Genomic DNA, 57,671 nt, shown 5'->3' on the forward strand with positions numbered 1-57,671 from the left:
GTATTAGTATCAATTTATTGTTATTATTTAGGTTGTTTTTTTGTTTAGCGTTTTTCAATTTCTAGCGCGAACTATTGTATTTAAGGATGGTTATGAATTGTACTAGTTGTAAAAAAGGGTCTTTAGCCCCAAGCTTTATAGATGGTCGATTTCGAGCTCATACATGCTCAAATTGCGCTGGTAGCTGGGTGTTGATTGAAGACTATGTCTCATGGAAGGAACGAAATCCTGATTATGCGTTTTCTGAAGATATAACGGTATATGAGTCAGAAATTTCAGATAGTAAAAATGCTTTATTATGTCCTGTTTCGGGTACCATAATGCGCAAGTTTAGGATTTCTGCAGAGAATGAACATAAACTTGATTATAGTTCGGTTGTTGGTGGTTTATGGTTAGATAAAGGTGAATGGGAATTATTAAAAAGCGAGGGGCTAGCTGGATGTTTAAATGCAGTAGTGACTCAACATTGGCAAAAGAATATCCGCAATAATAATTCCAGACAAAATTTCTCTGATATCTATGAAGCCAAATTTGGTACTGAGAACTACCTTAAGATTAAAGAAATTCGCAACTGGTTGGTGTCCCAAGAACAAAAGTCTGACTTAAGAGCGTACCTACTTGCTGAAGACCCTTACTCTGTAGATAAGTAATTTGAATAAAAAAATAGCGGCTAAGGCCGCTATTTTTTTAAAGGTATTAATCTAATGGAATAGATTAACCATCATTGGTGATTTTTTGTATTAGCGCAGCTTTGGTTTCATCAACCTGTGCTTCTAATACTTGGCAAGTACCTGCTGCGTTATGGCCTCCACCGCCAAATTGTAAACATAATTCACCTACATTGGTTTTAGAGCTTCTATCAAGAATAGATTTGCCAATAGCAAACACAACGTTCTGGCGTTGGAAACCCCAAATTTGGTGAATTGAAATATTACACTGTGGAAATAACGCATAAATCATAAAGCGATTTCCGGCATAAATAGTTTCTTCTTCTCTCAAGTCTAAAACAACAGCATTACCGAAAACAGTGGCACAACGCTTTATTTGATCGGTAAATAATTCAGAGTGCTCAGTGTAAAGAGCTATACGTTCTTGAACATCTGGTAAAGCGATAATTTCATCTATTGTTTTAGTACCACAACAGTCAATTAATTCCATCATCAGTTGGTAGTTAGAAATTCTGAAGTTTCTAAAACGGCCTAGTCCTGTGCGGCTGTCCATTAAATAATTTAATAGTACCCACCCTTCAGGGTTCAGTATTTCATCTTTGCTAAATTGTGCTGAGTCGGCTTTATCTACCGCCGCAATCATATCATCCCAGGCTTCAGGAAATACGTCATGACCACCGTAATAATCGTAAACTACTCTCGCGGCAGATGGGGCGTTTGGATTAATAATATGGTTACTTTTAGGATCGTTTCCACGTCTCGATATTTCGCTTAAGTGATGGTCAAAAGCCACATGACAGCCAGGCACGTAAGGTAAGTTGGTGGTGATATCATTGGAAGTAATGTCGACTTTGCCATCCTGCATGTCTTTTGGATGCACAAATTTGATTTCATCAATTAGGTCTAATTTTTTTAATAAAACAGCACAGACTAAGCCATCGAAATCGCTCCGTGTTACAAGTCGAAATCTAGTTTCTAAAATGGGCATGGTTGACAAGTTACTTCTCCTAATGTGGTCGTTCATGTATTGGGTGTGTATATAAGATAGGATTAGAGTAGTACTAGTGAGGGACTTTGTAGGTATTTTGTTGAATACCATGGTATTGCTGCTTTAATATTTAAATTTTTTAAAACAATGAGTTATGATATTTTTGAGTCGGGTATGATATACGTGAATATACTTATAATTATTGCTTTCTTTGCATTCTGAGTGGGTAGTTATCATTACGGATTGGTATTAAATGCCTGTTCCGTCATAGGTAGCTCTCTTTTTGTAGAAAGCTTGGATTTTGAACTAGGCATTTAGGTTTATTTTTTAAACAGGTTCCATGTTGACTAACATTTTTCAATCAACGCCGCGATACCTTGGCCACCACCAATACACATAGTGACCACCGCATACCGGCCATTAATGCGTTGTAACTCGTGGATAGCTTTAACAGTAATGAGCGCGCCAGTGGCACCAATAGGGTGACCTAATGAAATACCTGAGCCATTGGGGTTAACTTTTGCCATATCTAATTTGAGATCACGACAAACTGCTAGTGCTTGTGCAGCAAAAGCTTCATTGACTTCCCATACGTCTATATCATCTTTATCAACCCCTGTTTTAGCTAACAACTTGTTAACTGCTGGCACAGGGCCAATGCCCATAATATCTGGTGCCACTCCAGCGAAGGCATAACCGACTAACTTTGCTACGGGTTGTAGATTGTGTTTTTTGGCATATCCACTATCAGCCATGACTAACGCTGCGGCTGCATCATTGATGCCTGATGCATTGCCGGCTGTCACAGTGCCGTCTTTTTTAAATACGGTGCGAAGTTTTTCCATATCACCAAGCGTACAATCAAACCTTACATGCTCGTCTGTCTTAAATTCTACTACGCCCTTCCGCGTTTTTATCTCAATTGGCACAATTTGTCCGTCAAACCGATTGTCTTCGATGGCACGTTGGGCTCTATGATGAGAATTAACTGCCGCGATGTCTTGCTCTTCACGGCTTACCTGCCAACGCTGTGCAATATTTTCGGCGGTGACTCCCATATGTGTATCACCTATGGGGCAAGTCAGTGCGCCCACCATTGGGTCAACCATAGTGGTATCACCCATTTTAGAACCAAAGCGAGCATTAGGCGCCCAATAAGGCACTCGTGACATGGACTCTGCGCCCCCAGCGACTGCGAGGTCGCAATCATCTAATAGCAATAATTGCGCGGCGGATACAATGGCTTGCAGACCTGAACCACATAAACGATTGACGGTGAGTGCTGGAGTTGACTCTGGTAGTCCACCTTTAAGAGCCGCCACACGACTCATGTACATGTCACGTCTGTCTGAATGGGTTACATTGCCGATGACACAATGACCAAAGTCTTCCACTTTTGCCTGGGAACGTTTGATCGCTTCAGCGACCACTGTGCCTGCTAAATCTGTCGGGGCGACGTCTTTTAACCCACCACCAAAATCGGCAATTGCCGTTCTTACACTGCTTAAAAATACTACTTCTCTGTTACTCATATTATCTATCCAAGTCTTGTTTTATAGTGACTAAATATTCATTTCAGGTACATGTTCTGGCACCACTAATTCGCCATCTGTCAGCTTAATTATTTCTTCAACTGAGACCCCGGGGGCGCGTTCCAGTAAATGAAATTTTCCTTGTTTTATTTCAATAAAGGCTAAATCGGTTAATACTTTTTTAATGCAGCCTTGACCAGTGAGCGGCAAGGTACAGTTAGCTAGCAGTTTTGACTCACCATGTTTTGATGCGTGGGTCATAGTGACAATAATATTGTCAGCGCCTGCCACAAGATCCATGGCACCGCCCATACCTTTGACTAACTTGCCAGGGATCATATAGGACGCAATATTACCGTTCACATCTACCTCAAAAGCTCCCAGTACAGTTAAATCTACGTGCCCGCCGCGGATCATGGCGAAGGACTCGGCACTATCAAACAACACCGCCCCTGTTGCCATAGTGACAGTTTGTTTGCCTGCATTAATTAAATCAGCATCAATTTCTTGTTCATTAGGAAAAGGTCCCATACCCAATAAGCCGTTTTCTGACTGCAACATAACGTCAATGCCTTGGGGTACATAGTTAGCTACAAGGGTGGGGATCCCAATACCTAGATTCACGTAATAACCATCTTGTAATTCTTGTGCGACACGCATCGCCAATTGTTCACGAGATAAAGCCATAATGTTTCTCCTATTCTGGTTATGCTTGGCGCACTGTGCGTTGCTCTATTACTTTTTCGAACGACCCTTTAATCAATCGGTCAACATATATTCCAGGGGTATGGATTGCATCAGGATCTAGTTCTCCTGGCTGAACAATTTCCTCTACTTCAACTACCGTGATTTTCCCCGCTGTGGCTGCCATAGGATTAAAATTACGGGCGGTTTTTCTGTAAACCAAATTGCCGAATGTATCTGCTTTCCAAGCCTTCACTATGGCGAAATCGCCTTGGATAGCCTCTTCCATAATGTACTTACGACCATTGAACTCTCGCACTTCTTTGCCTTCGCCCACTGGCGTGCCATATCCAGTCGCAGTATAAAATGCAGGGATACCCGCACCGCCTGCACGCATTTTCTCTGCTAGTGTGCCTTGTGGAGTAAGTTCTACTTCCAACTCGCCTGAAAGAAGTTGTTTTTCGAATAAGGCATTTTCACCCACATAAGAAGAGACCATTTTTTTGATTTGTTTATCGATGAGTAATAAGCCTAAACCAAAGTTATCTACCCCACAGTTGTTGGATACTACGGTTAAGCCTTTGGTCTGTTTGTGTCTAATTTCTGCAATCAAACCTTCGGGAATACCACATAAACCAAAACCGCCAGCAATCACGGTCATATCATCAGATAAGCCAGCCATTGCCTCCTGATAACTATTTACCACTTTGTTAAAACCTGACATTAGAAAATTCTCTTATTGGATATTTTTACTAAGATTGATTGATTAATATTCATTTATCAAATATAAATAAAATAACAATTAATAAATAAAATTTATTAATTGTTATTTTAAACAAAGTAGAAACAAATATGATGAATAAAAGTATGACATTGAAGCAATTAAATGCTTTTTCTACGGTGGCCAGATTTGGCAGTTTTGCAGAAGCATGTGAGTACTTACATATTAGCCAGCCGGCTTTAAGTATAAGTATTAAGAATCTAGAAGATATTGTTGGTGGTAAATTATTTTATCGTACGACGCGGGCATTAGTGCTCACCCCAGAGGGCAAGGTATTTTTAAATTCAGCAAGACGATTACTGTTAGATGCCGAGAGTTCGCTTGGTGAAATAAAAAATTTATTTGGTTTGAGCAGGGGTCTTCTAAATATTGCTGTTATGCCGTCTTTTGCTAGTGCAAATTTAGCTAAATACATTCAACATTTTAAGTCAGAGTGCCCCGCAGTAAATATTAAAATTTTTGATGTTGTGGCCGAAGAAGCCATCGAAATGGTTAGGTTAGAGCGTGCAGAGTTGGCGATTACCTTTGAACCCAGTGAACTCGATGACCTAAGTTTTGAACCTCTGTTTACCGATGAGTTTGTGGCAGCTTTGCCGACAGGCCATATTTTATTGGAGAATCAATACGTGAGTTGGGAACAACTTACCCGCTTCCCTTTTATTGCTTTGCAAAAGCCTTCTAACATTCGATACTTAATCGAGCAAAGTCTAGCAACTGTAGGCGGTAACATAAGTGTTGAAATTGAAGCTAATCAGTTATTGACTATAGTCACCTTAATAGCTAAAGGGTTGGGAGTAAGTGCAATGCCGCAAATCTATGCGAATAATATCGTTCAATCAGGCATAGAATACAGGCCTTTAGTTATTCCTACTGTTACCAGAAATATAGGTATCATTACCAAAAAAAGAGCGCCTTTATCTAAAAGCGCAGAACAATTCATTAAAACGCTTTGCGGCGGGTTTGTCGATTGATACTCGGGCGCTGGCAGCATATGTGGACAATCATTTTGTAAACTAAAAAGCGCTGACAACCAGTACAGATGTCAGCGCTTTTTTAGAGAGGCCACACTTAGTCGAAGAAGTTATAACTAAATTGTAGCTTGATCATACGCTGAGTATTGAGGGTTTCCGCTGTAATACCTTGGTCTCCTGTTGGCGCACCTAAAACAGCACCAATAGGCGCTGCAGGTGGCCCACTAAATTCACTCGCTCGTGCATTGGTAATATTCTGTACAATAAGCATCACTTTCCATGTTTCTTCTGCCGATGCTAAACCCAATGTTAAATCAGCTGTAGTTAAACTGTCTGATGGATAGGTTTCATTAATTTGGCTGACCATCTTACCGCGGTGACGAATATCACCACTTGATGTGAGGATCATCCCAGATGATATTTCCGTGTCATAAAAATATCCGATGTTACCCGTTAATTTTGGGGCTTGGGCTAGATCACTTCCGTCATCAACATGTACTGTATCTGCGTAGGTAATGGCACCATTTATCCGCAGATCGGGCGTCAACTGGTACTTTCCATCTAATTCAAAACCTGTTGATTCCACATCCACATTTTGAGTCAGAAAACCTGCGCTTTCATCGGTAACAAGAAAAGAGGTTTCTTGGAAATTTTCAATCTCACTGTAAAATAACGCCGCATTCAGATTCATTCTGCTATCGAACAATACCATCTTACTGCCCATCTCGTAGGTCTGAGTTTCTTCAGATTTAACCTGTGCGCCTCCTTCAGATACATGCAATGATGGATCGCCGCTTGTCACTTCAGCCGACTCCGCAAACCCCCCTGTTTTGCTACCTAAACCATAAGATGTGTAGAGCACAGTGTTACGACTTAGCTCATACTTTAAAGACATATTGCCGTTTAAAAAGCTATCTTCAAAGTATAACTCCGATTCAAAGGGAGGATTGATCACAGTATTCCATAAGGTGGCAACAGATCCTTGAATACGATTAAAAATCACGTCTTTAGACTCATCGGTATAACGTAAACCAGCTGAAAATGTGATGGAATCAGTGATATACATATCAGATTGGGCAAAAGCAGAGAGAGTTTCTGTTTCCTGCTTAAAATCATTGCCAAAAGATCCATTAAAAATTTGCCCTACTGGGCCAACAGGGGGAAAATTTGGCGTATTAAAAAACTGCTCTTCCAGTGAGTCCCAGTCACTATTAAAGTAAAATAAACCGAACATATAATCTAACTTTTCACCGCCATTTGACGCCAGTCTAAACTCTTGAGAAAACTGGTCGTAAGTCTCATTTCGTTCAAAGTAAGTGCTGTAATACTCAACTTCGCCAGTGGTGACGTAAGTCACTTCATCAATGGCATTGCCAAAATCAAAATCATCAAAGAAGCTGATATCATAGGTGGCGGAAGAGGTAACGGAAGTAAAGGTATGGTCGTCTAGGTCATATTCTATGGTCAAGTTAAATGAATCTACGTTCGTTTCGTGAAAACTCTCTTCATTAGGACATTCAATGCACAATGCCGTTTTTGTATCATCTAAATCTGCTTCACCAACAAGATCTAACACGTCTTGACTTAAATACCCTCCGTTATCCACCCATTGATAACCATTACCAATACGTTCGCTAACTGAATGTTGGTAAATGCCAGTGACTGTGAGTGAATCAGTGGGAGTATACTGCGCCGTAACACGCACACCAATATCGTCATCTTCTGGTACATCTCGCCCTGTTGCTAAGTTGGTGACCCAACCTTGTTGTTGTACCAAATGGCCTGCCACTCGCACGTTGAAGTCATCTGAGACAGGAATATTGACCCCTCCGTCTAGACTCCAACCTCCATTTGCCACTTCGACACCGGCGGTAATGTTGCCGTCAAAATCACCACTTGGCCTTTTCGACATGATACTGATGGCCCCTAAACTGGTATTTTTACCCAGCAAGGTACTTTGCGTCCCTTTGATTACCTCAATTCTCTCAACATCAAAAAATGCAGTGGAATACATTCGACCTTTACCTAAAAACATACCGTCCTGAAACAACGCAACAGACTGATCAAAAGATTGTGTTCTTGCCGGTGTACCTAAGCCTCTCAGGGTAAGCGCTAGCCCATCATCTGGCGCTCTTGAGAACACCATACCAGGTACTAGTGCTGCAATTTCAAATAAGTCGTCTATACCATATTCAGCAATCTCATCGCCAGAAACTGCGGTAACCGTAGCAGGTACTTCTTGCAAGGTTTGCAAGCGCTTCTGTGAGGTAACTTGGATAACTTCTAGCGTGGCTGATTTAGCCTCTTTTACTGACGTATCTGCATTAACGCTATTTTGCGTGTCATTAATATCTTGGGCTGCATATATTAAATGTGAGTTAACACCCACGTAACCTAATAATATTCTACTGCAAATTGCATTGAGCTTGTTTCGTTTCATTGTCTTGGTCTCTCCCACTTACGCCTTGTACGAAATATCGCAGCTGTGGCGCATGACATTTAGATATTTTTGATGATAAGTAAGGTTTATAAAATTCTGCAATTTAACCACTATGTGGGTTAGATGTATTGCTAGGTAGGTAACCTACACCCACATGTAATGAGTTGTCAAATATTTGTGAATAAAGTGTAAATTAATTTTATTCTATTTTTTATTTCCGATACTTAACATTGCGACAATCCAAATAAAAATATAAGTCATTGTTTTTTATGGGCATATTAAATTTAAACATATTGAAACATAATATTTACATATGTTTGACATGTGCGGAAACTGCTGGTAGATTCACTAGGCGATACAGTTTAACCACAATACGGTCAGGTGAAAAATGAAAATTAATGATATTAAACGCGTTCATAAAATTCCTAAGCAAGATATGGATGCAATGATCCAAGAAGAAAATTTAAACAACGACACGGGTATGCAATTCTATGACTTAAGTCACGAATGGGGCTTAGGTCAACCTTGTTGGCCGTACTTTGAAGACGTAAAAATTGAGCGTTTGCACGGTATGTCCAAGTCAGGTGTACTCACTCAGCGTATTACCACTGTCATGCATTCTGGTACCCATATTGATGCCCCAGCTCACGTAGTTGAAGGCACTCCATTTATGGATCAAATGCCACTACCACGCTTTTTTGGTACGGGTGTTGTAGTGTCTATTCCTAAGAAAAAATGGGAAGTGATCACGGCTGAAGATTTAGAAAATGCTCGCCCTAAAATTCGTGAAGGTGACATAGTGATCATCAATACTGGTTGGCATCATACTTATGCAGACTCAGCTGAGTACTATCACTATGGTCCAGGTTTGTATAAAGAAGCTGGCGAATGGCTAGCCAAGAAAAAAGTAAAAATGGTCGGGATTGATGTGCAAGCACTTGACCACCCTCTTGGTACTGCAATTGGTCCTCATGGTCCTGGCCCGCTTATTCCACATCTTGAAAAAGAGTACCAAGAACACACTGGGCGCACAGTGCTTGAAGATTTCCCAGATTGGGAGCCTTGCCATAACGCGTTGTTAAGCAACGGCATATGCGGAATAGAAAATGTTGGCGGTGAACTCGATAAAGTCACAGGTAAACGCTGCACGCTTGCAGCTTTCCCATGGCGCTGGAAAGGGGGAGACGGTTGTATTGTTCGTTTAGTGGCTATGGTCGATCCGTCAGGCGAATATCGAATTGGAAAAGGTGAAACTGAGTAATTAACCTGCCTCAGCGGACTCAAACTGCTGAGGCAATTATTCACCTTTAAACTATTCACTTTTATAAGCTGAGATAGCCTTATGTTCAAAAATTCAAACGTTACCGTTATTGGCGCAGGACTCATGGGTTGTGGTATTGCCCAAGTGTTTGCTGTCAAAAATATACAGGTGACCATTTATGATTCTATTGCCGAAGCGCGCGGATCTGCAAAAGACAAAATAGCAGCTAATCTAACTAGTTTAAACATGTCGCATGCTTCGCTAGGGTTTATTCAGGTAACAGGTGATATGCAATCAGCCATATCCAATGCTGATTTTATTATTGAAGCCGCACCTGAAAAGCTGGCAATTAAACAAAAGATATTTGCAGATATTTTGCCTTTTGTTGAACCCACAACAATAGTTGCAAGCAATACATCAGTCATCCCTATTGTCGATATATTTTCTGGTCTAAATTATCAAGATCAAGTTGTTGGGACTCATTGGTGGAATCCCCCCTATTTGGTGCCTCTAGTTGAAGTAGTCCAGAGTGAACAAAGTAGTGAGCAGGCTGTTAATACAATGATGGAGCTGCTGACATATGTTGGAAAAACGCCTGTACACATTCAAAAAGATGTTCCGGGGTTTGTTGGTAACCGCATGCAACACGCACTTTGGCGAGAGGCCATTGCACTCATCAATGACGGGGTATGTTCACCTGAAGGTATCGACCTAGTAGTGAAAAATAGTTTTGGCCTGCGACTCCCCGTATTAGGCCCCATTGAAAATGCCGACTTAGTCGGGTTAGACCTTACGCTAGACATTCACAATGTCATCCTTCCTAGCATTAACAACCAGCAATCACCTGCAGATGTACTTAAACATAAAGTAGCTGATGGCAATTTGGGTATGAAATCTGGAAAAGGGTTTATTCAATGGTCAACGGAAAAAGCACAAGGTGTTAGAGATAATCTCAACCAATATTTGCTTAACGCACAAAACAAAAGAGAGAAGCAAGATGAAACCTAATCGTAAAGTTATTATTACCTGTGCTATTACAGGTGCAATGCATACCCCAACTATGTCAGATGCATTACCTATTACCCCTGAACAGATAGCCGATGAGTCGCTTAAAGCCGCTGAAGCGGGTGCTTCTATTATTCATTTACATGCAAGAGATCCAGAAAATGGTCAGCCCACTGGCGACCCAAAAGTTTATATGAAGTTTTTGCCGGCTATTAAAGAACGAACAGATGCCGTTATCAATCTCACCACGGGGGGCAGTCCGACCATGACGGTTGAAGAGCGACTTTCTGCAGCCATGTTAGTTAAGCCAGAAATGTGTTCCTTGAATATGGGCAGTTTAAACTTTGCCATGTTCCCCCTAGCCGATCGTTACAAAACGTGGAAATACGATTGGGAAGAAGAGTATGTGCGCAGCAGTGATGACTTCATATTTCGTAATACCTTTAGAGATATTGAAAAAATCATGACAATCATGGCAGAACACGGTACCAAGTTTGAACATGAATGTTATGACGTGGGCCACCTCTACAATCTTGCTCACTTCGCCGACAGAGGGCTAATCAAACCGCCATTCTTCATTCAAACCATATTCGGTATTTTAGGTGGCATTGGCGCAGATGAAGAAAACCTGATGTTTATGCGAAGCACTGCAGACCGATTATTTGGTGATGATTATCAGTGGTCAGTGTTGGCAGCCGGAAAAAGCCAAATGCCATTTTCAACGCAAGCGGCTTTGATGGGTGGAAACGTAAGAGTCGGACTAGAAGATAGTTTGTTTATTGGTCGTGGTGAAATGGCTACAAGCAATGCTCAACAAGTTGAAAAGATTAAGCGTGTGTTGGCTGAGTTTTCTTTAGACATTGCCACCCCAGAAGAAACTCGCCAGATCTTAGGTTTGAAAGGCAAAGACCAAGTCGGTTTTTAACAAGGAGAATGTGATGAAAATAGTTAACTTAACGACATTAAAGCCTTACAACCCACCTGCACATTTCAATATGGTTGCGTTAAAAATGCAAGGGCTTGAAGAAAGCGGCCTAAAGAAGTTTTGGCAAGGTCTCAGTTATTTTTTACCTAAAGGCGGGGCAGAGATGCAGTATCAAAAAAATACCTTTGGTGCTGAATTTGAGAAATCTTACTACGTCATCGACGGCGAGTTGACTGTTACTGATGAAAAAAATCAGTCGTATATTCTCAGTGGCGGTGATTCTGTCGCCATCCATCCAGACGAAGGCCGTAAGTTGATGAACAATACCAATAGAACAGCCACAGTGTTAGTGACTGTCTCTACTTCATAAGCCATTAGTAATAAAGGATAAATCATGTCAATGACTGAAACGTGGAGTGATGACTTCGCACAAAGTATGTTCAACTTAAAAGACAAAGTTGCTGTTATCACTGGCGGTAACGGCACCTTAGGCGCAGCTTATGCTCGAGCCTTTGCTTTGCACGGCGCTAAAGTAGTGGTCACGGCGAGAAACATGCAAACACTACTAGAGACAGTTGAATCAGTAAAAGAAGTAGGGGGCGAATGCATCGCCATTCAATCTGATGTCACAAACTCTCAATCCATTGCGGCATTGGTTACAGCCGTAGATCAACAATTTGGTCGCATTGATATATTAGTCAACAATGCAGGAATGGCATTTAGAGCGCCGGCAGAACAAATGCCAGCTGATAAGTTTGCTCAAATCATGAATGTTAATGTGACTGGCACTTTGATCCCTTGCCAAGCTTTTGGTCAATACTTTATGCAAAAAGGTCATGGAAAAATCATCAATACTTCATCGGTTCGTGGGTTTTGCGGTCATCCTGATGGTTACACCGCCTATGCGGCTTCTAAAGCTGCCGTTGATAGCCTAACTAAACAACTTTCAACTGAATGGTCGATAAAAGGAGTGAAAGAAAACTTTGCGATCAACATCAATGCCATTGCTCCTACACTGATTAAATCGCCGCTCACACAAGAAATATGTGAAGACCCTGTGCGGATTGCCCCATTTTTGGCAAGATTACCTATGGGGCGGGTGGCTGAAACTAAAGATATGGTGGGCTTAGTATTATTCTTGTCAGCACCGGCTTCAGACTTTATCAATGGTCAGGTTGTTTATGTCGATGGCGGATGCACCGCGGGGTAACCTGCGACAAGTAGAGCCTTCAATAATGATAATAATTAGAAGTGACAACAGAGGTAGTATATGAACAGTATTCTAATCTTGGTACTGGTCTACAACATTATCGTCATTTGCGGTATTGGAAAATACTTAAGCTACAAAGCTAAGCAACAGCAGCAAATAACAGATATGGCGTTAGGTGGACGAGATGCTGGCGTCGCGATGTTTTCCGTGACTATAGCTATTACATACCTAGGCTCAGCACATGTGTATGGCTTGATGGAGATGTCTTTTGCAATAGGAGCTGTGGCCCTCTGGTTTTGTTTCGCTCATACAATATTATTGTGTGTCATTTGCCTTGGAACTGGACCATGGATCCGCCGTGTGGGTTCGGCCACAATCCCAGAGTTAATTGGTAAATTGTACGGAAAAAAATTGCGTACCTATACGGCATGCGTGGGTGCCATGGTGGTATTTGGTTTAGTTACCTTAGAGACACAAACCCTTGGAATAGGCATATCTGCAATGTCTGGTTGGTCATTAGGATGGTCTGCTGTGTTAGGTGCTGCTATTGGCACCGCATATGTATGCATGGGAGGTATTAAACAGACCATGTGGGTAAACTTAGTCAACGCGGTGGTCATGTACACAGCTGTGATTATTGCAGGTATTTACTTAGCATTTGTTTTACCAGATGGCTGGCAGGGGGTCACTCAACATTATGTAAATAGTGGGGAAGAATTTAAGTTGTCTATATTAGGCACGCCAGACTTATTAGTGGGCTTTGGCTTAGCGGCGATATTCTCGGTAGTGTTTTCACAATCAGTTAATCAACAGGGTATGCAGGCAGCAATGTCGGCAAAAAATGAGCAAACCATCAAAAAAGCCTTATGGATAGCGGCTCCAATCAATGGATTATTTGGTGTGTTCCCTGTTTTAGTTGGTCTAGCTGCCGCCACTATTCCCGAATTTGCACAACTTGGTCCTAAACTAGCAGGCGCTAGATTAATAGTGGAGTTGCTTCCAACATGGTTAGTTGTCCTTTTACAAGCCGGCTTTTTAGGAGCCTTATTATCTACCTTTGCTATGTCCGCTTTGGCGCCTGCGACTATTTTTGCGAAAGATATTATTGGGGCTAATGTTGAGGGTGGGTTAAGCCCAGCGAAAGAGAAAGCTTTGATCCGCAGAACGATCATTGTTATAGGCGTATTGGCATCCCCCATGACATTTTATTTACAACCTAACGTGATTCCTGCCATAACCTGGTTATTTGCTTGGCTAGTGCCATTCTTCTTCATTATTGTCTCTGGTTTGTTTTGGAAGAGAAATACAAAAATCGCAACACTAGTACTTCTAAGCTGTTGGCTGGTAAATCTATTTTGGTCATTTACCGATATAAAACACCATATTGGTTTGCCCATGTTGGAAAACGCTCATATTGTCGCTCTAATTGCGTTAATTATTACTTTGGTCGGCAATCTTGTGATTCGTGAGTCTAAGAATGGTCTTTTTCATAGTGAAGAAGCCAAACTCACACCTTAAATAATGTTAAAAAAAAGTAAACAAATATGAACTTAGCAATGGTATTATTTATCACTTCACTAACAATGATTGCCGTTATTGTAATCACCTTTACCCTTATCGCCAAGATTGTCGATAAATTTGGAGCAAAGTAATGAACGTAGATCTAGCAACTGAACTGTGGATGGCTGGTATTATTTTATTTGGTGTTGGCTATTATTTCTTTTCGTTTTGGCAAGTGAGAAACAACGCAAAGGAATAGCTTGGGTAAAAGTGATTTAGCTGTTGTTACGCAGCTAAATCAATTGAGTTTAAACTAGGGTTATTGAAGTGTGGAGCCAAGAGCTTGTTCTATAATCTTTTTATACTCCATGAGTTTTTCCGCGATGACTTTTTTGTTTCGATTAAAACGAACTGAAGGAATAGGGATAGAAATAGCAATATTTCTACCGTAAGGATCTTCAATCGCTATACCCAATGCGCATACACCATCACAATGTTCTTCTTTATCAAAGGCAATGCCCTTTTTCCTGATTTTACTAATCTCAATATAGAGCTTATCTAAGCTACTGATAGTGTGTTCGGTAAGAGAACTTAACGGCTTAGTTTGCAATAACTCGTCAATTTCGGCATCTGTCATGTTTGCTAATATCGCTTTACCGTTGGCACAACTGTAAATAGGAAAGGCGTCCCCGACGGATGATACCGCTCGAAGTTTTTGGGTATTAGCCACAACCTGATCGATAAAAATCATCACGCTGCCATCTTGAACAGATAGATCCACTGTCTCTTCTATTTCAACGGATAGTCTTTTCATGTGGGGAAGGATAACGCGATCAATATCCGCTTTTGCAGCCGATCCAAGAGAAACAAGGCTTGGGCCTAAACGTACCCTTGCCCCAACGCTGGCTGAAATCAGAAAGCCTTCAGTACTTAACGCTGCAACTATCCTTTGCACTGTGGAACGAGGTAAGTCAACTTCTTTGGCAATCGCACTTAGACTTAGACCTTCTGACTGTCCTTCTAAAGACTTTAGCACTTTCGCTGCTCTAGAAATAACTTGAATACCTAGTTGGCGAGCTGTCCCTTTTTTTTCCATTAAGTCATCTTCTTATATGCTTATGCAGGTGTACTATTATCCAATACACTTCAACCATATTCAATCGACATTTAAAACAGGCTCTGGCTTTGAAGTCCTTGTTTTTTACCTTGATAACAGTAGCGTGTTTTCAATTTTATCGGTTTAGGGGCATGATTTCCATCATGCTATTCAGTTTAACTTTTTCTACGCTACTACTTTTTTCTTTGTGGGTTAATTGTTGGTGCCATAGGTTGTTGTCTTGCATTATATCTTGGTTTTCGTCTCCAAAATAAGGGTTTTCAATTTCAATTATACGCCTGGATCCTAAATTAGCTCTCTTAATGTCCTCAGCATAATATTTGTTTAATATTGCATGTAGTTCACCATTGGATACCATCTTTTGCAAACCCGTTTCAATACGCTTTGCTATTTCAGGAAAACTTTTCGAAACATATACAAAGGTGGTCATAGGAATATGAAGGGCTAAGTTTGGTTCTACAATAATATTTTTTAACTGTGATTTTCGGTTATCTAATTCATCAAATACTTCGTAAATTGCTCGTGGGATATAATTAAAACGCTGTTTTTCTAACATTAAAAATAGCCCTTCAAAGGTGTGAGACACAGTCATATTAATATTAGCTTCATTAAAGACTTTAGTTGTTGCCCAATTTGTCTGTAATCCTGCTGTTAGGTTATTTAAGTCATCTAAGGTTTTTACATTTTCAAATTTTGATAAATCGGCTTTATTTATCAGGAGTAGTCGATAACTGAGCAGCCCTTTTCGTATTGGTATTTTTATGGGAATAGTGCTCTGGTCCCAAAGTTGGTTTCCTGGGGCTACATAGGTATTGATTAACTCCCCTGTTTTCATTGAAGCAAATGCTCTGCCTGGGGTCATATCCACATCAATTGTTTCAAATGTAAAAGGGCCGAACTCTGACCTAGTTATTTCAAGTGCTCGATATATAACTTCGTCTTTATGCTGAGTTCGTTTATCTGACTTTAACAGGGGCCTAAGAACTTTAATTTTATCAAGGCAATATGCATCATAAGACAGTGATACTAATATCAATACTGCAAATATATATTTCATTAAAGCTGTTTGTTTCATTGTCTAGGTTGCCATTGGTTTAGTTATAGAAACTACGCTGTAGCTAGATTTATAGCTTGTATCAATAAGTTTGTATGCCAAATCTAAGTAAATGGCGGGGTAACACTTCGTCAAGATTTAGAATATCTTGGCCTGTTAGCTCTATGAGTTTGAATTTGTTTTCTTTATATATAGCGAGCTTTTTGTCTTTCTTTGCTTGTAACTTTATATCTAGATTATTACGCCAGTATTCAATGTACACTTTTCCTGTTGGAATATAAAAAGTACAATAAACTTCTTCTTCAATAGGTAGCTTGCGATTATAAGCATGAGTAATCTCTGCCAGATAAAGCCAGTTATCTATCAACATTTCTGATTCAGAGTTTACCCAATGACCATCTACAGAACAGAACTTAGTGGGTGTTTCTTGACCGTTATCATTCAAATTAGCTAGGCTTTTTGACATAGCTTGAATTGCGCCTAACAGTATTGGTGAATTTATTAGCGTCTCGGGCCATTTCACATAGGGGATACCGGTACGCGAGTCTTCATTTTGAAGGGCCCCTTGATGGAGGCCATGTTCAGTTGCGAGCCAACCTTTTAAATTTTTGTTCAGCCACCCTAGTTCTGAGAAAATATGATTTAGCTTTTTCGCAGTTAAGCCTAATGTCCCAGCCATTTTACTGGAGGTTATCATTGCTATTGGAGTATCTGGTGTTTGATGGGGGGGCAGTTTACTTAGATCAAAATTCTCAGGCCATTCGATATAGTTACCAAGCTTGGCTGAGGTTTTGATTTTACCTCCGGCAAGTTTACCTTTGGCTGTGAGTTGCCATTTATCAGACTCGCGAAGAATATAGTTAACCTCAAGGAGTTTGGAAAACAATACTTTGGGCTCTAAGTTTTGTCGTTTGGCTAGTGCCGTGGTTGAAAAGTACTTAATACCTTGCCCCTTTGGAAAAATGTCATGTAACTATAATTAAAAATTACTTTTAAAAACTTATGGGTTATTAAAACGTAAAAGCCTATAAAAAAATACCCCATCATTTCTGATAGGGTATGAGATTTATAAAAAAGGTAGAAGTATGTTTCTACCTAAAGTTACTTTCAGAAAACAATTATGGGTATTGTCCTTCTTCTATTAGCAACAAGCTATTTGCACCTATGCCAAACAATTTATCCACTGTTCCACTAGGCCATTTAACTGTTATTTGCTCAGCAGATGTGAGATCTCCTAAACCAAATGTTGCTTCTAGTTCCTCTGCAGAGGCAAAGCTTAAACCGGCTCTAAGGTAACGAACCATAGTTTTGCCGTCGGCCACTACCTCAACTCTAGCGCCTACACCATAACTATTGCTGGTAGTACCTTGTAATTGAACTTTAATGAAGTTACCTACAGGTCCGTCATTACGGAATACTTGTACGCCAGTATCTTCATGGGCTATAAACCAGTCCATGTCACCGTCTTCATCAAAGTCAAACCAAATTGTACCTTTTGATTTGCCATCACTAGCCACTCCTGCCGCCTCTGTAACTTCGATAAACTCTAGCTCCCCAGTACCATCAGAAATATTTTGATAGAGTACATTTGCTTGGCTAGGAGATGTCGCAAAGCCACCTGCCACTATACTTAAGTCTTCGTCTCCATCGTTATCAAAGTCAACAAAGCTCGCACCCCACTCGGTAACATCTCGATTTAGAATACCGGCTGCTTGGCCTATACGACTAAAGGTACCGTCACAGTTGTTTGCATGAAGGTATGACTCTGCGGCATCGCTTGTCATTTGACTATTGGCGTTATTGGTAACTAACACATCAAGACATCCGTCTCCATTTGGATCTCCCACCGCTATACCCATACCATGCTGGGCGGTATCATCTAAGCCAGCCGCAGCTGTGGCATCTTCCATATTGCCAGCTCCTAGGTTTCGGTAAAACTCATCTGGACTAAAGTCTACAACTACCCAAAGGTCTTGAGTTAGATTCTCATCAAAATCAACCCATGCAGCCGAGAATGTAGGTCTAGACGGAGCGCCATGTATACCAAGAGATGGAGCAACATCAACGAAGTTACCATTACCGTCATTTTGGTACAGAATAGACAAAGGATCTGTGCCGTAACGTACTGATACAAACAAGTCTAAGTCGTTATCACCGTCATAATCATTCCAAGTCGCGCCTGTGGCTCCAGTAGCTGTATTTACGCCGGCGATAGCACCCACTTCTTCGAATGTGCCATCTCCGAGGTTGTGATACAACTCACCTCCTGCGGTTAATTGATTGTCATTGGCAATATATAAATCCAGTAGTCCATCATTATCATAATCACCCCAAACCACTGCACTATTCCTAGTTTTACCACTCACACCAACGCCTGCGGCGATACTGACATCGCTGAATGTACCATCACAGTTATTTTTGAGCAGTTTAGCCGCTTGGTTTCGAGTACTGACAGCTAAATCAACACAGCCGTCATTGTCGTAATCTCCAGCGGCTAACCCAACTGCATCTGGAATCACATTAAGACCGGTTGCGTCGGTAACATCAGTAAACTCTGGTGTTAAGTTAACGCCCACATGTACTATGATAGTTTGACGCCCTGGCACACCGGCGCTATCTAATACTTCCGCTGTAACAATATGAGAGCCAGTAGATAAAGAATCTGTATTCACAGTACTACCATTACCTATTATGCCATCAATACTTGAGCGCCAAGTAATTCCGCTAGATAAATCACCGTCTTGAATGTCGCTGGCTAAAGCATCAAACAAAATTGATTGGCCATCTTCAGTTCTTAATTCATCTACAGGAGAGCTTATGACAACTGATGGTGCTGTGTTGCCACTAGGATCCGAGAATAACACTACCAGTTGTGGGTGATTATCGGCATTCGCATCTTCACCTGAATAGAATGCTAAAGAGTCTTCAACATTGTCATCATTATCATCTAAGCTACAGGCTACCCTCATTTGTACATTTTCAGCCGATTCGATGGCAGCTAAACTCTCTTCACTAAGGCTTGTGCTTGACCAGTTTTCAGGGTCGAGAGTGGCATCAAATGTAGCTGCATTTTCTACTGTTGCAGTGGCTTGAAAATCACTGGATTCAAGGGCTAAATTACCGCTAAAACCAGAGGTATGTATATCTATCAAACATGGACCTAAGACTTGAGTAGGATCCACACCTGAAACACCACCTTGTTTTAAATTCAATGTAGCCGCACTTAACACACTGCCATCTGGTATATCTAATGCAAATGAAGTGAATAACTTGATTTGACTATCATTTCTAAAGTCACCAAATCGTAACGCCCCACCTCCTGCAAAAGTAGATAACACAGACCCGCCTTGGTTAGTATTTTCGTTAGACTCTATTACAAATCCATCAAACTCGGCTGTTGAGGTAAAGGTTGCCTCACTAGGTGTTAATTGGCCGTAAATAGTTACAAAAGTAGATGCCGAAGTTTCATTACTTTCACTGTCTGTTATTGAAGCTGATATAGTATGTTCACCTGGTGATAGTGTTGAAACTACTAAAGTATCGCCAGAGCCGATCTCACCATCAACGTCAGAGCTCCACACTACCGCAGTAGAAATATCACCATCTTCAAAATCATCAGCTTGAGCTGATAAGAACAAATCGACACCTTGGTCAACACGTGTGTCGTAGCTAGGCGCTAAAATAGTTAAAGTAGGAGCTTGGCTGCCTATAGATATTTCAAAATAAATGACTTTTATTTGACCATCGCTGTCTGTGACTGTGGCAGATATAACGTGTACACCGTCTGAAAGACTGTCAGTGGATATTGAGCTGCCTGTCCCTAGCTCACCATCTACTGAAGATGCCCATACAATCATTTCTGAAATATCAAGGCCATCAGAATCAAAAGCAGTAGCAGATAACTCAACTAATTCTCCTGGTTCGAATACCTCACCATCTACAGATGTAACCATAGTTACAGTAGGTAAAATACCTAGTTCACCAGAGAATATCGATACAGCATGGTTGAATGCATCTGGACCTATTTCGGCTCCCATGAAACGCCCCGGAATATCATCTGCTGTTGGATGAATACCGCCGTATATTCTGGATAAACTGGTTTCATCGGAAGCGTCAGCATAGGTTGCCCATTGCAAAACGATATCAACACTAGGGCCATCCTCAAATACTAAAAACTCATCTTTCGGTGCTTCAAACGTTCCCATACCGCCAGGAAAAAATTCGTCACCAGTGATTAAAGTCATGACTTCTGCAGCTGCTCGGCTGAAAGTACTATGACCAGACACGTATCCAGCAAAAGGAGGAGTTACAAAAGTTGGTCGCTGATATGGCCACCAATTTTCACATAATATCCAACCTACGCCGGCAGTATCGTTTTCTGTATCTAAGATATAGTCTGGACCCCGCCAAGCCATAACAGCGATTTTTCCAATATTTTCGCCATTATCACCTGCCAAATGCTCATGAATACCTCCAGGTGCGGCAGTTGTACTTGTTACTAATTCATATTTTCCTGATTCAAGAGCTAGGCCGTTTGCATTATAGTTAGAACCACTCGGATCTGACGATTGCCCCAGATCACACATGTGGCGTATAGCTGATACTGGTCTGATGTAATCGTACCAGCCTTTAACTCCCCAAGCTGAGATTGCAGCATCATGCATTGCTCCGCCTAATACTAAATAGGCTTTTACATCAAACTCTAATGGGTCGAGTAACTCACCTACACCATTAAATCGAGTTTCAAAAAGATCATGGTCCATTACATAGTTTGCTATGCCAAACCAATGGCCTGGAGGAGTTTCTGAATCTGGACCGTCAGCCCAAAATTCTGCTAAAACTCGATAATAATCTCCAGCTGGAACAATTTCTTGCTCATAGGGCAAACCTGTTGCTGGATTCAAATCGTGGCCATTACCAGCGTTTGTACCAATTGGATTATTACCATTAGATGCAGGACTTATATCAATCATTACGCCATCGGCTGGGTCAAGGAATCCACTCCATTCAACGACTTGCTGAAATCCTTCTCTATAATCATCTGTTCCTAATGCTGGTGGGGCCCCTGGATCGTGGTAAACCCAATAATCAAAACCGTCACGGTTATAGATGGTAAGGTCTTCTTCTGTTAAGGCAAAAGGAGTGACTTGGCCCCATTCTGGGCTTAGGAACTCTGATGCGCCACCGGGTATTGGGTTGCCACTCTGATCAATAAAAAATTCCAGTGACAATGGCTGCCACCTATTTGGATCGATTAAGTCTGGGTTGCCTGGCAGATCAGGTAATAAAGGAGGATTTACCGCTTCATAATAGAGATTACTAAAACTTCCTAGTTCATTGGAACCATCTGTTAAACCAAATTCTAAAACAGTAAACGCTATTCGGTTACCTAGTGCAGCAGGAGAGTCTCCTTCGGTGGATGTAAATTCTTTATCAAAACCAAGTTCATCCATCTTTTCATCAAAGTCAGCTAAGCTGGTTTCAGCACCTGGAGATGTTGAAAAGCGCCAACTTAATATACGATAGGCTGCGTAACTAATAGCTTCAAAGCGTGCAGCAGACACATCTTCTACAGGCTCCATTTTTTCATGGTGTAATACCTGCCCTGCTTCAGGGTCATAGGCCGCCCATGCATCATACATGGCCGCTGAAGTGTGAAAAAGGTTACGAGCATGAACGGTTGGGCGAGCGAAATCATGGCGAATTGCTTCCAATAGCTCCTCGTTCCATTGCCTAGCAGCTGAATGCTCGGCTGGTGTGTTTACTTCTGAATAATTTATGACTAATTCGGGACTAAATTGAGCTAGTTCACCAGAGCTAAAAGTTGCGGTGTCTTGGCTGGAGTCGCCATTATCGTCTACGACACAGTAAGCTCTAATCTGGGTTATACCCGCAGTATCTATAGCGTTTAAACCGTTAGAATTTAATTGTGCTTCTGACCATTCTCCAGGGGTTATGACATTCGTTAAGGTTCCTGCAGACATAGCCGTAGCTGTGGCATTAAAGTCTGAGGATTCTAAAGCCGAATTACCACTAAATGCTCCACTATTGACATCAATTAAACATGGTCCCAATGTCTCAAATACGTTTTGCCCAATGGCTCTTCCAAACCTTAGTCGCAAAGTCGCAGAGTCAATTGTTGAGTCTTGAGGAATAGAAGATGTGTCAAAAGATACAATCGTTTTTACTTGTCTATTATCTGGAAAGTCTCCAATAACTAGAGCTGAAGTTCCAGTTTGATTGGATTTGTTAAACCCGCCATTACCATTTAAAGCTGGACTTTCAGCTACAATCCCATCCATAGATGCGATTGATGGAAGAACAACTTCTATTGATTGAGCGTGTGAGATTGTACTAAAGCTGAAAAATATTGAACTAAATACTGCAAGAACAGAATGTTTATTTTTTATAACTGTTTTATGTAAGTTCTTTCGCTTGCTAATAATCGGTATAGTGCGCAATGCGCTACCCCGAATACTAGTCTTTACTCCATTAAATACCTTCATGTTGAATACCTTCATTTTAGGATAGCTTAATAACAAAACGTCTATTTTGTTTAACACACAAATTTTTTAATTTGTACTGCTTATTTTTTACTCACCCAACATAAATAGTCAATAGCTTTACTTAGATTTTACACAGAATGCACATGTTGGTTGTTTTTATTACCTGAATCTAAAATATCTACAGTGATTTGTGGATAGTATTTCTGTGAATAATAATTAATTGACGAGCAAATGAAGAGAATTCAAATGGTTTCGATGTGTGAAGTTGCAGTTTTTAAATTTGTAGGGCGAAATAAATGTGTTATGAAACGAATTAAATAGGAAAGGGATGTTAAATATTCAAGGAAATTTCTGAACTACGTAAGAAATGGTGGCCCTTCCCTGACTCGAACAGGGGACCTGACGATTATGAGTCGTATGCTCTAACCAACTGAGCTAAAGGGCCACATCTAAGATATTGATTTTGAAAACCAAGGGCTAATCAAAATCGAGGCGCAGTATAAGCAGTTTTTTAGGGATTGTCATCTTACTTGTTATATAAAAGAGTTTGGTTGCTGGATTTTTCATCAGCTTGGCCTAATGAAGCTATTTTTACTGTTTCAGATTTGCTTAAATCGAGAATTTATCCAATATTTATTTAGATTACGTTTTTTTGAGTATTTAAACTGTATTAAACTTTAGTATTAAAACATTAGTTTAATGAGCAAACCTAAATAATAAAACAGCTGCCGTAAAATTTTGTTCCCCTTTAACTAACAGGTGCAAGGCCAAATAAACTTTGGTATCTTCTTTATACTAAATGCACTTCACGCATTGAATTGGAGATTAAAGTGACAGAAAAACCCTATTTAGTAAGTGGTCGCAATACCATTATTCATAAAGTAAGAAAGTTAGATTTGCTGATTGTAAATGGTGACGATCATCCACCAGTATTGGTGAGCCATAAAGGCATTAAAGAATATACCGGAGAAATCCCTGAAAACAAACGGGATGCAAAAGCTTTAGATCTAGAAAAAGTTGATATCAGTAGTATTGACGTTTTTGGTGAAGAAAAGATTTTGGTATTCATCCAAACTATTAACGGTAAAGAGTATAAAGTTGATTATAGTAAATATGGCACTCCCTTATTTATAAAGATTCATCAAGAGAATGCATTTTAAATCAACCTCTAAACCCAATTAAAGCCCTGTTTACAGGGCTTTTAGTTTAATTAAATACCTGAATACATTCGGTGATAAAGCCTCTCGTTAGAGAGTTAACAATTCACGCGTGCAAATGTTGCAGTTGATTGCTAGCTAGTAACTAAATGTTTCTCGATAACTTTTTAGTGAAGTTTATCTTATGTACAAGGTATTTCGTCACATTTTCGTTTTTTCGTAATATAACGCTTCTACACTTGAAGTGTCGGAGTAGTGACCGATGAATACATGATTAATTAGGGGAACCTTTAACATGTATTGTTCCTTGGATTGAAAAGGGCTGTTGCCGTATGGCTCAGCCCTTTTTTACATCGTCTATTTTACAACTTTCCTAGTTTAATTTAGTGCTGAATAATAGTTGAACTCAATAAAATATAAGCTGTCTTTATTTTGTACTTTATTAAAAATTAAGGAAAATTAGTGAATCAATTATCAGCAATTGTGTTGTGTCTATCTCTGAGTTTTTCAGCCGCAGGCTCAGCAAAGCAAGCGACTGCCGTTGAGCAAGCCACTGCAGTGTTAAAATCTGGAGATACAGAGTTAGCCATTGAGTTGCTTAAAAAACAAGAGAACGACCCTCAAGCTATGTTGCAACTAGCAAAAATTTATATTGCGTCTGACCTAGATGAAGCCGAAGACTGGATTGAGAAGGCAGCAGAAAAGCAAACTGATAACGCTGAAATTCATTATTGGCGTGGCAGAATTATGGGTAGCCAAGCACAAAATTCAGTTTTTTCTGCCTTAAGTTATGCAGGTAAATCACTGGATAGTTTTACGCTTGCAGTTGAGTTGAAGCCTGATTCTGTGCTTTATAGAAACGCCCTAATGCAATTTCATCTTCAAGCGCCAGGGATCGCCGGTGGCGATGTCGAAATAGCAAAACAACAAGTTTTACGCATAACAGAGTTAGATGTTAAGGCTGGTTTAAAAGCAGAAATTGATTATGCATTTGCTGAAGATGATGAGTTAGCTGCGCAACAGTTACTTAATGATGCGATGCTAGCCTATGAAGATATTCCTGATTTCTATTTTGATGCGGGAATGATCCAGCAACGTCAGGAAAACTATTCAAAAGCCTTTGAATATTTTACCCAAGCTATAAGTAAAAAAGCTGAAGATGAAAGGAGTGTGAAAGCAAAATACTCTGCATTTTACCAACTTGGTAAAACATCTGTATTAAGTGAACAAAATATTGAGACAGGAATAAGTGCCCTTCAAGAATATGTTGCAAACTATCCAGATTTAGAAGGTTTAGCCCCTATACCCTGGGCTCAATTTCGTTTGGCTAACTTATTAGCCTTAAATGGTCAAAAGCCAGAAGCCAAAAACCTTTATCAAGAATTACTAGAGTCAAGTCTCCAAGATGTTGCTAAGGGAGCTAAAAAGGCCCTCAAAAAGATGTAAGCATACTCCTGATTAAGCTATCACTTCTTACCACGCTGGTCTTCAGCGTGGTTTTACTAAACAATCTTCCTTGAATTTTGCAATAATACCCTCAACATAAGGTTCATCTATTGTAAGGCGAATAATTACATTGCCTTTCTGCTTTCTTAAGGAACGATATTGACCATTAAACTCGGTATAGTGATGGATGCCATCACCTCAATTAACATCAAAAAAGATACTAGTTTCGCCATGTTATTGGATGCTCAAGAACGTGACTATGAGTTGTTCTACATGGAAATGGCTGACTTATATTTGCAAAATGGCAAACCCATGGCACGTATGCAAAGATTGTCTGTTCAAGAAGATGCCGATAATTGGTTTGCTTTAGAGCAAGAACAGTATCTAGGGTTAGCTGAACTAGACGTGATTTTGATGCGTAAAGATCCCCCTGTAGATAACGAATTTATTTACGCTACACATATGTTTGAATTGGCTGAACAAAGTGGTACTTTGATTGTGAATAAAGCACAAAGTCTACGTGATTTTAACGAAAAGTTATTTACGTCTTGGTTCCCAGATTTAGTCGCCGATACTCTTGTTACTCGTGATTCAAAGTTAATTAGAGAGTTTCATAAAACTCATCAAGACATTATCTGCAAGCCCTTAGACGGCATGGGTGGCACCTCGATTTTCAGAGTTAAAGAAGACGGTAATAATCTAGGCGTTATTATTGAAACTTTAACAGAACTGGGTTCTCGCTATGCTATGTTTCAAAAGTTCTTACCTGAAATTAAAGACGGCGATAAACGTATCTTAATTGTAGATGGGCAAGTGGTGCCTTATGCTTTGGCCCGTTTACCCACTAAAGGTGAAAACCGAGGTAATTTAGCTGCTGGTGGTACAGGTCGTCCGCAACCATTATCTGAATCAGATTTGAAAATTGCTGAAACTATTGCACCTCTATTGGTTGAAAAGGGACTCATTTTTGTAGGACTTGATGTTATCGGTGATAGAGTAACTGAAATTAATGTGACTAGCCCTACTTGTGTTCGAGAAATTGAAGCGGCCTATGATGTCAATATCACTGGTATGTTGTTTGATGCTATAGAAAAACGTGTAGCGGCTATTCGTGGCAATACGGCCTAAGAGGTTTAAGACTTAATGCAAAGTTTGCAAAATTATCTGCTAATTGCCACACCTACCATGGAAGACCCTTATTTCTCACGTACTGTGACTTACATATGCGAACACAATAAAAATGGGGCCATGGGATTAGTCATAAATCAACCTGTTGGTATGAAGTTAAAAGAGCTTATTAATCAGGTGGATGAAGAGGCTGAAGTACTCGACGCAAAAGCAGATGAAATTGTTTTGGCAGGTGGCCCCGTAAGTCAGGACCGTGGGTTTATTTTGCATACCTCACAACCCGGCTGGAGTTCAAGTTTAACTATGACTTCAGATATCATGGTGACTACGTCTAAAGACATAATTTCTTCGTTAGGTAATGAACAAGCTCCCGATAAATCTTTAGTGATTTTGGGGTATGCAGGCTGGTCTGCTGGCCAATTAGAAGAAGAAATTCAAACCAATTCTTGGTTAATGGTAGAGGCAGATGTAGAACTACTTTTTGATGTGCCTATTCATAAAAAGTGGGAAACAGCCGTACATCGCCTAGGAGTTGATGTATGGCAGCTTGGACCAGATGTAGGCCACGCATAAGTGAATAAGCAAGGACAACGCACAGTACTGGCCTTTGACTTTGGTACTAAAAGTATAGGTGTTGCCGTGGGGCAAGAGATCACAGGCACGGCTTCCCCTTTAGACGCCTTGAAAGCAGTTGATGGTATTCCAAATTGGGATCTACTCGCTAAGGTTTTTGAGGAATGGTCGCCACAATTAGCTGTTGTGGGGTTGCCGTTAAATATGGATGGCTCGAATCAACAAGTAACGTTTGCAGCTAAAAAGTTTGCCAACCGCTTAAACGCTAAGTATAGGGTTAAAGTGGAAACTTGTGATGAGCGCTTAACAACCGTAGATGCTAAAGCACGTTTATTTGAGCTGGGTGGATATAAAAAATTAGATAAACAAAAAGTAGATAGTGTGTCTGCTTGTTTGATTTTTGAAAGTTGGGTGGAGTCACAGTATTAAACGCCCGATAAAAGGACGGTATAAGGACGGTATAAGAGAAGACTAAGCCCTCAGATTTAAGGGCTTAGTTACATCAAAATTAGTCGTTACTATGTAGGCTAGCGTTTAAACCGCCCCATTTAGATGAGTCAGCGACTACGGCTTCAACTACACCTGTTTGACTATTACGGCGGAATAACAAACCGTTCATGCCTGATAATTGGCGCGCTGCCACTACTTCACCATCAGGTGTAGTCACTTTAGTTCCGGCAGTTACATATAAGCCTGCTTCTACGATGCAGTCGTCACCTAAAGAGATACCAATACCGGCGTTTGCACCAACCATACTGCTTTTGCCGATAGAGTTAATGGTTTTACCACCACCAGACAAAGTACCCATAGTTGAGGCTCCACCGCCAATGTCTGAGCCGTCTCCTACCACAACACCCTGTGATATACGGCCTTCAACCATAGAACTGCCTAATGTACCGGCATTGAAGTTTACAAAACCTTCATGCATCACAGTACTACCAGAAGCTAAATGTGCGCCCATACGAACTCTGTCTGCATCGCCAATACGTACACCTTCAGGGATAACGTAATCGGTCATTCTTGGGAACTTGTCGATAGAAGTCACTGCTAAGTGATGTTCTTCTTCAGCAATAAGCTCGCGTAAAACTTCAACTTTTGCAGGTAATACCGGGCCAGCTGAGGTCCAGGCTACATTTGTTAATAAACCAAAAACACCTTCAAGGTTAATTTGGTTAGGTTGTACTGCACATTCTGATAAAAGGTGTAAACGTAGATATGCGTCTTCTGCTGACTCTGGTTTTGCGTCTATATCGATGGTGATTTCAACATATTCGCCCTTGATTAACCCAACTTTGCTGGCTAAACAGTTACGTGAGATATACTTATTGCTACGAGGAAACCATACATCTAAGGTTTTACCACTTTCTACATCGAGGTATCGATGACCATTGCGAGTGATTGTCATACTATTGTCCTAAAAGGGATTTAATTATTGGGTAATTATCCCTTTTATTGGAGCAAATCGCAGCTACTTTTATTTATAGGTTATGCCAATTGCTACATTAAGTCTGATTATGCTCATTTGACCAAGTCGCAAAAATGTCTGACTTTAAAAAAGCTTGGTGATTTTCTAATGAGGAAATTAATTCTGAATTAATTATATAGTCAAACTTGGCTATCAGTACGTCGATAACTTCAGTTGCTAAATCGTGATCCTCACTAAAAAATGCAACTTGTAATAGAACAAAGTAAGCTTCTTCATCTAGTGGATTCGATAATATTGCTGCCCTCGCATGTTTAGCCGCAAGGGTATGATTGTTATCATAACCATATAGAATCGCCAGTTCACTTTGCATTTTACTGTCCATCAAAGCGAATGGCTGGATTGAATTAACCGCGTTTATAGCGGCTTTAAAATTTTTGTTCTGAAAATAGTGGCCTTCAAACATCAGTGATGTTTTACCACGTTTCTCAAAGTTTCCGATAATAGACTCAATCAGTTGTGTGTAGTTTTCATTTGCTGCAAATTGGCCTATCGAACGCAATACAAAGTCATCTAATGCGCCTTTGGGAGATATAGTATCTTCAGATCTTTCATAGATTTTGACTATCTCTCGTATATCTTGTGATTGAACGGCTACCAACAAATCATCAACCAATTGTTTGTTATCTCCAGCACTATTTTCACTCATGAGTGAAGTAAAACTGATTAGGAAATTGAGCCCCGATAATTCATACGATACTGGGTGAAAGTCAAATATTTGGAAGGTGTTGGGGTTAAGCCAGATGGTAAAGTAGTTGTACCCTTCTGAGGTTTCTAAGCGATAATAACTGGCGACCTGTCCTTGTGAGAAGGTTTCTGAATATAGGTATTCCCAATTAAACTCCTCCGTAAATAAAGTAACTGATTCAATAATTTTATTTTTAAACTGTGATGCGGTTTTATGCACTTGTTTTGAAGTGAGGAATAGCTGGGGAGCGCGTTTAGTTAACTTTTCTGTTATTAGACTAGTGCTTATCTGGTTTTCAAAAAATACAAGGTCGGCATTATTTAATGCCGTTTCTAATTGGGTATTGAATGTAAAAAGAGTGCTGGCATTTAGCTCTAATGGTTTTAATTCGATTTTTGGTGTTGGCACTTCAACGTTAGTAGATTGACAGCCGCTGATGACAATTATTAGTAGTATTGCCCAATATCCACTAAGTATTTTTCTGAGCTGCATATTAACGTCCTGTGTTTGAAATAAGGGTAAGTTGTTTTGAGTTTAATGTAGTGAGAAGCTTGTTTAATTCTGGTCTACCATATTCTTCGGTAACGTTAGTAATGCTGTTGCTATAGGCCATACGGTTTTGGATTTTGTCTAATAAAGCAATGTGCTCTGAAATGTGATTTACAGGGACACTATTATTTTTTGTAATATATTGGTTTCTAAATCTAAAACGACGCCTATCATATGATAAATCTGAAATAAATTTGATGTATTGGTCTTCTAAAACCAGATGTTCTGTCTCAGATGTAAAATCAATATGTTCAGGAAGTTGTAAAATCACATCATGGTCAACTGATACATGTTCAGCTATAGCAAGGGGGTGGTCTCGCTTTATTGAGTTAGGTTTTTCAACATATTGACCTGCATAATTCCCTATTAATTGAAATTCTGCACTATTATTCTCATTTAAAAACCAAAAGTCAGGAACTAAGTAATGTTCAGTGATGGTTACAATATTACTTGTAGTATTGTCGTCAATTGTTAATGGCTCTAGTACTTCTATGTTTGGAAAACGTTTTGCATAGTAGTTCATATACTGCTTACTTAGTTTTTCTTTTCCCTGTGATTTAACTCTATATCGAATATATTCTGCCTCTTGAAAACTAAACTTGGTTTGTATCTTCCATTGAACCGGTGACATGTAATCAGCACTCAGAATAAGTTCTTTAATACCAATATGGGATAGAAAGTTTTGGGAAGGTGTTGCATCAATAAGCCCTGAAGACTCAGGGCTCACAATTAATGCCAGACCATAATCGGTTTGATGTTTTGATTGATAAGTTTTTCCTTGATGGGTGATAGTAGGGTCTACCCAATAACGCTGACCATTGGCGGAAAACTCTACAATGGCATGGTCAAAGAAACTATGGCTAGGTAAATAATTATTTAATGACTCTTTAAAGCTTGTTGAAACTAAAGCAGGGTGGGCGTCAATTCCTAATTGAGTCAGTAAAAAAGCCAGTAAATAGGATTTGTCTTTACAGTCACCGGTTCTATTTTCAAATGTGTCTGATGGGCGATGAGGGCGATGGGAGTTTTCACCTAGTTCTAACCCTAAGTATCTAATTTGGTCTTGTGTAAAGTTTATTGCCTGACTGATCGCAGTGTCTTGATCTAGGCTTTTTAATTCTTGGATAAAAGCATCAAGTTCTTTTGACGGAATATAATCAGTGGTAAATAAGTCATTTGCCCAAGTGGCTACATCACGCCAGTCATTGTATTCGCTAAACTGCACAAAAGGGTAGGGATTATAAGAAGTGGGCATATTGTCTTCTTCAAATAAAACAGGGGCATCAGTGAGAGTCAGTGAATAACTTAGTAAATCTCCTGATACGTTGGTATTTATTTGGGCATTTGAATTAAACACTTTATGATTCAATGGTCTGTCTTTAGGCATTTTTGCGATAACATTCACCTTATCTACCGGTATAGTCCAACCTAGATAAGTACTATAAGTAAGGCGGCTCCCAAATACTGGATTTGAACCAATAACTGTATAGCTATAGTCAATAATATCTCCCACTCGAGTGCCTTTCAGTAGCAATAACGCATCAACTAAGCCCGAATAAATGTTCTTATCTTGACTTTCTTCAGCATTAATTATTTCAATATCATCGATATCAAAATTGTTGACTACTTTACCATTTCGATGAACGCTAACATCATGTACTACTAGGGTTTCATATGCAGGATTAAAGCGAACTCGGATATCAGAATTTGATTCTACTCCGGTAATATCTGTGAGCGAATACACATAACGTGAGTAGGCTTGCTTGCCCTTTACTCCTGATATTTGATTGTCTACTAAATGATAATGGGTTGGACTATTGAGCGATGCCAATTCACCTACTTGATAGGCTTGCAATGCTACCCATGGAGCGGGGGCTGCCTTGGATACTTTGGCTGAGTGCAAATTGACATTAGTTGCACCTATGCTAGGAAGGCATATTCCTAATAGGGTTAGCCCCCAGAGTAATAGTTTAGCTGTTTGACGAATTGGCATCCTAAATTGAAACATCTTCTTTCCTGAATGATTTTATAGTTTGTGACTAGAGTTAATTTTTATAACGTTAACAGTGGAGGGGTGATACTTTTGGGCTTGGTGGTGGCTATTACCTCAGCAATTACAAAATTATACAATTCTAGTTCAACTCCTCTGCCGTTCATATTTGCCCCACTTTTATCAAAAAAGCAAAAGCTCAATACTTGGGTGAAATTGTTTTGTTGCCATAGGTAACAACGGTCAAAACCAGTATGCAGAAGGGCATATTCATTATCGTCTGATACAAATTTTGCACTTTTAGAGATGTTTTTATTTTCTAAATATTCAAGAGCTAGTGGGTGTATCGAGTTCTCTTCTCGCAGCTCATCAATAAACTGCTCTAAGGAGATATTCCCCTTTTGTTGCTTACTGATTGCGTAGGCTTGCGCTATCGAAAACGGAGCACCATATTTTTGAATGGCTGCTTGCAGTGTTTGCTCTTTTACTGGGGTAATATCAAAATAACTATCTTTTAGTAAATATTTGATATTAATACGATTTACAAAGCCACTATCTTTGTTGAAGTAAAGAGAGAGCAGTTGATTAAGGCGAGTTCCCAAGTACGCTTGGTCAAAGCTAAATTGAATTTTATCGCTACGATAGCCACCTCGAATCCTACCTAAGTCGCCCCCTTGGGAGTCTAGATTAATGGCTTGTGATAGTACATTATCTCCAATTTTCACCCCTTTAATATCAAACAGTTTAGAGCTGTTTATAGCAGCTTTTGGCAGGGTAGCTGCCTTATCAAAACGTTTTAAACCACTTAATGTTTCGAATGGGTGAGGTGTCGCTTGGGCTACTATCGTCAATAATGCGGAAATTAGTATGAGTATTCTTAACAAGGTTTTGGACCTTTAATCTGCAATTTAAACTAGAGTAACATTAAAATTGACGAAGTTTGAATACTGGATATTGTGATTCAAGGAAATGCTGCATTCGCTAACAGACTAGAGATTGTCTGCTAGCGGATAGGTTTAGTCTATTTCTATATCTAGCATCTTTGACACAGTTGCAGTTCCACCTGCTGTCACCTTAGTAATTGTGTTATTTTTTAATGTAAGCATTACCTCAATACAACTCGGAGATGCTGGTTGCATAGCGTAACCCTGTTCTATAACGAAGGTGTCTTTGTGAATCTCCATCTCATCATATAGGTAACAAGCTAAAGGACCAGCGGCCATGCCCGTGGCCGACTCTTCATCTATGCCATAGTAAGGCGCAAACATTCGGCTTGATGCGTCTCTATTTCCTTGGTTAGTTTCGGTCGTAAAAACATAAAATCCAATTAAATTATATTTTTTTGAGAGCTTAGCTATCAGTGTTTGGTTTGGTTTTATAGCGGTTAAATCACCTTTACTTTTCACCCCAACAATGAGAAAGCTGTTACCTGTATTTGCAATCATTGGAGCTTTTAAGAGCTGATTTTGAGTGATCCCAAGGGCTTTTAAAATATCATCGCGATCAGAGTCAACATTTTGATAAGTTGGGGCAAGTTGCTCCATATAAGCCAAATCACCTTTAATTTCGATATCTCTATTACCTTCAATGGTTTCTTTTGACGTTTTTGGATTAGTGATTAAATTGAGCTGAGACAAATAGCTAAACGTTGCTATGGTTGCATGGCCACAGTGAGCTATTTGTTTTTCAGGTGTAAAAAAGTCAAGTTTGAAATCAGCGCTGCTAGATGCCGAAACAAAAGCGGTTTCTGATAAGCCGACTTGTTGTGCGATAGTGAGCTTTTGTGCTGTGCTTAAGGTGTCTGCATTGAGAACTACACCCGCTGGATTACCGCCTGTAGTGCCATCAATAAAGGAATTGAGTATTGCTACGTTTATATTCATGTTTGTTCTCCAAGTGAATTGAGAACTAATGCTAACTACCTAGACCATACTCTAGGTCAAGACTTTTTTAACCGGGCTACTTTCTCACTGGTGACATCAATATAATGTTGCAGATCTGCTTGCTGTTGATATAGCTTGTTTAGATGATCCTCTAAAATGTTTAGGCTTGCGAGGTTGTTATCGCTATAAAAGGCGTGAGCATAATTTTCGATTCGGCTTAATGGCATGCCAGAGTTTTTCATACAGGCTATCCAATTTAAAAGTTCCACATCTTTAGAGTTATATACTCTATGACCGCTATCATCTTTTTTTGCCCGATGAATAAGGCCTTTTTTTTCATAAAATCGAATAGTGTGAATGCCTAAGCCTGTGGCCTTGCTGATTGCCCCAATTTTCATACTGTTTGACTCTAAAAGTTAGCTTAGAGCTAGCTTATCAGGCAATGGCGTTGTATGCAGCTTGGGGGAATTGAATGTTGCGAATTTTATATTAAAAACAGTAAGATGGTGTTTTTAAACAATCTTTAGCATGGTGATGGGACTTGTATTAATCCCTTACAGTTTTGTCATATACCTGTCAGCGGAATTTGCTAAATTGATGATTATTATAATTGTACACATGGAGTAGCAGAGTCAGATGTCTAAATTTACATTGCCCTCAATAGTTTTCGTCACGTTACTTTGGACCTTTGCTTGGCCGAGCTACGCCAAATATACCGAGCTTTTTAAGCAGCAAGTTATTCCATTAGATATTACGGTAACTCAGCCCGTCTTAGCCGCTGATGTATTGAACGATGAGGGTGTTGAGTTAATTGTAGTGGGTGTAGATGAGCTACAGCAACGTACTTTGTTGATCTTAAAATTAGACCCAGAGACGCACCAATATCTTACACATGAAAGCGTCACTATCGACCCCAAAGTATTCGCTTATGATGTGGGCGACCCTGATCATACCGGTTTGCAAAGTATTTATTTTTTATCTAAACATCTAGTCACTAGATATATTCCCGCGCATATGTCACATCCCTCAAGGATACTTGAAGAAGAGCAAGTGTCTTCTTTGTATTTAGTTAATATTGCTGATGTTTTTATACACCAAAACTTTATTCAGGATATTAATGATGATGGCTTAAACGACATAGTTTTACAGAGCTTTGAATCCCTTAATTTATGGTTGTCGGATTGTTGCGGCTTAAGGCACCCCCAGAAACTGCCTATTGATTCAAGAATAGAAATGGAAGAAGGCAGAGTTTCATTTTATGAAAATAAGCTGTTTTTTGAAGATATGAACTTTGACGCTAAAACAGATCTGATTATAGTTGAACAAGGAAACCTTAAGGTATTTCAGCAACAGCCAGACATGCAGTTTTCAGTGAAGCCAATATTAATACCCTTGGCACAAACCATACATGGTTTGAACTGGTGGGATATGAAAGGCCCCAATGGCAGAGATCTCAATCAAAGCAATTTAGAACATCGTACTGTTAAAGAGGTTACTGATCTTAATGGTGATGGCATTCCTGATCTAGCAGTACAATTTACCCAGAGTTCAGGTGTATTAGACAAAAATATCGAGTTTGAATTTTACTTTGGGCAGAAACAACAAAAACTTCAGTACTCAGAAGAGGCTGAGACTAGTGTTGAGTGGGATGAAACATTATCTGGTTTAGCATTTGTTGACTTAGAAGGTGATGGTATTCAAGAGGTATTTGTATCTTCCTTTGATATTGGTATTTCTCAAATCATAGGTGCGCTCTTGTCTGGGGGAATCGATCAAGATGTTTTGTTGTTTGCCATGGGTGAAAATGGCGAATATAGCGAAAAACCACTTGTCAGCCAAGAAGTTGAAATGACCTTTAGTTTATCTCAAGGTGCCACTGGCGAGCCCCTTATCAAAGTGGTTGATATAAATGGAGATAATGTCAAAGATTTACTTTTTTCCGATGGCGACTCAGCTATTCGAGTACTCTTTGCTACTCCAGATGGTAAAAAACCGTATGCTAGGCGCTCTTTAAGACAAAAAATGATCATGCCACAAAATGCGTCATCAATAGATTCTGTAGATTTAAATAAAGATGGTAAGTCAGATTTAGTAATTCACTATGGGCAACTCGATGCTGAAGAGCTCCATAAACAAATAGTGGTGTTGTTGGCTAAATAACGTTTAATTTCAGGCGGGAATTTAGCCATTAACTAGGGTTATAAACCACCTGCTAAATCTAAAAAATTACCCGTTGCAAAAGAAGACTTGTCTGATGCTAGCCAATAAATTGCTTCGGCAACTTCATCGGGCTGGCCGCCCCGTTTCATGGGAATGGCATTTTTTAAACGTTCTATTCTTTTAGGCTCGCCACCATCACTATGCATATCGGTGTAAATAAGGCCCGGTCGTACGCAGTTTACCCGAATTCCTTCTGCAGCCACTTCTAATGAAAGCCCTTTTGTTAACGTATCAATTGCTCCTTTAGATGCTGCGTAATCAATATATTCATTGGGAGAGCCAGTTCTGGCTGCTGCCGATGATACGTTCACAATAACCCCGCCATCGCCACTAAGAGCGGTAGACATTCTTTTTACTGCTTCGCGGCAGCATAAAAAATATCCTGTGATGTTGGTTGTCAGCACCTCATTGATACGGGCAGCTGTCATGTTTTCTAGGCGAGATTGTGTTTTTAACATTGCAGCATTATTGACTAAAACCGAAACCTTACCTAAAGCCTTATCTACTGATTCGAACATATTTACTACGTCTTTCTCACAAGAGACATCGGCCTGCACTATGATACATTTTCCGCCATCAGAGGTGATTGCCTGAGCTACGTCTTCAGCCGCGTTTTTGTTAGATTTATAGTTAATGCATACAGCATAACCTTGCTTGGCAAATAACTTAGCCGTTGCTGCGCCTATTCCACGGCTAGCTCCAGTAATGACAGCTACTTTTTGTATTGTCATATTATTTTGAACCACTGGCTTTAATAACTAACCTTGCCATTTCAGCAAGGCTAACTTTTTGATCCATTGCCTGTTTTTGTAATGCTCTATGGGCTTGAGATTCGTTGTATTTTAGTTGTTGCATAAGTAATAGCTTGGCTCGGTTAATGGTTTTTTGTTCTGCAATGGCTTGTTTGGCGAGCTCAAGTTCGCTTGTCATCTTTTTAATATTTTCTGATTGCTCACGAAGTAAGTCGTACAAAGAATTATCTGCTAGATCATTTAACTGGGAGTTATAGGCCTTAGGGATATTCTCAGCAGATACATCGAGTACCATATCTAAGGTGAGCTCAGTAGAAAGGGGAGATGTGGCTGCTAATTTATTAACCCGTTTTTTATGCTCCGATAACTCTTTATCTGCTTGCTCAACGCGCTGTTGCGCCACTTCTAGTAGTCTAGAGGTAAGCTGCTCTTCAATGGCTCGCATGGCATCAATTCGATGGGTGGTGAGTTCGTACCATACTTCGCTAATTTCTGAAGAAATGGCAGAGCCATCAGCAAGCTGCTGCATCATAGTACGCATTTGTTGCAACTGCTTGTTTGTGTCTTTGCCTTGTAATGAATGCCACATGGTATTTTCTTGATTCGAAGCAAATTCTTCAAAGGTTGTAAAACTGTCGGTTTGCGCTTGTTGCAGTTGACTTAAACTCTCGCATAAAGACTGGTCAAACATGCTTTTTGAAAACCCTAAAGCGCCAGTAGCTCGCTCTTGTCCTGCGTATTCTTTACCTTGAATAAAGTTAAACAAGGCCACTAATATCTTGGCAATACTTGGATCGCTGCCCACATCCGCCGCTTCAAATACGACCGACAACAAGCCTTTAATAAGTTGGTTATAAGCTTGCATTGACTGTAGCGCAGTCAGCTCTTGCTTTTGTACCTTGTACCTAAGGGTAGAAATATAATCTAATCCTTGTAGGGCTAAGGTAATAGTGTTCAACAAACGCATGTTGTTAGATATGTCATCGGAGTGCAAATACTTAGCTTTTAATTGGCTTCGCAATAGCTCTTCTGCTTGAATTCCCCTATCAATTTGATCTTTATGCTCTTGTTCAAACCTTCTATTTGCACTGCTTAAAAAGATATTACTGATCCCTCTTTCTTTTTGCAGCTGATGGATGAGCTCAGAAACCGTTGTCACCACTTGGCAATTAGAGGCGACTAATTGCAGGGCATTAATTTCAGCTCGCTTGGTGGCTAATAAAAATCGTTTAGTGACGTCGCTATGGGCGCTCATTATCTGCTTCAAATAAATTAGAGTATGGGGAAAGCTTAAAGGATTATCATTCATTAACCAATAAGCTTTATTGTCGATTTATGTTACTGCGGTTTTTCAGTTTTATTCGTTAGGGTATGGGTATTTAAGTCGATAATAAAATTAGCACTGGGCTCGCTTTGTAACATTAGGGCGAGGGTAGATAGGAGTTTCTGAAGCTGTGTAAACAATTGGTTGTCTGCTACTTCGCAGTGTTCATAGGCTTGATTTAAATACAGGTAAAACCTCTTCTTGTTGGCGTTAATGGCTGCAATATGATCCGCATTTTTAATTCGGTAGAAATCATAAATTAAAGTTAAGGCATTGTTTGCTGCTATCGACTTGTAAGCCTGGTTTGCTAAGTTGTCCAAAGGGGCGCAGCTGTTAAGGGCTAAAAGAGTTGATAACGAATTGTTTTCTAAAAAAGATACTAAGTCTTGCGGCCACTCTTTGGGCAAATACCTATTAGTAATGACCCCTTGTAAATGTTTGTCTGTAAACTCTGCATATGAACTTACAGCCAGTATGTCTTGATCCCAGTTGGGGAGTTTATGGCTGTGATTAAAGTGCCATTCGGTTTGGTAGTGAGTGAAAAGCGTATCAAATTCAGGCACTTTACTAACTGAAATAGTTTCTATTTCCGCAATGTTTGCTGCAGATAATGTGAGTAATTTATAAGCGGGTTGATATGCCGCTAAGCTAGGAACTTGAATATTATATAAGGTGCTGCCAGAGTCTGATTTTGCCGAGCCTGTATCATTTATATGCATGTGCCCTGCAAAGTGTAATTGTAGTCCTGTGTTAGCTAACAGGTTTTCTGTTTGCCCAGTGGGTAACCTTTTCATTTGAAAGGTGTTTTTACCGAATAGAGCGCGCATTCTGTCAGATGCGCCATCATAGAAATCTGTCATTGGAAAATGACTAAAGGCCACTAACTGCTTGTTAGATTGTTTTGCGCGAGTAACCACAGACTCAATCCAATCTAATACCGGCTTTTTATATCTAAACATTGCATTGTAGCCAGCATTGCTTGAGCCTTGAAACTTGTGACTATCGTTATCATCAATGACATATACGTTTGCGTCTATGGCTAACACCCATAAGCCATCAATGGGCTCTACTAGGTAACTTGCATCTGGCATTTTGTAACATAGCTTGGGTTGGCCATCTGAGCACCAATCCAAATAACGCTTTTGCATAGAATGATCTACAGCTAGGTTGTCATTGGATTGGGTAAAAGGCGTTTCATAATACAGGTAGTCTGCTTTTGGCATAAAACCATGGTGGGCTAAAGACTCCATTATTTCCTGATAACCCCAGTGCTGAATGTCTTTTGAACAATAAACTTGCTTTTGATTATCAGACTGGGTTTTACACTTGCTATGATTGAGGCTGTAAATTCCAGCTTCTTCGCCGTTTTGCAGCAAAAAATCACTTTTTCCACCAGGCACACTAAATGGTCTAACTGGATCATGGTTACCTGTAATGACAAAAAACTGTATGTCATGGTCTCTGCTGTATCTATCTAAGATGGCTTTGACAGCCTGTACATTGATTGGTTGACCATCGTCTGTAAAGTCGCCAGGTAACGCCACTAATTTTATGTTTCTAGCGACAATATCGTCTAGTGCTGCGGTTAGAACAAAATAGTTTTCATTAAAAAGGCGAGTTGATTTTAACTGGGAAGACATACTCCGCATTATCAGTGTCTTTTTGTCTTTGTCTTTAGGAAATAAGTCGTGGTCTTGATCAGAGGAGAGTTCTATATCTGCATAAATATCATGGAGGTGAATATCTGCCAAAAATGCAATCTTGATACTTTGTTTTGGGGGCGTAGCCCCGTATGTCGTTATTGATATCACAAAGCAAAACTGAATCACTAATAGGTTTATGACTTTTTTTAGCATTCTCATATTTATCATAGGGTTTTTAAGGCAGCATTTTTGACTGATCATAGTAAGACTGAGTCACAACCTAAAAGGGGACAAATTATTGTAAAATAGTTTTAAAAACAGTGTTTTATGTGACACTTTTATGAAGATTGCTAGCTAGCAGAAAATGCTCTGTCCCCTTTTTAGGGGATTACTACTCAATAGGGTCAGTTGATACAGACAGAGCAATTTACTGTGAGTAATTTAAGTAAAATAACTAAGGTATTGAGTTTTTTGGGGTTGCTTGGAAGCTTGCCGCTTTTGGCAGAACCCTTCAATCAGTTCCAAGTAATTGGATCACATAATAGCTACAAACAAGTGATGCCAATTTCCGCCTTAACTTATGTCATGTCTCATGATCCAAAGTTAGCTAAGGCGATTGATTATTCTCATCCTCCGTTAAATGAGCAATTAAAATTAGGCATTCGACACTTTGAAATTGACCTGCTACTTGACCCTACCAGTGGCATGTATGCTCATCCTAAACTGGAAGAAATCCTTGAGCAGACTGTATTAAATACATCAGAGCGAGAGTTACTCAAGCAATCAGGTTTGAAGGTTTTACATATTCCTGATGTTGATGTTAAGTCTCATTGTAACTTGTTTAAACAGTGCCTAACTCAACTTTTAAGTTGGTCTGAGGCCCACCCCAATCATTTTCCATTCATCATTTTAATTAATGTTAAAGAAAGTTCTGTTGGTTTTATCAAAGGACAGCAGCCTTTCACGTTTCACTCCAAAGACTATGCCCAGATAGACAATGAAATTAGGCAAGTTGTGCCAAAAGAAAAACTGTTTACCCCAGACAAGCTGCGGGGCAATTATTCCACCTTAGAAAAAGCAGTGCTGACGCAAGGATGGCCAGAGCTAGCAGAGCTAAGAGGTAAGTTCTTATTCTTATTTGATGGTAACCCTAGACAAAACAGTTTGTATGCAGCTGAGCATGCTTCTTTAAGGGGCCGAGCCATGTTTGCATCTTTTGCCCCAGGCCAAGCAGAGTCAGCCTTTTTAATCATAAATGATCCTATTAAAAAATTTGCAGAAATCCACTCGGCTGTGAAGCAGGGCTACATGGTCAGAACCCGCTCAGACGCTAATTTGAGTGCGACTAATCTTCAGCGTGCTAGCCGCAAAGAAGCTGCATTTAATAGTGGCGCGCAGGTAATTTCTAGTGATTTTTATCAAGGTTCAACTCAGGCCCAAGAGGCGGGTTATTCCGTTGTTTTTAACACTAACCATTTCATTCGTCCTAACCCTATTTTTCATGTCTTTTCATCAAGGCTTAACAATTAAAATTTAAATACACTTTTGGAGTTTCACATGCAAAAACGTTTTATTAAACAACCTCTAGTATTAGCGGTAATAGCCGGACTAAGTTCAGTGTCTGCTGCATCATTGGCGCAAAGTAATCAAGACGCTGGCAATCAAGATATTGAAAAAATTGAAGTAAATGGCTTTCGAGGAAGCTTACTTAAAGCGCGAGATTTAAAGCGTGAAGCCCTAGGCTCTCAAGATTCTATCGTGGCTGAAGATATAGCTGACTTCCCGGATCTTAACCTTGCTGATGCGCTACAGCGTATTCCTGGTATTGCTATTACTAGAGAAGGGGGCGAAGGTCGCCAAATATCTCTACGTGGTTTAGGGCCAGACTTTACCCAAGTGCAACTTAACGGCATGGAAGCATTAGGTACCTCGTCTTCTGCTATGGATAGCCGAGGCTCTATTAGCCGCTCTCGTGCGTTTGATTTTAATATTTTTGCTTCAGAGTTATTCAATCGAGTAGACGTGAGTAAGTCCTTTTCTGCCAATATGGATGAAGGTGGCATAGGCGGTACGGTTAACTTAGTAACAGCTAAACCTTTTGACTACGATGGCTTTAAAGGTGCAGTGAGTGGGCAAATAGGAAAAAACACTTTGGCTGATGGAACTAGTCCTCGTATTGCCGGATTAATTTCGAATACCTGGGGAGACTTTGGCGCTTTGGCTTCAGTAGCTTATAGTAAACGTAATACTAGTGAACAGGGCTTTGATACCTATCGCTGGCGTTTGAGAAACTCACAAGGCTCAGACATTTCTGCATTATCAGAAGCAGACCAAGCAGCGGTTAATTCTGGCGAGCTACGTTTTTCTCGTGGTAGCCGTTATTCAACCTTTGAGAATGAGCAAACCCGAGTCGGGGCGACAGTGGCATTACAATACCGCCCAAGTGATAGCTTTAAACTAGGCTTTGATGGCCTGTATGGTGTTTTAGATAATGCTCGGGATGAGTTTCACTTGCAAAGCCGAGGCTCAAGTTCTACTGCTTTAGGTTGTACTGGCCCAACCTACGTTAATATTCAAGACGTCGCTAATGAGGCAATCTGTTCAAGTCTATTAGACATTGAATACAATGGGGGTAACGAAGTGATTTATTCTCATTTCGATAATGCCGCTCTTCACTCAGAAAGCCGTCAGCAATACGCCGATACTACATTTACACAAATGGTTTTAAACAGTGAGTGGAATGTTAACCAAGACTTTACCCTTACCGCTTTATTAGGCACTTCAAGCAGCGAATTTGAAACCGGTAGCACTAAGGTTTATTTAGAGTCTTTTGGTGAGCAAACCATTGATTACAGACAAGACCGTTTTTATGGTGTGAACACTTATGGTTATGATGTGACAGATGTAAACGAATACCGCTACCATGAAGTCGACTTAGAAGAAGACCAAATCGAGAACTCCTTTGATATCGCTAAAATAGATGGTGTTTATGTATTTGACAATGCAGGGGCTATTTCGGCGGGCTTATCATTAAAAACCTTTGAAAATGAAGCATGGGAAAACAGCCAAGGTAATCTATTGCGCACCGAATGGGAACAAGGTGACGTTAGCGATATTGTTGACCCTAGCCTTACTTACACTTATACCGGTCATAAAGAGCAAGAGTGGCTAGCGGTTGATGTAAATGGTGTGCTAAACGCGTTTGGTATTGATAATAACCTAGCCAAGGCTGAGTATTCAGATAAAGTCACTGAAGATACCCTAGGTGCGTATCTACAATATGAGTTTGAAGCTGACTTTGCTGGTGGCTTTTTACGAGGCAACCTTGGCGCTCGCTATTATGATACACAGATTAGTTCTTTTGGTGTGGTAAATGGAGAGTTAGCTGAGGTGACTCAAGATTATTCAGGTGTATTGCCTACAGTTAATTTGGCGTGGGACGCAACGGATAACTTAGTGGTAAGAGCAAGCCTGGGTAAGAACATTACACGTCCTTCTTTAAGTGCTTTGAACGCTGCTGGAACTGTAGAGAATGATCCAAACTCTACCAATGGATTAAGTATTTCTGCTGGTAATCCTAATTTAGAGCCGTTTGAGTCAAACAATTTTGAGATGGCTCTCGAATATTATTTTGATGAAGTAGGTTATGTTTCTTTTGCTTATTTTAATAAGTCTATCGATAACTTTATTGTCACTGACACCACAGAGGTGGCCTATGGCGATACCGGTTATGCATTGTCGTTTTTAGGAGAGGTAGATGAGCTTGGTAACCCTCAGTCAGCCGACACTATCTTTACTGTTATTCAACCTATCAATACCGATAAAAGTGACATAGTGGGATACGAATTAGCGTTTCAGCGTGATTTTGACTTTTTACCTGCTCCTTTTAATCATCTAGGGATGATTGCCAATTACACCTATGCAGATGGTGAAGCATTATACCGAAACGTAGGCAACACGGGCGTTGATGAATACAAGTCTTTCCCTGGTTTGTCTGAGCATTCTGGTAATTTCACCATTTATTACGAGCAAGATACTTGGGGCGCACGTGTTTCTGCAGCACATCGTAGTGACTATATCTCGAATGTATCTTCAAACAGTGATGAAGATGAAAGAGGGTTCCATGCTACCACTTATGTAGACTTCTCTGCTTTTTACAATGTATCTGAGCAGGTTAAAGTGACCATAGAAGGAACCAACTTAACGGATGTACGTGAAGAGCAATACAGTGATAGTGCAGATAGACTCTATAACACCACTAAAAATGGTCGTACGTTTTATGTGGGGGCTACTTACAGCTTTTAATGTATTAATAGTACAAGCACCCGTCTAAATATTTACTGACGGTTTAGAAGCCAGCATTTATGCTGGCTTTTTTATGTCTCACCACAAAAACAATCAGTATTTTCAAAGGTAGATGGCCTAAGTAAGGGCTAACTATCACATATTCTTATGGTAGAAAAAAACACATAAAATTAACCTCTAGGAATGTTACGAATGTGTGTTGTTGTTTTAAAGAGTTAAGGGCTAACCAATGAGAGGGGGCTAGTACTGATAAGTTAATCCCAAATAATAGGTTCGGCCACTAGTAACTGAATTATACGCCCTGTCTGCAGAGTCACTGTATTGCTCTTCCCTTTGGTTACTTAGGTTTTGAGCTTGTATTTTGAACTGCCACTGAGGACTTAGTTGATAAGCTAAGCTCGCATCGATATAAACTGTAGCGTGAAAACCTGTTTCATCTTCTTCGTTTAAGGTTTGGCTGTTGACTTGATGAATGTATTTGTCGCGATAGGTTGCAGATATGCGGGTACTGAGTAGGTCTGTTTCGTAATATAGTGTCACAGAAGCCGTTTGTTTTGATAAATAAGGGAAGGCTTTTCTGAAGAGCTTTTCACCTGTTAGTTCGTTGTAGTAATTCATGCTGCCATTGGTAAAAGTATACTGCCCAATCATTCCTATGTTTTTCCATGGTGCTGGCAAATGAGACCATTCGTAAGCTAGCATAGTTTCAATACCGCTAAGTGAAGCGGATTCATGGTTATCTTTGGTGACTAACTTAACTAGAGAGTCTGAGCTTAAATTGGTTGTTGGCAAAATATTAGCTAGCCCAGTATCTGCAAATCTTATTGTTTCAGATTTTGTAGCGATAAAATCAGAAATTCGTTTATAAAATGCAGAGAACGAAAACAAGATATTATCTTGAATATAGCCTTCTAGAGCGAGATCGAGATTATTTGAAATATAAGGTGCCAGAGAGTCATTCAAGCCGAGAAGAGTATTACTATCTTCTAAGTAAGTAGGTGCACTGGACAAGTCATTTAATGATGGTCGAGCTGTGTTGCGGGATACACCGGCGCGTATTAACCAATCGGGTTCAAACTCCCAAGATAAGTTAATGCTAGGTAGTAGGGTCTGGTGGGTTTTCGCTGAGGAGAAATCACCCGTTGTTAGATGGTAGTTAACCTTTACCTTTTCTTGTTGCAACCTCAGGCCAAATTTGGCATCTAGTTCTGTGTTTCCCCATGACATTAACACAAAAGCAGATTTTTTGGTTTCAGTTGTTTCATTCTGTAATTGTGTGATCTCTAGGGAGTTATTTGTTAAATGAAAGGGATCAATACCAAAGTACTCAATGGCTGTATTGGTTTGTAACCTTAACCAATCGACCTTGGGATGGGCATAAAGGGGAGTGACTAAATGTTGAGGAAGTGTATTGTCCCGACTTATGGCACCATGTTCGTCTGGCTCGCCCGGCGCCACTCCATTGGCAAATGCAGCCCAATTATCTTTTAACAGATTGTCTTGATATAAACTGGTACTGGCATTGCTAAATTGGGTGTATTCACCGCCCCATTTAGCAGAAAATCCAGACTTTAACTGGTGTTCAAAGGATATCTCGGCATGTTGATAGCGGGTATGGGCAGAATATTCCTCTAAATCAATTTCTTGCATTTGCCACATATCTGCACCTAACAAGTCATTATCATAGTGTATATCAGCAAAGAAACGGTCAGCTCTGTAGTCGACACTAAGGTTACTTTGGCCTTTAGTGTAAATTTTGTTACTGAGTGGAATGTCAAAGTTTGAGTCTTCTATGCCTGCAACCAAAGCGACACTTAAATTGTCATTGATTGCAGTTTTGGCATTGAGTACAACTTGATTGTAATCCGTTTGTGTTTGCTGTGCGCGACTTTCGGTGGCTACCCTTGCGTTTTCATATAGGCCATAGACTAGCTCTTGATTGGAGTTTATTTCTACATCTAACACTTTTGTCTGGTCAACAATAATGGGTGTTGATTGGTCACCCCTTGGGTATAGGTGATACTCTGTTCTATCTGAATCGAGAAGAGCATGTAGTACATCAAATGTGATTGATGTTTTGGGATCTTGGTATTGTAAGGCGAGGCTAACACCTAAGCGACTTTGTGCACTTCGCCATACTGAATAGCGGTTGCCCTTTGGCATGATAACATCGCCACTTTGTAAGCTTGCTTGCAAGGCTTCGGGTAATAAAGTTAAAGAGCTCTGTGGCAGGGCTGTGTGGCGCCACCTAAAGGTGTTAGCGCCGCGCTCTTCTGCTTCTCTTGTTCCATAGGAGGCCGATAACAGGTAGCCCCAATTTCCCCAAGTATTAGATATCAATCCTGTGAAACGTTTAGCTAATTCTTCACTGTATTGGTTGTAGCCAATTTGCGGAGAAAAAATTAAGTTGAAGCCTGGTTGATCAAACGGCTTACTGGTTTGCAGGGCTACCGTACCCGCTAGTCCTCCCGATACTTGCTCCACTGAATATGCCTTGAGTACTTGAGCTTGATTAAATAATTCGGAAGAAAACACGTTGAAATCAAATGAACGGTCACGTTGTTTTTGCTCTCTACTATCCATAGGAGAGTCGTTATTGGCCAGCACAGGCATGTTATTTAAGGTCACTTGGGTAAAATCCGGCAGTGTGCCGCGCAAGGATAATTGTCTCCCTTCCCCCGCTTCTCTGGTTATGGTTACCCCAGGAATGCCTTGTAGCGATTCTGCAATATTGATATCTGAATAATTGCCCATGTCTTCAGCGGCAATGGCATCTGATATTTCTGTGGTTGTGTATTTTATGTCTCTGGCCCGTTTTAAGGTCCCGCGGATACCAGTGACTGTAATCTTGTCTATGGCGGGGAGTTCTTGGGTTGCTTCAAGTACAGGCCGTGGAACTATCATGACACCAAATTCAGATATTTCGTAAGTGATGGGTGTTTCTTGGAATATAGAATCTAAAGCTGCATCTAGCGGATATTCACCTTGAATATTTATTACCAGTTGTGAATCAGCAAGATCTGAATTGACCGCAAATGGAATATTAAAGACTACTGAAAATTCCTTAACGACTTCAGCTAGTGGTTTATTTTTAATATTTAAATAGTGGCTTTTTAACACTTGCTCTGCAAAGCTAGTGGGACTTAGAAATAGCCCTAAGATCCCTAGTAGTAAGTAGACATATGGGGGCAGGATAACGTGTAAACACGGTAAGTAAGGTGGCTTTAGGCTAACTTTCAATGGTTTAGGCCCATAACCCACTCATGGGAAGTTAAAATGCTTGTCTGGTTATTTCTTTGAGCGAAGTACAATACGTTGTGCTTCATTGTGTAGCTCTAGTTGATTGGTTTTTGAAATAAGCATGAGTGACTCTTCGGGTCGGTCTAGGGCAAAGCGACCATTAATACGCAAACTTGTTATTGGCTCTTCTAGAATAATTTCTTTTTCTAGATAGGCCTGCAGCTGTGTTGCTACATCTGTAATTGCAGCATCAGTTACTTCTAGCCAGCCGGTACGCCATAGAGGGAGCATCTGATGGTTTTTATCTGTATAGCTGATTATCTGGCCTGATTCGACTCTTATACCTTGGCCTTTGGTTAAGGTGATTTCTTTATCCGCTTTTACTTTTACGACCCCCTCGTAAACACTAATGCTGGTGTAGTTGGGAGTACGTTCCACATCAAATGAGGTACCTAACACGGTTATTTCAGAATCACCGGCATCAATCACGAAAGGTCTATTTTTGTCTGGCGCTATATCAAAAAATACTTGTCCTTGGGTAAGTGCTGCAAAGCGTTGTTCTTTGGTTTGAGAAACACTTAATACGCTATTGGCGTTAAGGTGCACATGGCTACCATCTTCAAGCAAGCTTGATGTACGTTTTGCAATGGGGGCTGTGATTTCTACATGGTAGTTAGGCGTGCTAAGGGCCGCAGTTTGAATTGGCTTAATTGGTACAAGGTTATTGAGAAAAATCATGTAACTAAGCCCGAAAATTAGGGCTACAGAGGCTGCAATGGCTAGTGTTATCTTAGATTTTGGCTTGCTATTTATTGGTATAACCCGAGGACTTGATGGTTGACGTAAAGCTTCAGCTAGAGCCTCTGAGTTGAGTAACTTCTGCATTTTATCATAGGCAGCTGCATGTTCTGGGGTTTGTAGCCAGGCTTTTAACTCCGTCTGCTGGGTAGTTGTTAATTCTGTTTCTTGGTCAAGCCACTGTGCCGCTTGTTCCAGTATTTCGGGTCTCATTACTACTTCTCTACTAGGGAGCTAAAGCTTATATAATTAAAACGTGTATTTAACATAAAAGGGGACAAATATTTCACTAAAAATTCCAGTCATGCTTTTCTGCGCAACTTGTTAATTCAACCATGGCGCGATTAATATGCTTTTTAACAGCTTCAACTGATATCCCTAATTCTTCTGCTATATCGTCTCGGCTTTTGCCCTCGATACGGCGCATTTCGAATACTTTTCTTCTCAGCTCCGGCATATTTCCAAGCACATTACGTAAAATACGGATTTTTTCTTGCTGTAAATATACTTCTTCGATACCTGCGCTTTTGTCTTCTAGAGTGTCCAGTTGGATATCTGTCTCTGCTTTTGGTTTTGACTTCCAGTGATCAAACAGCACTGTTTTAGATACAGTTAGCATGTAAGCAAGTGGATTTTGGAGATTATCAATTTCTCTGCTACGAAACGTTCTAAGCATAGTTTCTTGGACCACATCATCAGTCAGATCATTATTCTTAGTGCGGGTTTGCACAAATGACCTAAGTTTTGGAATAGATGCAAAAAATGGATCTTTTGGGTTCATTTTGTTTTTCGACTATTAGATATCATGTGCTGAACTATTACATAGCCACTTTGTCTGCATTGTGTTGGCTACTGTATTGCAATTATGTGTCAATTATATGAAGGCAGTTGGGTTTGCTTGGCTGTAATGATTTGTTAATGGATAAACTGTTTCATTGGTGTAATTTTGTTATCATACAAATCAAAGGCTTTGGGCCTAAGCCCAAAAATTACGTATAAATATTGTTGCAGCGACAGGTGTCGCTTAATTATAGGACCAGATGAAAATACCTAAAAGACTACAACCTTTGGTTGCTGATGGCTTAATTGATGAAGTTTTATATCAATTGATGAGTGGCAAAGAAGCAACTGTATATGCAGTGCGTTGTGGTAAAGAAGTGCGGTGTGCCAAGGTCTATAAAGAAGCAATGAAGCGTAGCTTTAAAAAAGCAGCTCAGTATCAAGAAGGCAGAAAAGTACGTAATACTCGCCGAGCTCGGGCCATGGAGAAAGGCTCTAAGTTTGGCCGTAAGCAACAAGAAGAAGCCTGGCAAAATACCGAAGTTGATGCGCTTTTTAAATTGGCAAAAGCAGATGTAAGAGTACCCGAGCCATATGGCTGTTATGACGGGGTACTCTTGATGGAGCTGGTGACCGATGATGAAGGCGAAGTCGCGCCAAGATTAAACGATGTCTCTATGGATGCCGAGCAAGCCATCGAAGATCATGCGCTTATGATGGTCTACGTCATGAGAATGTTATGCGCTGGTTTAGTTCATGGCGATTTGTCAGAATTTAATGTGTTGGTAGATGATTACGGCCCCGTGATTATTGACCTGCCACAAGTAGTAGATGCTGCCGCAAATAATAATGCCTTTAGTATGTTGCAACGTGATGTTCGTAATATGAATGAATATTACGGCCAATATGCCCCTGAATTAATTAACACCCGTTACGCCGATGAAATGTGGGCCTTATTTGAAGCGGGAGAGCTTACCCCTGAAACTCAACTAACTGGACACTTTGAAGACTCTGGTGAAGACGCTAATGTGGACTCAGTACTTGAAGAAATCAAAGCCGCTTTTGCTGAAGAGCAAGAGCGCATAGAACGTATTAAAGAAGCAAACGAAGTTTAGTACACTTACTTATTTTGCTATCCAGCGATTCCATAATTCTCTATTTGTAAATCTAACCTGTCGTTTGAGTATCTTAGCGACAAGTTTTTTATGTTGTAACCAGTTACTTGCTTTAACAGGCTTCCCTTCAAAACCTTTTTATTTTTAAGTGTCAACACAGTCCAAATTACAAATTTATTAAATTGGTAATATAGGTTTTGTCTTTTTTGCTAGCGTCTCTATAACCAAAAGGTTATTTGTAGTTTTAAAGCTGACGACTGATTTAATGTTTTATGCTCTTGTTTTTATTAAGTATTTATTGTTTCTTTAAATTGGTATTACCAACTTGTATTGAATATGTTTGAAAAATGTAACTTATTTGTGTGTTTTTGGTAATGTCTTTTGTTATGGTACTGGCCACTGATATCTGAATAGCGATTATCTGCAGTATTTTTGGGTCTCAGAACTGACGCTTTAAACAGCAAATAAAGGAATAAATCATGAAACAGAAAATTTTAGCTTTAGCTATTGTCTCGGCACTTTCTGCTTGCGGCAGTAGTAATGATGATGACTCTACAGATAACACCAGTGCCTCTTTTTCTGGGGACTTGAATGGCGCATTAACATCCGCAGATACCAGTACTTCTGGTACCTTGTCTGTATCAGACCCTGATGATGGTGAAGATTCAGCCCTTGCTCAAACTGATACAGCTACTTCATATGGAACCTTTACTATAAGTGTGGATGGTCAATGGTCTTACACCCTAGATGCCACTAATGCAGATGTGCTAGCCCTAGTTGGCACTGCTAGTTCCTTATCTGACGCTATTACCGTTACCTCGGTAGATGGCACCACAACAAGTATTTCTATTACTATTTCTGGGGTAGCTGGTACGAATACACCCGCAGTGTTTTCTGGTGATAGCACTGGCAGCCTTAGCGCTGACGGAACCACAGCCACAGGAACCCTAGTAGTAACCGACCCAGACTCTGGCGAAGATGCAACAGTGGCACAAACCGCCGCGACTATATCTTTTGGTAGTTTTACAATAGATACTGATGGGCAGTGGACCTACACAGTGGATAACACCAACGCCCTCATAATTGCTTTAGGCGCCAACGACAGTGTTGATGATACGGTAACGGTAACCTCTGTTGACGGTACGGCCATCACCTTGACCATTACCATTAATGGTGTAAATGAAGACCCTACATTTGGAACCGGCAGCGGTGTAGATAGCTCTGCTATAAGCAACGATTTAGACACAGCTGTAACGGGCACCTTGAGTATTACTGACCTTGATACAGGTGAAGATGTTTTTGTGGCGCAAAGCTCAGTGGCTACCAGTTATGGTACGTTTTCTATTGCTACCGATGGCATGTGGACCTACACCTTAGACACCACCAATACCACAGTTTTAGGTTTGGCTTCTGAATCCGACAGCATAGTAGATGAAGTAACAGTAAGCTCAGCTGATGGCAGCGATGCCACTATATCGATTACCATTTCTGGTGTTAGCACTGCAACTGCTGGGTTAACCAAAGGAAGTATTGGTGACAACGACAGCGTTCCAACAGTTAATTGTACTGTCACCGTTAGCTCTACTAGTGAGTTAGAAGATGCCGTTAGTTATGATATGACACCTGGCGAAACTGTGTGTTTAGCTTCTGGCACCTACGGTGATTTTGAACTGAGCTTTGGTGGCGCAGGCACAGAAGCCTTGCCAATTACTGTGGCTGCCGCAGTGCCTGGTGACGTTATCATTAATGGTGAGTCTTCAATTGGAATGACTGGCTCGTATGTGGTTTTCCAAGGCTTTGTGTTTAAAGATGGCAACATGGATAGCAGTTTGTTGCAAACGCGCGCCAACAGTAATACAGCGTGTAACAATTGCCGTATTACTGAAAACACCTTTGTGAATATGGATGCTGGCCAAGACAACAGCACCAAATGGTTCCAAATCTATGGCAGTGGTAACCGTTTTGATCATAACTGGGTATCAGGCAAAGAAACCCGCGGAGCACTCTTTATTGTAGAGCGAGGTGATGAGCCTGGCACAGAAGACAGAACGCAAATTGACCACAACTATTTTGCAGACCGCCCACCTTTTGGCGGCGTAGCTTATGCTGATAATAGCGATAACGAGTATGAAGGTATTCGAATTGGCACCAGCTCTACCCATACTAGTGATTCATTTGCGGTGGTTGAACACAACTATTTTGAACGTATAGATGGCGAAGCTGAGGTTATCTCTGTGAAAGCAGGTGGCGTAACCGTTGCACACAACACTATTCGTAACAGTCGCGGCTCAATCGTTAGTCGCCACGGTGAAGGTACCACTATCGATAATAATTATATTATTGGTGATGGAAACCCATTCGCTGGTGGCGTAAGAATCGTCGACGCTAACCACAGTGTAACCAATAACTATATTCAAGGTGCCCGTAATCCAAGTTCAGGCTTTTATGGTGGTATTTTGATAAGTGCATCAGATGGCTCAACCTCAAATGGTTATCAAGATGTCGAAAATGTATTAGTTGCCAACAACACTGTGGTAGACAGTGTGAATAGTATTAACCTGTTTGCTGGCAATGAAGATGACAATCCCGAAGAGGTGTATTTTGTCAATAACGTGGTGGCTGACGCCATTGGCCCAGTATTTAGAAACTCTGACGAAATGCCTAACAACTCGGTATTTGCTGGTAACTACATTTATGGCCAGAGCCTAGCCGATGACGAAACTTTAGTCAGCGTTGACGGATTTACCTTTGCTGACCCAATGTTAAGCGCAGACAGTGATGGTTTGTATCGCCCAACGGAAAATAGTGCTGACTTGTCTGCCGATTTAACAGCAGATACTGGCGGGTTTTTACTACCTACAAAAGATATGGACGGACAGACTCGTTCTGACAGTACCGTATCTGGCGCTGATGAAATACTAACAGAAGTGCTAGCTGCAACAGATATGAGGGGCTTGTTAACGCCTGATTTAGTTGGGCCGCTAAGTTATACCGCGCCAGTAGGTACGCCTTATATTGCTCAGGTAACCATTAGTAATGATGACTTTGATTCTCAAAACTTTAATGGTTGGACTAATACAGGCGCAGAAATAACCACAGAAACTGACGAAGTGTTCTCTAGGGGAAGCAGTGTCAAATTTGACAGTGCCACAGACTCACTATCACAAACCCTCACAGTGGCAGAAAACACTAATTATACCTTGTCTGCTTATATTTCTGGCCCAGGTAAACTGAGTGCTGATGTGGGTGGTGTCATGTATTCGGCTGAATCAAATTCTGATAGTTATAACTTCACTACCGTTAGTTTTAACTCAGGTACGGCTACCAGTGTGGATATTTCTGCTTCAATTGATGACTCAGTGTTATTGAGCACTGATATTGAAAACGATAACTTCGATGATGACCAAGATGGCTGGGTGGTGAATGAAGGCACAGGTATCGGACAGGTGCAAGATTCAGATAATTCAGCATCGGGTAACGATGGCTCTATCAAGTTCAAATACAATGATGATGATAGTGGTACCCCCTATGACCCGTATATTGCTCAGACTATTGCAGTTGAACCTAATACTGAGTACACCCTAACTATGTATATCTTACTTAAAAGTAGTGATGAGCAAGATGCGACAGTGTTGTTTGGTGCCCATACTGGTGATGCGGTCGTGGATGGTGATTTTGATAGCGGTGATGTGATTGCTTCTAAGGATTCTGTTTATAGCGACCTATCATCAGAAGATGAGGGCGATGATGACTTCAGACCTGATACCCTAACCTTTAATTCAGGGGCTAACACTAGCATTACTATCTTTGCAAAATATCAATCTACCCTAGGTGACGATATCCGCATAGATGACTTTAGTTTAACCTCACAAGGGACACCAGAAGACGGTTCAGAAGTTTATGTTGATAGCTTTAGATTAGTATCACACCCATCTTTGTAAAAGCCCTATAAAATAAGGCAAGGTGGAGCAGATTAAGGCAGTGTAAGTGACTGCTTTTAACTGCTCTTCTTTGCCTTTTTTGTTTTTAAACCCTTGATAATAAACCAATAGAACAAACTGTTTTTCTGCACACCCGGTTTCAATGGGCTTACTCTCTATGAGCAAATATCTACACTAATACTAGGCTCTGCTATGAGCGAATTGCAGACATATTGAAAATTGTCTGATAGTCTGGATTAAGGTCAGTTTTCGACCCAAAGCGGACTAAAAGTTCACTCTAGCCCTTTATTCCTGATTTACTGGACTTGTTTAAGTAATCTAATGGCCGAGCATTCTCTAGGCAGTAATTTTAAAGTTTTAAAATCATTACTTTTCCGTGCTATTACGGTTGCTGCATCTGTGGCGACAATGACTTGTGTGAATCGACTTACTTACTTGCTTTATCTAATTTACATCCTCTGTGAATATCTTATATTTTCATTATTTATGCTGATAGGCCTTTATTGATAGCGGCAGCAATTCCCACAAGAATAAAAGGCAAATTATAAATACTGACTAATTCAAAGAAACCTCTAGATTTAACTCTGACGCTGCAAATTAAAAACAGCAATGTCCCAAAATAAGCTAAGAATAGATAACCTTTAACTGCACCAATATCGAAAACATGGCCTGTTATATAACCTATAACATATGCGAATAAAACCGCCATACAAATAAGTAAAAGTGAGCCTGACAAAGGGAATTGTTTAGTTTTGTTGAGAATAAATTCAACAAAACTGTTAGCTTCAATTTTAGAAAGATTAACGGCTCTAAAAGCAATAACCAATAATATAGATGAAGTGATTTCAAAGACGGAAATATTTATATTAAGGGTGTCAAATAAACTACAAATTGGTTCTATGAAATAGCTGTCATAAAACTCAACCCCCGTTCTAATGAAGCCCCTCCATTTGATTATTGATTCAGCAAGTGTGGCAATTGAAGTTGCTGATAAAAATGAAGACAGAAACAGAAACCACTTTTCGCCTGTAGTTGCTTTTGTCCAAAGGTTCTTTGTTTCCTTTCCATCTCCAAATAAACTCATGATTGTCCTTAATTTATTCCGTTTTAAGAAATATAAGGGTCAGTGTAAAATTAAGCAAGTCGAAATCAAGGGGGTAGATCACCCGATTTATTTGGATATGTTTATATCCGCTTTGGGCGAAAGCAGACATAGTAGCAAACATAGCCGAACGGCTGCTTTGCCCAAGATAGCGGACGTTCAAAAAATGGATATTTAGGCACTTTCTTGCCTTTAAGTAATATTGGTCAAATCCAAAAATTGCCTAAAAACTGACCTAAGCAGTATCAATTTTTAATTTCTCTGAAAATCCCTCACATTAGCGGGAAATTTATTATTTAAATTGACTACGACCCCTTTATTCCGACCCCTTTATTCTTTTTTATTTGTCCGCGATTGTCGAACGTGTCGGATACTGAATTTTTTTCAGTGCAAAAGTAAATATTTTAGCCTTCTTTGTATCAAATATGATACCCAATAAGCAACAAAACTTATTCTTTAAAAACATAATCTTACCTTTTCAATAACACAGAACAGACATTAGCAGGGATATCACATGTGATACTTTTTCTCTTTAAAATCAAATGGTTACAAAAAATTAAACTTTGCAAGACGAGGTGAGAAATAGTATATTCTCACTGGCGTTTGAGATACTTCTTACGACAAAACTTACTTACAAACAAACGAGGCTATACATAATGGATATTAAACCCCAAAACGAAATAATTAAGCTCAATGATGTCATGAAATTGATCCCATACAGCCGCACTTCAATCTACCGATTAATGACCGAAGGGGTTTTCCCCAAGTCAGTCAATCTTGGAAGTCGCTCTGTTTTTTGGATTAAGTCAGATATTGAGGATTATATTCAAACGAGTATTGATAACAGCAAAAAGGAAGCAGCATGAAAGTAAAACGGCAAAAAGCTGGTGTCTATCTTGCCGGACTGAACACCAGCCTTTTATTTGAAAACCCCACTAAAAAGAGAATTCAGAATGAATATTAACACAAAAATCTGTAGTGCAAACCCACTGGACAAATTAATCAATTCTTGTGGTACGCATAAAGATTGGATAAAAGTAATTTTAGCCAACCCGTGCATTTTAACAGATGAGCTTAGTAAGCATGGATTAACAAGTAATAATGCACACAATATTACGCAAAACATAAACCCAATACTTTTTAAGCTCGGATACTGGATTGCTGTCCATGATGTATCTTCGCCAAGTAAATCTTGGGCATGGAAGTTAGTTACCATTAATCAAGCGTTAAAGCTTCCAATACATATTCGCACTAGAGTGAGACTGGAAGAATTAATTCTAGAGAGTTATCCAAGGGAGTCTGCAAACGATGAATGATAAATTGTTAGCAGCAATGACGGAGGCTGGCGTAATGCCAGCTTTACCGTTAATAATTGATTCATTTGGTGAGACACAGCGCTTTCAAGTAGCTTCCGATAAAAGCGGTAGCTTAAATGGCTGGATAATCTCGTACTCAAATAATTTGGACGATGGCGTATTTGTTTTTGGTTCTTGGTTCTTGGAAAGATGGCATTAAGCATACATTTAGCCAACAAGGTTTTTCAGCTAAAAACCGCTAACTGGACACCCATCGTAATTTTTTTGAAATTAGAGTGGGTGTCTATACAATTTGTTTTTATCATAAATCTTAAGGTGGGGTTTTCTACACTCTCGCTATGAGTAGTAAAATGGGGAGCATATGAAAACCTATAAAGGATCTTGTCACTGCAATGCCGTCCAATTCGAAATCGATAGTGACTTTCCCGAATTAACTACATGTGACTGTTCAATCTGCGTAAAGAAAAATGCGCTTATGGTTAAAGTTCATGAAAATTTCATGAGAATTGTTTCTGGTGAAGAAAATCTAAGCACTTATCAGTTTCATACAAATACAGCTGAGCACTATTTTTGTAAAACGTGTGGTATTTATCCATTCCACAGAAAACGAGTTACACCTGACTATTTTGGTGTAAATGTGTTCTGCCTTGAAGGTTTTAAGTCTGAAGGTATACCGGTTAGGGCTACTGTTGGCGCTGGAATGAAATAATGAGCGTAAAAACTCATAACAATCTAATTAATCCGACCTTAAATCGCTACAACCTTTTCGTCGGCTTATTGGGAAAACTTGCAAGGTTAGATTCGCTGAAGCATTCATAACATGTGTGAGTATCGAGTTGAAATATTTCGATCTTGACTTAGAAGTGAAGACTTTGATTTGTTTTTATATTCATAATAAGCTGAATTTAACTTGCACTATGCAGGTTGAGATCTAGTAGACTATTTGAATATTGTGTTCGTTGCCTTTTGAACTATTTTTCTTGGGATTGGTCTCTTAGTTATTGAGCCATTAACTAATGGAATTACTTCAAAATAAAGCTAGAGCCTCGGTTTCAATTTATCTCAATCTCAGTATATATAGAGTGGTTTACAGGAGTTGTTCCACGTATAAGTGATTAAAGCTGTTAAGCGTGCATTGGTTTTTATCTGAGGCACTAAGCAGGGCCGCTTTATCGTAACGACATCCTCAATCAGGTAAACATCATGATTACTTTTAAGGTGTTATTGTTTTTAAGCTTTATGGGCTTTGCATTAAATTGCAAAGCCCAGTCAAACCTTGCGCAACTCCAAAAAGGTGAGGCAAAAACCATTCTTTTACCTGGAAAAAGTAGCGGAGCTACCAACCCACTAACAAAGTATCTTCGCGATGTATTAGATAAGTCTTACGAAAACTTAGGGTTTCAAGTTGAACATTATGGTTACCCTATGGCTCGAAGCATAGTTGAAGCCAATGCTGGCCGTCTTGATGGTGTGCTGATAAGAACTGATACCGTTACTAATGAATATCCTAATTTACTTAAAGTGCCTTATGCGCTGGCTGAATTTGAGATAATGCTGGTAACCGATCCAGCTAGGTGTCATCCATGTGATGTGGAA

At 40.0% G+C, this 57,671-nt stretch carries 45 protein-coding genes and 1 tRNA gene (1 of these 46 running past the window's edge); 23 read left to right on the top strand and 23 right to left on the bottom strand.

All coding sequences use genetic code 11. The annotated features are described in order from the left end of the window. Window positions 1-92 precede the first annotated feature (92 nt). A complete protein-coding gene (locus EOK74_RS02015; RefSeq protein ID WP_133468245.1) occupies window positions 93-650 on the top strand; it encodes a zf-TFIIB domain-containing protein in 558 nt (185 codons plus the stop codon). Window positions 651-714: 64 nt separating this feature from the next. On the opposite strand, the gene EOK74_RS02020 is transcribed toward EOK74_RS02015, so the two are convergent. The 4 genes from EOK74_RS02020 to EOK74_RS02035 form a co-directional block, all read right to left on the bottom strand. Beyond that, window positions 715-1,650: an exopolyphosphatase gene (locus EOK74_RS02020; RefSeq protein WP_420818920.1), complete on the bottom strand. Its 936-nt coding sequence runs from the start codon at window positions 1,648-1,650 to the stop codon at window positions 715-717. A gap of 353 nt (window positions 1,651-2,003) precedes the next feature. Then, on the bottom strand, window positions 2,004-3,188 hold the full coding sequence (gene bktB, locus EOK74_RS02025) for a beta-ketothiolase BktB (RefSeq protein ID WP_133468246.1): 1,185 nt from the start codon (window positions 3,186-3,188) through the stop codon (window positions 2,004-2,006). Between the two features lie 30 nt (window positions 3,189-3,218). After that, window positions 3,219-3,875 (bottom strand): 3-oxoacid CoA-transferase subunit B, encoded by a 657-nt coding sequence (locus EOK74_RS02030; RefSeq protein ID WP_133468247.1) that lies wholly within the window; start codon window positions 3,873-3,875, stop codon window positions 3,219-3,221. 19 nt (window positions 3,876-3,894) lie between these two features. Then, on the bottom strand, window positions 3,895-4,596 hold the full coding sequence (locus EOK74_RS02035; RefSeq protein ID WP_133468248.1) for a CoA transferase subunit A: 702 nt from the start codon (window positions 4,594-4,596) through the stop codon (window positions 3,895-3,897). Between the two features lie 128 nt (window positions 4,597-4,724). Between EOK74_RS02035 and EOK74_RS02040 the strand changes: the two genes are divergently transcribed. Beyond that, entirely contained in the window at window positions 4,725-5,624 is a 900-nt protein-coding gene (locus EOK74_RS02040; protein WP_133468249.1) for a LysR family transcriptional regulator, read from the top strand. A 97-nt stretch (window positions 5,625-5,721) separates the two neighbouring features. Here the strand turns inward: EOK74_RS02040 and EOK74_RS02045 are convergent, their stop codons facing one another. After that, entirely contained in the window at window positions 5,722-8,064 is a 2,343-nt protein-coding gene (locus EOK74_RS02045; RefSeq protein WP_133468250.1) for a TonB-dependent receptor, read from the bottom strand. A gap of 388 nt (window positions 8,065-8,452) precedes the next feature. On the opposite strand from EOK74_RS02045, the gene EOK74_RS02050 reads away from it, so the two are divergent. The 6 genes from EOK74_RS02050 to EOK74_RS02075 all read left to right on the top strand — a co-directional run bounded on the left by EOK74_RS02050 (window position 8,453) and on the right by EOK74_RS02075 (window position 13,983). Beyond that, window positions 8,453-9,325 (top strand): cyclase family protein, encoded by an 873-nt coding sequence (locus EOK74_RS02050; protein WP_166638697.1) that lies wholly within the window; start codon window positions 8,453-8,455, stop codon window positions 9,323-9,325. Window positions 9,326-9,406: 81 nt separating this feature from the next. Continuing rightward, window positions 9,407-10,333, top strand: coding sequence for a 3-hydroxyacyl-CoA dehydrogenase family protein (locus EOK74_RS02055; RefSeq protein ID WP_133468251.1), 927 nt, complete (start codon window positions 9,407-9,409; stop codon window positions 10,331-10,333). Beyond that, entirely contained in the window at window positions 10,323-11,255 is a 933-nt protein-coding gene (gene kce / locus EOK74_RS02060) for a 3,5-dioxohexanoate:acetyl-CoA acetone transferase (protein ID WP_133468252.1), read from the top strand. The genes EOK74_RS02055 and kce overlap by 11 nt, the downstream gene beginning before the upstream one ends. A 13-nt stretch (window positions 11,256-11,268) precedes the next feature. After that, entirely contained in the window at window positions 11,269-11,625 is a 357-nt protein-coding gene (locus EOK74_RS02065) for a cupin domain-containing protein (protein WP_133468253.1), read from the top strand. A gap of 24 nt (window positions 11,626-11,649) precedes the next feature. Then, window positions 11,650-12,465 (top strand): SDR family NAD(P)-dependent oxidoreductase, encoded by an 816-nt coding sequence (locus EOK74_RS02070; protein WP_133468254.1) that lies wholly within the window; start codon window positions 11,650-11,652, stop codon window positions 12,463-12,465. A gap of 60 nt (window positions 12,466-12,525) precedes the next feature. Continuing rightward, on the top strand, window positions 12,526-13,983 hold the full coding sequence (locus EOK74_RS02075) for a sodium:solute symporter family protein (protein ID WP_133468255.1): 1,458 nt from the start codon (window positions 12,526-12,528) through the stop codon (window positions 13,981-13,983). A 301-nt stretch (window positions 13,984-14,284) separates the two neighbouring features. Here the strand turns inward: EOK74_RS02075 and EOK74_RS02080 are convergent, their stop codons facing one another. From EOK74_RS02080 to EOK74_RS02100, 5 genes are all read right to left on the bottom strand, one after another. Then, window positions 14,285-15,061: an IclR family transcriptional regulator gene (locus EOK74_RS02080; RefSeq protein ID WP_133468256.1), complete on the bottom strand. Its 777-nt coding sequence runs from the start codon at window positions 15,059-15,061 to the stop codon at window positions 14,285-14,287. 136 nt (window positions 15,062-15,197) lie between these two features. Beyond that, window positions 15,198-16,157: a type 2 periplasmic-binding domain-containing protein gene (locus EOK74_RS02085; RefSeq protein ID WP_133468257.1), complete on the bottom strand. Its 960-nt coding sequence runs from the start codon at window positions 16,155-16,157 to the stop codon at window positions 15,198-15,200. A 61-nt stretch (window positions 16,158-16,218) separates the two neighbouring features. Further along, complete coding sequence (locus EOK74_RS02090) at window positions 16,219-17,022, bottom strand: glycerol kinase (protein WP_239023976.1); 804 nt, start codon at window positions 17,020-17,022, stop codon at window positions 16,219-16,221. A gap of 232 nt (window positions 17,023-17,254) precedes the next feature. Further along, window positions 17,255-22,642, bottom strand: a complete 5,388-nt coding sequence (locus EOK74_RS02095; protein WP_133468258.1) for an FG-GAP-like repeat-containing protein — start codon at window positions 22,640-22,642, stop codon at window positions 17,255-17,257. 368 nt (window positions 22,643-23,010) lie between these two features. Next, a tRNA-Ile gene (locus EOK74_RS02100) sits at window positions 23,011-23,087 on the bottom strand. Window positions 23,088-23,472: 385 nt separating this feature from the next. On the opposite strand from EOK74_RS02100, the gene EOK74_RS02105 reads away from it, so the two are divergent. The 5 genes from EOK74_RS02105 (at window position 23,473) to ruvX (ending at window position 27,375) form a co-directional block, all read left to right on the top strand. Continuing rightward, on the top strand, window positions 23,473-23,802 hold the full coding sequence (locus tag EOK74_RS02105; protein ID WP_133468259.1) for a hypothetical protein: 330 nt from the start codon (window positions 23,473-23,475) through the stop codon (window positions 23,800-23,802). Between the two features lie 459 nt (window positions 23,803-24,261). After that, on the top strand, window positions 24,262-25,245 hold the full coding sequence (locus EOK74_RS02110; RefSeq protein WP_239023977.1) for a tetratricopeptide repeat protein: 984 nt from the start codon (window positions 24,262-24,264) through the stop codon (window positions 25,243-25,245). A 159-nt stretch (window positions 25,246-25,404) separates the two neighbouring features. Next, window positions 25,405-26,373, top strand: coding sequence for a glutathione synthase (gene gshB, locus EOK74_RS02115; RefSeq protein ID WP_133468260.1), 969 nt, complete (start codon window positions 25,405-25,407; stop codon window positions 26,371-26,373). Window positions 26,374-26,388: 15 nt separating this feature from the next. After that, complete coding sequence (locus tag EOK74_RS02120) at window positions 26,389-26,946, top strand: YqgE/AlgH family protein (protein ID WP_133468261.1); 558 nt, start codon at window positions 26,389-26,391, stop codon at window positions 26,944-26,946. Then, window positions 26,947-27,375, top strand: coding sequence for a Holliday junction resolvase RuvX (gene ruvX, locus EOK74_RS02125; protein ID WP_133468262.1), 429 nt, complete (start codon window positions 26,947-26,949; stop codon window positions 27,373-27,375). A gap of 79 nt (window positions 27,376-27,454) precedes the next feature. On the opposite strand, the gene EOK74_RS02130 is transcribed toward ruvX, so the two are convergent. From EOK74_RS02130 to EOK74_RS02155, 6 genes are all read right to left on the bottom strand, one after another. Further along, complete coding sequence (locus EOK74_RS02130) at window positions 27,455-28,351, bottom strand: tetrahydrodipicolinate N-succinyltransferase N-terminal domain-containing protein (protein WP_133468263.1); 897 nt, start codon at window positions 28,349-28,351, stop codon at window positions 27,455-27,457. 97 nt (window positions 28,352-28,448) lie between these two features. After that, window positions 28,449-29,609, bottom strand: a complete 1,161-nt coding sequence (locus EOK74_RS02135; RefSeq protein ID WP_133468264.1) for a tetratricopeptide repeat protein — start codon at window positions 29,607-29,609, stop codon at window positions 28,449-28,451. 1 nt (window position 29,610) lies between these two features. Next, on the bottom strand, window positions 29,611-31,674 hold the full coding sequence (locus EOK74_RS02140; protein WP_133468265.1) for a DUF3857 domain-containing transglutaminase family protein: 2,064 nt from the start codon (window positions 31,672-31,674) through the stop codon (window positions 29,611-29,613). A gap of 44 nt (window positions 31,675-31,718) precedes the next feature. Next, window positions 31,719-32,540 (bottom strand): hypothetical protein, encoded by an 822-nt coding sequence (locus tag EOK74_RS02145; protein WP_133468266.1) that lies wholly within the window; start codon window positions 32,538-32,540, stop codon window positions 31,719-31,721. A 132-nt stretch (window positions 32,541-32,672) separates the two neighbouring features. Beyond that, window positions 32,673-33,539, bottom strand: coding sequence for a PhzF family phenazine biosynthesis protein (locus tag EOK74_RS02150; RefSeq protein ID WP_133468267.1), 867 nt, complete (start codon window positions 33,537-33,539; stop codon window positions 32,673-32,675). 56 nt (window positions 33,540-33,595) lie between these two features. Continuing rightward, complete coding sequence (locus EOK74_RS02155) at window positions 33,596-33,937, bottom strand: MerR family transcriptional regulator (RefSeq protein WP_133468268.1); 342 nt, start codon at window positions 33,935-33,937, stop codon at window positions 33,596-33,598. Window positions 33,938-34,175: 238 nt separating this feature from the next. Here EOK74_RS02155 and EOK74_RS02160 point away from each other — a divergent pair, with 238 nt between their 5' ends. Next, the gene (locus tag EOK74_RS02160; RefSeq protein WP_133468269.1) at window positions 34,176-35,699 is read left to right on the top strand and encodes an FG-GAP repeat domain-containing protein; all 1,524 of its coding nucleotides are present in this window, start codon (window positions 34,176-34,178) and stop codon (window positions 35,697-35,699) included. 38 nt (window positions 35,700-35,737) lie between these two features. Here the strand turns inward: EOK74_RS02160 and EOK74_RS02165 are convergent, their stop codons facing one another. The 3 genes from EOK74_RS02165 to EOK74_RS02175 are packed head-to-tail and all read right to left on the bottom strand — an operon-like array spanning window position 35,738 to window position 39,697. Continuing rightward, the gene (locus EOK74_RS02165) at window positions 35,738-36,490 is read right to left on the bottom strand and encodes an SDR family oxidoreductase (RefSeq protein ID WP_133468270.1); all 753 of its coding nucleotides are present in this window, start codon (window positions 36,488-36,490) and stop codon (window positions 35,738-35,740) included. A gap of 1 nt (window position 36,491) precedes the next feature. Then, window positions 36,492-37,820, bottom strand: a complete 1,329-nt coding sequence (locus tag EOK74_RS02170) for a nitrate- and nitrite sensing domain-containing protein (protein ID WP_239023978.1) — start codon at window positions 37,818-37,820, stop codon at window positions 36,492-36,494. A gap of 29 nt (window positions 37,821-37,849) precedes the next feature. Continuing rightward, window positions 37,850-39,697, bottom strand: coding sequence for a metallophosphoesterase family protein (locus EOK74_RS02175; RefSeq protein ID WP_166638698.1), 1,848 nt, complete (start codon window positions 39,695-39,697; stop codon window positions 37,850-37,852). A 213-nt stretch (window positions 39,698-39,910) separates the two neighbouring features. Here EOK74_RS02175 and EOK74_RS02180 point away from each other — a divergent pair, with 213 nt between their 5' ends. After that, window positions 39,911-41,008 carry a Ca2+-dependent phosphoinositide-specific phospholipase C gene (locus tag EOK74_RS02180; protein WP_166638699.1) on the top strand — a complete coding sequence of 366 codons (1,098 nt, stop codon included), beginning with the start codon at window positions 39,911-39,913 and terminating at the stop codon, window positions 41,006-41,008. A gap of 27 nt (window positions 41,009-41,035) precedes the next feature. Continuing rightward, entirely contained in the window at window positions 41,036-43,783 is a 2,748-nt protein-coding gene (locus tag EOK74_RS02185; RefSeq protein ID WP_133468273.1) for a TonB-dependent receptor, read from the top strand. Between the two features lie 240 nt (window positions 43,784-44,023). Here the strand turns inward: EOK74_RS02185 and EOK74_RS02190 are convergent, their stop codons facing one another. From EOK74_RS02190 to EOK74_RS02200, 3 genes are all read right to left on the bottom strand, one after another. Continuing rightward, window positions 44,024-47,023, bottom strand: coding sequence for a TonB-dependent receptor (locus tag EOK74_RS02190; protein WP_133468274.1), 3,000 nt, complete (start codon window positions 47,021-47,023; stop codon window positions 44,024-44,026). A gap of 48 nt (window positions 47,024-47,071) precedes the next feature. Then, window positions 47,072-48,034: a FecR family protein gene (locus EOK74_RS02195; protein WP_133468275.1), complete on the bottom strand. Its 963-nt coding sequence runs from the start codon at window positions 48,032-48,034 to the stop codon at window positions 47,072-47,074. A gap of 76 nt (window positions 48,035-48,110) precedes the next feature. Beyond that, a complete protein-coding gene (locus EOK74_RS02200) occupies window positions 48,111-48,602 on the bottom strand; it encodes an RNA polymerase sigma factor (protein WP_133468276.1) in 492 nt (163 codons plus the stop codon). Between the two features lie 259 nt (window positions 48,603-48,861). On the opposite strand from EOK74_RS02200, the gene EOK74_RS02205 reads away from it, so the two are divergent. Continuing rightward, window positions 48,862-49,716 carry a PA4780 family RIO1-like protein kinase gene (locus tag EOK74_RS02205; RefSeq protein ID WP_133468277.1) on the top strand — a complete coding sequence of 285 codons (855 nt, stop codon included), beginning with the start codon at window positions 48,862-48,864 and terminating at the stop codon, window positions 49,714-49,716. A gap of 479 nt (window positions 49,717-50,195) precedes the next feature. Continuing rightward, window positions 50,196-53,657, top strand: a complete 3,462-nt coding sequence (locus tag EOK74_RS02210; RefSeq protein ID WP_133468278.1) for a chondroitinase-B domain-containing protein — start codon at window positions 50,196-50,198, stop codon at window positions 53,655-53,657. A gap of 484 nt (window positions 53,658-54,141) precedes the next feature. On the opposite strand, the gene EOK74_RS02215 is transcribed toward EOK74_RS02210, so the two are convergent. Further along, window positions 54,142-54,741 carry a hypothetical protein gene (locus tag EOK74_RS02215; protein WP_133468279.1) on the bottom strand — a complete coding sequence of 200 codons (600 nt, stop codon included), beginning with the start codon at window positions 54,739-54,741 and terminating at the stop codon, window positions 54,142-54,144. A gap of 674 nt (window positions 54,742-55,415) precedes the next feature. Between EOK74_RS02215 and EOK74_RS02220 the strand changes: the two genes are divergently transcribed. The 5 genes from EOK74_RS02220 to EOK74_RS02240 form a co-directional block, all read left to right on the top strand. After that, a complete protein-coding gene (locus EOK74_RS02220) occupies window positions 55,416-55,625 on the top strand; it encodes a helix-turn-helix transcriptional regulator (RefSeq protein WP_133468280.1) in 210 nt (69 codons plus the stop codon). An 87-nt stretch (window positions 55,626-55,712) separates the two neighbouring features. Further along, window positions 55,713-56,075: a hypothetical protein gene (locus tag EOK74_RS02225; RefSeq protein ID WP_133468281.1), complete on the top strand. Its 363-nt coding sequence runs from the start codon at window positions 55,713-55,715 to the stop codon at window positions 56,073-56,075. Next, window positions 56,068-56,274 carry a hypothetical protein gene (locus EOK74_RS02230; RefSeq protein WP_133468282.1) on the top strand — a complete coding sequence of 69 codons (207 nt, stop codon included), beginning with the start codon at window positions 56,068-56,070 and terminating at the stop codon, window positions 56,272-56,274. Before EOK74_RS02225 ends, EOK74_RS02230 begins: the two co-directional genes overlap by 8 nt. 162 nt (window positions 56,275-56,436) lie before the next feature. Further along, a complete protein-coding gene (locus tag EOK74_RS02235) occupies window positions 56,437-56,784 on the top strand; it encodes a GFA family protein (protein WP_133468283.1) in 348 nt (115 codons plus the stop codon). A 494-nt stretch (window positions 56,785-57,278) separates the two neighbouring features. Further along, window positions 57,279-57,671, top strand: the 5' portion of a protein-coding gene (locus tag EOK74_RS02240; RefSeq protein WP_133468284.1) for a hypothetical protein. The gene runs 324 nt beyond the window's last position; the window shows 393 of its 717 coding nt (coding positions 1-393); it begins with the start codon at window positions 57,279-57,281; its stop codon lies beyond the right edge, outside the window.

Source organism: Paraglaciecola marina, from assembly GCF_004360155.1.
In the GTDB taxonomy this organism is placed as follows: domain Bacteria; phylum Pseudomonadota; class Gammaproteobacteria; order Enterobacterales; family Alteromonadaceae; genus Paraglaciecola; species Paraglaciecola marina.

Bases quoted from the DNA above. Each gene is read 5' to 3' on its own strand.
- EOK74_RS02015 (WP_133468245.1), top strand. From the start codon at position 93: ATGAATTGTACTAGTTGTAAAAAAGGGTCTTTAGCCCCAAGCTTTATA.
- bktB (WP_133468246.1), bottom strand. From the start codon at position 3,188: ATGAGTAACAGAGAAGTAGTATTTTTAAGCAGTGTAAGAACGGCAATT.
- EOK74_RS02030 (WP_133468247.1), bottom strand. From the start codon at position 3,875: ATGGCTTTATCTCGTGAACAATTGGCGATGCGTGTCGCACAAGAATTA.
- EOK74_RS02035 (WP_133468248.1), bottom strand. From the start codon at position 4,596: ATGTCAGGTTTTAACAAAGTGGTAAATAGTTATCAGGAGGCAATGGCT.
- EOK74_RS02040 (WP_133468249.1), top strand. From the start codon at position 4,725: ATGATGAATAAAAGTATGACATTGAAGCAATTAAATGCTTTTTCTACG.
- EOK74_RS02045 (WP_133468250.1), bottom strand. From the start codon at position 8,064: ATGAAACGAAACAAGCTCAATGCAATTTGCAGTAGAATATTATTAGGT.
- EOK74_RS02050 (WP_166638697.1), top strand. From the start codon at position 8,453: ATGAAAATTAATGATATTAAACGCGTTCATAAAATTCCTAAGCAAGAT.
- EOK74_RS02055 (WP_133468251.1), top strand. From the start codon at position 9,407: ATGTTCAAAAATTCAAACGTTACCGTTATTGGCGCAGGACTCATGGGT.
- kce (WP_133468252.1), top strand. From the start codon at position 10,323: ATGAAACCTAATCGTAAAGTTATTATTACCTGTGCTATTACAGGTGCA.
- EOK74_RS02065 (WP_133468253.1), top strand. From the start codon at position 11,269: ATGAAAATAGTTAACTTAACGACATTAAAGCCTTACAACCCACCTGCA.
- EOK74_RS02070 (WP_133468254.1), top strand. From the start codon at position 11,650: ATGTCAATGACTGAAACGTGGAGTGATGACTTCGCACAAAGTATGTTC.
- EOK74_RS02075 (WP_133468255.1), top strand. From the start codon at position 12,526: ATGAACAGTATTCTAATCTTGGTACTGGTCTACAACATTATCGTCATT.
- EOK74_RS02080 (WP_133468256.1), bottom strand. From the start codon at position 15,061: ATGGAAAAAAAAGGGACAGCTCGCCAACTAGGTATTCAAGTTATTTCT.
- EOK74_RS02085 (WP_133468257.1), bottom strand. From the start codon at position 16,157: ATGAAACAAACAGCTTTAATGAAATATATATTTGCAGTATTGATATTA.
- EOK74_RS02095 (WP_133468258.1), bottom strand. From the start codon at position 22,642: ATGAAGGTATTTAATGGAGTAAAGACTAGTATTCGGGGTAGCGCATTG.
- EOK74_RS02120 (WP_133468261.1), top strand. From the start codon at position 26,389: ATGCAAAGTTTGCAAAATTATCTGCTAATTGCCACACCTACCATGGAA.
- EOK74_RS02130 (WP_133468263.1), bottom strand. From the start codon at position 28,351: ATGACAATCACTCGCAATGGTCATCGATACCTCGATGTAGAAAGTGGT.
- EOK74_RS02135 (WP_133468264.1), bottom strand. From the start codon at position 29,609: ATGCAGCTCAGAAAAATACTTAGTGGATATTGGGCAATACTACTAATA.
- EOK74_RS02140 (WP_133468265.1), bottom strand. From the start codon at position 31,674: ATGTTTCAATTTAGGATGCCAATTCGTCAAACAGCTAAACTATTACTC.
- EOK74_RS02150 (WP_133468267.1), bottom strand. From the start codon at position 33,539: ATGAATATAAACGTAGCAATACTCAATTCCTTTATTGATGGCACTACA.
- EOK74_RS02155 (WP_133468268.1), bottom strand. From the start codon at position 33,937: ATGAAAATTGGGGCAATCAGCAAGGCCACAGGCTTAGGCATTCACACT.
- EOK74_RS02160 (WP_133468269.1), top strand. From the start codon at position 34,176: ATGTCTAAATTTACATTGCCCTCAATAGTTTTCGTCACGTTACTTTGG.
- EOK74_RS02165 (WP_133468270.1), bottom strand. From the start codon at position 36,490: ATGACAATACAAAAAGTAGCTGTCATTACTGGAGCTAGCCGTGGAATA.
- EOK74_RS02170 (WP_239023978.1), bottom strand. From the start codon at position 37,820: ATGAATGATAATCCTTTAAGCTTTCCCCATACTCTAATTTATTTGAAG.
- EOK74_RS02175 (WP_166638698.1), bottom strand. From the start codon at position 39,697: ATGAGAATGCTAAAAAAAGTCATAAACCTATTAGTGATTCAGTTTTGC.
- EOK74_RS02185 (WP_133468273.1), top strand. From the start codon at position 41,036: ATGCAAAAACGTTTTATTAAACAACCTCTAGTATTAGCGGTAATAGCC.
- EOK74_RS02195 (WP_133468275.1), bottom strand. From the start codon at position 48,034: ATGAGACCCGAAATACTGGAACAAGCGGCACAGTGGCTTGACCAAGAA.
- EOK74_RS02200 (WP_133468276.1), bottom strand. From the start codon at position 48,602: ATGAACCCAAAAGATCCATTTTTTGCATCTATTCCAAAACTTAGGTCA.
- EOK74_RS02205 (WP_133468277.1), top strand. From the start codon at position 48,862: ATGAAAATACCTAAAAGACTACAACCTTTGGTTGCTGATGGCTTAATT.
- EOK74_RS02210 (WP_133468278.1), top strand. From the start codon at position 50,196: ATGAAACAGAAAATTTTAGCTTTAGCTATTGTCTCGGCACTTTCTGCT.
- EOK74_RS02215 (WP_133468279.1), bottom strand. From the start codon at position 54,741: ATGAGTTTATTTGGAGATGGAAAGGAAACAAAGAACCTTTGGACAAAA.
- EOK74_RS02220 (WP_133468280.1), top strand. From the start codon at position 55,416: ATGGATATTAAACCCCAAAACGAAATAATTAAGCTCAATGATGTCATG.
- EOK74_RS02225 (WP_133468281.1), top strand. From the start codon at position 55,713: ATGAATATTAACACAAAAATCTGTAGTGCAAACCCACTGGACAAATTA.
- EOK74_RS02230 (WP_133468282.1), top strand. From the start codon at position 56,068: ATGAATGATAAATTGTTAGCAGCAATGACGGAGGCTGGCGTAATGCCA.
- EOK74_RS02235 (WP_133468283.1), top strand. From the start codon at position 56,437: ATGAAAACCTATAAAGGATCTTGTCACTGCAATGCCGTCCAATTCGAA.